47 protein-coding genes and 1 tRNA gene are annotated in these 43,687 nt (G+C 35.6%); 34 read left to right on the top strand and 14 right to left on the bottom strand.

Features of this window, described 5'->3' with window-relative positions; all coding sequences use genetic code 11:
• Positions 1-251 precede the first annotated feature (251 nt).
• The 11 genes from E7Z77_RS07290 to E7Z77_RS07340 all read left to right on the top strand — a co-directional run bounded on the left by E7Z77_RS07290 (position 252) and on the right by E7Z77_RS07340 (position 7,132).
• Entirely contained in the window at positions 252-548 is a 297-nt protein-coding gene (locus tag E7Z77_RS07290; RefSeq protein WP_292752155.1) for a putative quinol monooxygenase, read from the top strand.
• 150 nt (positions 549-698) lie between these two features.
• Positions 699-1,076, top strand: coding sequence for a hydrogenase maturation nickel metallochaperone HypA (hypA, locus tag E7Z77_RS07295; RefSeq protein WP_292752158.1), 378 nt, complete (start codon positions 699-701; stop codon positions 1,074-1,076).
• A 19-nt stretch (positions 1,077-1,095) separates the two neighbouring features.
• Positions 1,096-1,749, top strand: coding sequence for a hydrogenase nickel incorporation protein HypB (hypB, locus tag E7Z77_RS07300; protein WP_292752161.1), 654 nt, complete (start codon positions 1,096-1,098; stop codon positions 1,747-1,749).
• Positions 1,750-1,773: 24 nt separating this feature from the next.
• Entirely contained in the window at positions 1,774-2,805 is a 1,032-nt protein-coding gene (locus tag E7Z77_RS07305) for a DUF354 domain-containing protein (RefSeq protein ID WP_292752164.1), read from the top strand.
• Between the two features lie 57 nt (positions 2,806-2,862).
• Positions 2,863-2,935: transfer RNA gene (locus E7Z77_RS07310), tRNA-Ala, on the top strand.
• Between the two features lie 40 nt (positions 2,936-2,975).
• A complete protein-coding gene (locus E7Z77_RS07315; protein WP_292752167.1) occupies positions 2,976-4,058 on the top strand; it encodes a hypothetical protein in 1,083 nt (360 codons plus the stop codon).
• An 11-nt stretch (positions 4,059-4,069) separates the two neighbouring features.
• A complete protein-coding gene (locus tag E7Z77_RS07320; protein ID WP_292752170.1) occupies positions 4,070-4,528 on the top strand; it encodes a DUF1890 domain-containing protein in 459 nt (152 codons plus the stop codon).
• On the top strand, positions 4,529-4,843 hold the full coding sequence (locus E7Z77_RS07325; protein ID WP_292752173.1) for a DUF1894 domain-containing protein: 315 nt from the start codon (positions 4,529-4,531) through the stop codon (positions 4,841-4,843).
• Positions 4,840-5,784, top strand: coding sequence for a methionine synthase (locus E7Z77_RS07330; protein WP_292752176.1), 945 nt, complete (start codon positions 4,840-4,842; stop codon positions 5,782-5,784). The genes E7Z77_RS07325 and E7Z77_RS07330 overlap by 4 nt, the downstream gene beginning before the upstream one ends.
• 5 nt (positions 5,785-5,789) lie before the next feature.
• On the top strand, positions 5,790-6,257 hold the full coding sequence (locus tag E7Z77_RS07335; protein WP_292752179.1) for a hypothetical protein: 468 nt from the start codon (positions 5,790-5,792) through the stop codon (positions 6,255-6,257).
• A 14-nt stretch (positions 6,258-6,271) separates the two neighbouring features.
• Entirely contained in the window at positions 6,272-7,132 is an 861-nt protein-coding gene (locus E7Z77_RS07340; RefSeq protein WP_292752292.1) for an ARMT1-like domain-containing protein, read from the top strand.
• Between the two features lie 33 nt (positions 7,133-7,165).
• On the opposite strand, the gene E7Z77_RS07345 is transcribed toward E7Z77_RS07340, so the two are convergent.
• Positions 7,166-7,486: a hypothetical protein gene (locus E7Z77_RS07345; protein ID WP_292752182.1), complete on the bottom strand. Its 321-nt coding sequence runs from the start codon at positions 7,484-7,486 to the stop codon at positions 7,166-7,168.
• Positions 7,487-7,501: 15 nt separating this feature from the next.
• Positions 7,502-8,254 (bottom strand): precorrin-4 C(11)-methyltransferase, encoded by a 753-nt coding sequence (gene cobM / locus E7Z77_RS07350; RefSeq protein ID WP_292752184.1) that lies wholly within the window; start codon positions 8,252-8,254, stop codon positions 7,502-7,504.
• Between the two features lie 98 nt (positions 8,255-8,352).
• On the opposite strand from cobM, the gene E7Z77_RS07355 reads away from it, so the two are divergent.
• Genes E7Z77_RS07355 through E7Z77_RS07375 form a run of 5 tightly spaced genes read left to right on the top strand, consistent with a single transcriptional unit; the run spans position 8,353 to position 10,327 of the window.
• The gene (locus tag E7Z77_RS07355) at positions 8,353-8,748 is read left to right on the top strand and encodes a hypothetical protein (protein WP_292752188.1); all 396 of its coding nucleotides are present in this window, start codon (positions 8,353-8,355) and stop codon (positions 8,746-8,748) included.
• Positions 8,745-9,242 (top strand): hypothetical protein, encoded by a 498-nt coding sequence (locus tag E7Z77_RS07360; protein WP_292752191.1) that lies wholly within the window; start codon positions 8,745-8,747, stop codon positions 9,240-9,242. The genes E7Z77_RS07355 and E7Z77_RS07360 overlap by 4 nt, the downstream gene beginning before the upstream one ends.
• A gap of 16 nt (positions 9,243-9,258) precedes the next feature.
• Complete coding sequence (locus tag E7Z77_RS07365; RefSeq protein WP_292752194.1) at positions 9,259-9,642, top strand: carboxymuconolactone decarboxylase family protein; 384 nt, start codon at positions 9,259-9,261, stop codon at positions 9,640-9,642.
• A gap of 22 nt (positions 9,643-9,664) precedes the next feature.
• Positions 9,665-9,958 (top strand): hypothetical protein, encoded by a 294-nt coding sequence (locus E7Z77_RS07370; RefSeq protein WP_292752196.1) that lies wholly within the window; start codon positions 9,665-9,667, stop codon positions 9,956-9,958.
• Entirely contained in the window at positions 9,959-10,327 is a 369-nt protein-coding gene (locus E7Z77_RS07375) for a hypothetical protein (RefSeq protein WP_292752199.1), read from the top strand.
• Here the strand turns inward: E7Z77_RS07375 and E7Z77_RS07380 are convergent.
• From E7Z77_RS07380 to E7Z77_RS07395, 4 genes are all read right to left on the bottom strand, one after another.
• A complete protein-coding gene (locus E7Z77_RS07380) occupies positions 10,324-11,085 on the bottom strand; it encodes a TatD family hydrolase (protein WP_292752202.1) in 762 nt (253 codons plus the stop codon). The genes E7Z77_RS07375 and E7Z77_RS07380 overlap by 4 nt on opposite strands.
• A gap of 1 nt (position 11,086) precedes the next feature.
• Positions 11,087-11,851, bottom strand: coding sequence for a polyprenyl diphosphate synthase (gene uppS / locus E7Z77_RS07385; protein WP_292752205.1), 765 nt, complete (start codon positions 11,849-11,851; stop codon positions 11,087-11,089).
• 12 nt (positions 11,852-11,863) lie between these two features.
• On the bottom strand, positions 11,864-12,580 hold the full coding sequence (gene mtxX / locus E7Z77_RS07390) for a methanogenesis marker protein Mmp4/MtxX (protein WP_292752207.1): 717 nt from the start codon (positions 12,578-12,580) through the stop codon (positions 11,864-11,866).
• 115 nt (positions 12,581-12,695) lie between these two features.
• A complete protein-coding gene (locus E7Z77_RS07395; RefSeq protein WP_292752210.1) occupies positions 12,696-14,075 on the bottom strand; it encodes a 2,3-diphosphoglycerate synthetase in 1,380 nt (459 codons plus the stop codon).
• 56 nt (positions 14,076-14,131) lie between these two features.
• Between E7Z77_RS07395 and E7Z77_RS07400 the strand changes: the two genes are divergently transcribed.
• The 7 genes from E7Z77_RS07400 to hdrA all read left to right on the top strand — a co-directional run bounded on the left by E7Z77_RS07400 (position 14,132) and on the right by hdrA (position 21,350).
• Positions 14,132-14,845 (top strand): UPF0280 family protein, encoded by a 714-nt coding sequence (locus E7Z77_RS07400; RefSeq protein ID WP_292752213.1) that lies wholly within the window; start codon positions 14,132-14,134, stop codon positions 14,843-14,845.
• 193 nt (positions 14,846-15,038) lie between these two features.
• A complete protein-coding gene (locus E7Z77_RS07405) occupies positions 15,039-15,326 on the top strand; it encodes a UPF0058 family protein (RefSeq protein ID WP_292752216.1) in 288 nt (95 codons plus the stop codon).
• 111 nt (positions 15,327-15,437) lie between these two features.
• A complete protein-coding gene (comA, locus tag E7Z77_RS07410; protein WP_292752219.1) occupies positions 15,438-16,208 on the top strand; it encodes a phosphosulfolactate synthase in 771 nt (256 codons plus the stop codon).
• Between the two features lie 45 nt (positions 16,209-16,253).
• Positions 16,254-17,507 carry a methanogenesis marker 16 metalloprotein gene (locus tag E7Z77_RS07415; RefSeq protein ID WP_292752222.1) on the top strand — a complete coding sequence of 418 codons (1,254 nt, stop codon included), beginning with the start codon at positions 16,254-16,256 and terminating at the stop codon, positions 17,505-17,507.
• 8 nt (positions 17,508-17,515) lie between these two features.
• On the top strand, positions 17,516-18,109 hold the full coding sequence (gene hdrC / locus E7Z77_RS07420; protein WP_292752224.1) for a ferredoxin:CoB-CoM heterodisulfide reductase subunit HdrC: 594 nt from the start codon (positions 17,516-17,518) through the stop codon (positions 18,107-18,109).
• Positions 18,106-19,047: a ferredoxin:CoB-CoM heterodisulfide reductase subunit HdrB gene (gene hdrB / locus E7Z77_RS07425; RefSeq protein ID WP_292752227.1), complete on the top strand. Its 942-nt coding sequence runs from the start codon at positions 18,106-18,108 to the stop codon at positions 19,045-19,047. The genes hdrC and hdrB overlap by 4 nt, the downstream gene beginning before the upstream one ends.
• On the top strand, positions 19,044-21,350 hold the full coding sequence (hdrA, locus tag E7Z77_RS07430; RefSeq protein ID WP_292752230.1) for a ferredoxin:CoB-CoM heterodisulfide reductase subunit HdrA: 2,307 nt from the start codon (positions 19,044-19,046) through the stop codon (positions 21,348-21,350). Before hdrB ends, hdrA begins: the two co-directional genes overlap by 4 nt.
• A gap of 286 nt (positions 21,351-21,636) precedes the next feature.
• On the opposite strand, the gene E7Z77_RS07435 is transcribed toward hdrA, so the two are convergent.
• The 3 genes from E7Z77_RS07435 to comD form a co-directional block, all read right to left on the bottom strand.
• The gene (locus tag E7Z77_RS07435; protein WP_292752233.1) at positions 21,637-21,897 is read right to left on the bottom strand and encodes a helix-turn-helix domain-containing protein; all 261 of its coding nucleotides are present in this window, start codon (positions 21,895-21,897) and stop codon (positions 21,637-21,639) included.
• Positions 21,898-22,011: 114 nt separating this feature from the next.
• Entirely contained in the window at positions 22,012-22,548 is a 537-nt protein-coding gene (gene comE / locus E7Z77_RS07440; RefSeq protein ID WP_292752236.1) for a sulfopyruvate decarboxylase subunit beta, read from the bottom strand.
• A 4-nt stretch (positions 22,549-22,552) separates the two neighbouring features.
• Positions 22,553-23,044, bottom strand: coding sequence for a sulfopyruvate decarboxylase subunit alpha (gene comD, locus E7Z77_RS07445; RefSeq protein WP_292752239.1), 492 nt, complete (start codon positions 23,042-23,044; stop codon positions 22,553-22,555).
• 155 nt (positions 23,045-23,199) lie between these two features.
• Here comD and cofH point away from each other — a divergent pair, with 155 nt between their 5' ends.
• From cofH to E7Z77_RS07460, 3 genes are all read left to right on the top strand, one after another.
• The gene (gene cofH, locus E7Z77_RS07450; protein WP_292752242.1) at positions 23,200-24,318 is read left to right on the top strand and encodes a 5-amino-6-(D-ribitylamino)uracil--L-tyrosine 4-hydroxyphenyl transferase CofH; all 1,119 of its coding nucleotides are present in this window, start codon (positions 23,200-23,202) and stop codon (positions 24,316-24,318) included.
• A gap of 14 nt (positions 24,319-24,332) precedes the next feature.
• Positions 24,333-24,920, top strand: a complete 588-nt coding sequence (locus E7Z77_RS07455; RefSeq protein WP_292752245.1) for a deoxynucleoside kinase — start codon at positions 24,333-24,335, stop codon at positions 24,918-24,920.
• A 96-nt stretch (positions 24,921-25,016) separates the two neighbouring features.
• Positions 25,017-27,479, top strand: a complete 2,463-nt coding sequence (locus tag E7Z77_RS07460) for an ATP-binding cassette domain-containing protein (RefSeq protein WP_292752248.1) — start codon at positions 25,017-25,019, stop codon at positions 27,477-27,479.
• Here E7Z77_RS07460 and E7Z77_RS07465 read toward each other — a convergent pair.
• Both E7Z77_RS07465 and priS read right to left on the bottom strand, forming a co-directional pair.
• On the bottom strand, positions 27,474-27,731 hold the full coding sequence (locus E7Z77_RS07465; RefSeq protein WP_292752251.1) for a hypothetical protein: 258 nt from the start codon (positions 27,729-27,731) through the stop codon (positions 27,474-27,476). The two genes, E7Z77_RS07460 and E7Z77_RS07465, sit on opposite strands and share 6 nt — an antisense overlap.
• A gap of 1 nt (position 27,732) precedes the next feature.
• The gene (gene priS, locus E7Z77_RS07470) at positions 27,733-28,710 is read right to left on the bottom strand and encodes a DNA primase catalytic subunit PriS (protein WP_292752253.1); all 978 of its coding nucleotides are present in this window, start codon (positions 28,708-28,710) and stop codon (positions 27,733-27,735) included.
• A 147-nt stretch (positions 28,711-28,857) separates the two neighbouring features.
• Here priS and E7Z77_RS07475 point away from each other — a divergent pair, with 147 nt between their 5' ends.
• The gene (locus E7Z77_RS07475) at positions 28,858-29,373 is read left to right on the top strand and encodes a hypothetical protein (RefSeq protein WP_292752258.1); all 516 of its coding nucleotides are present in this window, start codon (positions 28,858-28,860) and stop codon (positions 29,371-29,373) included.
• On the opposite strand, the gene E7Z77_RS07480 is transcribed toward E7Z77_RS07475, so the two are convergent.
• Positions 29,374-30,705, bottom strand: coding sequence for a DNA primase (locus tag E7Z77_RS07480; RefSeq protein WP_292752261.1), 1,332 nt, complete (start codon positions 30,703-30,705; stop codon positions 29,374-29,376).
• Positions 30,706-30,863: 158 nt separating this feature from the next.
• Between E7Z77_RS07480 and metG the strand changes: the two genes are divergently transcribed.
• The 5 genes from metG to E7Z77_RS07505 are packed head-to-tail and all read left to right on the top strand — an operon-like array spanning position 30,864 to position 36,642.
• Positions 30,864-32,855: a methionine--tRNA ligase gene (metG, locus tag E7Z77_RS07485; protein ID WP_292752264.1), complete on the top strand. Its 1,992-nt coding sequence runs from the start codon at positions 30,864-30,866 to the stop codon at positions 32,853-32,855.
• A gap of 10 nt (positions 32,856-32,865) precedes the next feature.
• Positions 32,866-34,443: a DUF530 domain-containing protein gene (locus E7Z77_RS07490; RefSeq protein ID WP_292752268.1), complete on the top strand. Its 1,578-nt coding sequence runs from the start codon at positions 32,866-32,868 to the stop codon at positions 34,441-34,443.
• A gap of 7 nt (positions 34,444-34,450) precedes the next feature.
• Positions 34,451-34,915 carry a hypothetical protein gene (locus E7Z77_RS07495; RefSeq protein ID WP_292752271.1) on the top strand — a complete coding sequence of 155 codons (465 nt, stop codon included), beginning with the start codon at positions 34,451-34,453 and terminating at the stop codon, positions 34,913-34,915.
• A 36-nt stretch (positions 34,916-34,951) separates the two neighbouring features.
• Positions 34,952-35,965 carry a glycosyltransferase 4 family protein gene (locus E7Z77_RS07500; RefSeq protein WP_292752274.1) on the top strand — a complete coding sequence of 338 codons (1,014 nt, stop codon included), beginning with the start codon at positions 34,952-34,954 and terminating at the stop codon, positions 35,963-35,965.
• 8 nt (positions 35,966-35,973) lie between these two features.
• The gene (locus E7Z77_RS07505) at positions 35,974-36,642 is read left to right on the top strand and encodes a 2,5-diamino-6-(ribosylamino)-4(3H)-pyrimidinone 5'-phosphate reductase (protein ID WP_292752277.1); all 669 of its coding nucleotides are present in this window, start codon (positions 35,974-35,976) and stop codon (positions 36,640-36,642) included.
• A gap of 4 nt (positions 36,643-36,646) precedes the next feature.
• Here E7Z77_RS07505 and E7Z77_RS07510 read toward each other — a convergent pair whose 3' ends face one another.
• Complete coding sequence (locus E7Z77_RS07510; RefSeq protein WP_292752280.1) at positions 36,647-37,111, bottom strand: DUF2115 family protein; 465 nt, start codon at positions 37,109-37,111, stop codon at positions 36,647-36,649.
• Positions 37,108-37,773, bottom strand: coding sequence for a histidinol phosphate phosphatase domain-containing protein (locus tag E7Z77_RS07515; RefSeq protein WP_292752283.1), 666 nt, complete (start codon positions 37,771-37,773; stop codon positions 37,108-37,110). Before E7Z77_RS07515 ends, E7Z77_RS07510 begins: the two co-directional genes overlap by 4 nt.
• A gap of 87 nt (positions 37,774-37,860) precedes the next feature.
• Here E7Z77_RS07515 and E7Z77_RS07520 point away from each other — a divergent pair, with 87 nt between their 5' ends.
• The gene (locus E7Z77_RS07520) at positions 37,861-39,084 is read left to right on the top strand and encodes an FprA family A-type flavoprotein (RefSeq protein ID WP_292752286.1); all 1,224 of its coding nucleotides are present in this window, start codon (positions 37,861-37,863) and stop codon (positions 39,082-39,084) included.
• Between the two features lie 1,166 nt (positions 39,085-40,250).
• The coding region (locus E7Z77_RS07525) for a Cna B-type domain-containing protein (RefSeq protein WP_292752289.1) at positions 40,251-43,687 on the top strand (3,437 nt) is incomplete at its 3' end.

Below are 43,687 nucleotides of genomic sequence, written 5' to 3' on the forward strand. Positions count from 1 at the left end.
TAATGTTAGATCTCGACTAAACACGTTTTATGTAATGATTCCAATCATTACATATTTTTTCTCTTTTTTTAAGGTGAAATTCATCAAAATCCCATTACGGTGGTTTAAGAATTACAGGAATTCATGCACTGGTAAATGCTAATCTGATTTATTGATTATGATGGATAAATAGAAACATTTAATAATTCTATGATTAAATTCAATAATATCTATTCTTGATAGATGTGAAAAATTGAAATATAGGTGAGAACATGATTATTGTTTTAGCAAAAGCTATTCCAAATGATGATGATGCAAAAGCGAAAGTAATTGACTTTGCACAAGACTTGATTAAAAATTCTAAAGAAGAAGACGGAAACGTTGATTATAATTTATTTGAAAATACTGCAGACGGTTCATTAATGTTTGTTGAACAATGGGAATCCAAAGAAATTTTAGGAAAACATTTGCAAACCCCACATTTCATCAAGTTCGGAGAAAATATTGACGGACTTCTTGCAGGCGACCTCGAAATAAATGTTTTCGATGCTGAAGCTACTGATTTATAAATTTGATATTGGTTAAAATTCTACCAATATTTACTTTTTTTATTTTTTCATTTTCTGATGTAATACTTCTCATTTTATATATTATTAAATACTTTTATAAATTAACAAAACAATAATTATAATATTAATATTTATAAGAGGAGTAGTAAAATGCACGAGTTATCTATGGCTCAGGGCATTATTAATGCAGTTTTAGAGACTGCACAAGCAAATAATGCAACTGAGGTTAATGAAGTTACCGTTGAAGTCGGTAGGCTAGCTATGATTAATCCAGAACAATTACAATTCATATTGGGAGTATTGGTTGAAAATACTATTATGGAAGATGCAGAGATAAAATTTGAAGAGATTCCTGCAGAAATCCAATGTTATGATTGTGATTTTAAAGGTGAGGCTATTTTAGATGATAAAGACCATTATGCTCCTATGGTTAAATGCCCAAAGTGCGATAGTCTTAGCGTAGAAACTTTAAATGGTAAGGATATTGTAGTTAAAAATATTGTTATAGAAAAACCTGATGATACATAAAATGTGAGGAGATGAAAAAATGCATATGATTGCAGATGTGGAAGTAGAAAAGAATATCATGGATGCTAATAAAAAGTTAGCCCATAAGAATTTACATAAATTAGAAGATAATGGAATATTCTGTGTTGACTTTGTAGGAGCAATCGGTTCCGGTAAAACAACATTAGTAGAAGAGATTATTGACAATACAGATTATAAGATAGGCGTTTTGGCTGGAGATGTCATATCCAAATTTGATGCAGGACGTATAGAAAAGCATGATGTTCCGGTAGTAGGTTTAAACACTGGTAAAGAATGTCATTTGGATGCACACTTGGTAGGCCATGGACTTGCGGATTTACCATTGGAAGACCTTGACATGGTAATTATCGAAAATGTGGGAAACCTTATTTGTCCGGTTGACTTCGAACTCGGTTCTCATTTAAGAATCGTTGTTGTAAGTGTTACTGAAGGTGATGATACTGTAGAAAAACACCCGATAATCTTCCAAACTTCAGATGTGGTTGTCATTAACAAGGTGGATCTTGCTGATGCTGTTGGTGCAGATGCTGACAAGATGGTTTGTGATGCTAGAAAATTAAATCCTAATGTTAAAGTTATTAAATCCAGCTTAAAACAAGGTTTAGGATTGGATGAGATTATTGCAGCTATAGAAGAAGCAATGAATAATTAATTTTACTTTGAATTCGGTGGTTTTATGAAAGTGTGGGTAGATATTTCAAATGCACCTCATGTAAGGTTTTTTAAGGATGTAATCAAATATTTGGAAGCCGAAGGCGAGGATGTAATCGTTACAGCAAGGCAATTTGGTGATATCCATAAGTTAATGGAAATGTATGATATTGATTTCATATCCGTTGGAAAGCATGGTGTAAGTCTCTATGATAAGCTGAAAGAAAGCACTTCAAGAGTTTATAATCTTGTAGATGTGATACATGATGAAAAGGTGGATGTTGCCCTTAGCAAGCATTCTATAGAACTTCCTAGAATCTCATTTGGTTTAGGAATTCCTAGTTTGTACGTTTTAGACAACGAACATGCATTGGCAGCCAACAAATTGACACTACCATTATGCGATAGAATCATTACACCGAAAATAATTGACATGTGGAAATTAATGAAATTTGGGGCAGACCCAAACACTATCATTTCATATGACGGAACTTCCGAATTGATGCATTTTAAAAGTTTCAAATATAATGATGCTGTTTTCAATGATTTAAATCTTGACTTGAAACATCAAAAAACAATACTGATGAGGCCTGAACCTTCACTTGCTTCTTATCTCGATGCTGACTGCAGAAAATCTGTGTTATCTCCTATCGTAGATGAGTTGAAAAATGTGGCAAACATTTTAATTTTGCCTAGATTCAAGGAGCAATCTGACATATTCGAAGGAATTGAAAATGTCCATATCTTAAAGCCTCCTGTCGATACTTCAAGTTTGATTAAAAAATGTGATTTGGTGATTGGTGCCGGAGGTACAATGAATAGGGAAGCCGCAATATTGCAGACTCCTGTAATTTCATGCTATCCTGGTGAAACCTTATCAGTTGATCAGTATTACATCAATAAAGGTTTGATGTATCGTTCAAACAATACAGATGATGTGATTAACAAGGCTCTTGATTTCATTGTCAATCCTCATGAAAAAGTTGAAGTGAAAACAGATGATTTGTTCCAGATAATTATTGATAATTTATATGATTTGGCCAAAAATGGTAAATAGTTTTTTATATTAAAATAACCATATATCTTATTGGTAATTAAATATTAATTTTTTTATGGGCTGGTAGCTCAGATGGTAGATCGTCGCCTTGGCATGGCGGAGGCCCCGGGTTCAAATCCCGGTCAGTCCATTTATAAATTTTAAAATAAAAACAGAATAGTGATTATAATATGTTGTTAATTGCTCAAAATCATTTTCAATTAATTGTGGAAGTTGCATTAATGCTATTTGTTACATTAGTATTTTGTCTTAACTTAATACCACTGTCTCTTAGTGTAGTAACCTTCTTATCATTATTTTTAATCGGAGGTTTCACATTACTTTTTGGAGCTGATATTGCACTTCTTGTAATATCTGCAAGCCAAGCAGAGTTTACTCACCCATTCGGACCAATTGCTTTGTTGGGTGCCGTTACTGCATTAGCTTCTCTGAAGGTGATGAAAGAGTCGGGTGTGGATATACGACCTTTAAGAAGATTTGTCATATTATTCATTGTTGGAATCACTGTATTCGGAGGATTGATGCACAGATCATTTTTAATCTTATGGTTATTAGGTTTATTCATAGGATATCTCATCATTTCAAAATCTTTCAGAGAAAAATCAGTATTCACACTTAGAAGAATTTTATTATTCTTGGGTGCAGCTGGTGTAGGTTTTGTTCTTTTAGAGGCAATTTCACGTGTAACAGGAATGACAATTTTCTCACCACTTTTAAGGTTAGGTAGGATTGAGCAATATTCATTAGCAAGTATTAAAACTGTGTTGAATAACCTGCAACTCATTGGACATAATGCAAATGCATCCTATTGGGGTGCGGAAGGAACGGCCTTTGCTGAGGGATACATTACCCTGCCGATGCAATTAGTTTTATTCTTCGGATTGCCATTCCCTATGTTTTTCGGTGTACTGGTTAACCAAAAGGATACAATAGATTATATGCTTCCGGGAATTTTCGGTTATGGTTTTGACTTCGGAATTTTCGGTTTAGTCTGTTTGGTCGGATTCGTGCTAGGCACATTGTTAATAGGATTTAAAATATTGACCATGTACAGGGAAAGAAGGGAGAAAAACAATAAGAAATACTTGGGAAGAGAAGTACTCTTAACAGGTGCTTTAGCAGCATTTTCAGCACAGGCATTAATCGGTTTATTCGTGTTTAACAGAACCATCAATGGTATGGCATTATTAACATTCTTATTCTTAGGCACACTGATTTTAGCTAATGTTGTTACATTAAAATCAAGATCATGAGGTGTAGTTATATGAAAGCGTTGGTATTATTAGGATGTCCTGAAACTCCATCCCAAACTCCTATGGCAGTTTATGTTTTTAATAAACTTACTAAGATGGGTTATGAAACTACAATTGCCGCTAACCCTGCGGCTTCTAAATTAGTCAGAATATCAGACCCTGAAGGTTTATATAATCTCAAGTTAGTTGATTTGGAAAGAAGTTTGGGCGAAATTAATGAAGGCGATTATGATTTATTGGTTGGTTTTGTTCACAAAGATGCGGCTGCATCATTTTTCGTAACATTCGACCAGATTCTGCAAACCAAGTCTCTTGCATTGGTATTTTCAAGAGATGCTGATGAAGTGGCCGAATTCATAAATATGATTGAAGAAAGTGGAAGCAATGCTAAAATTGCAGCTGTAAGAGCATTCCATAATCCTTCACCAATCAAGGTTAAGTTTGATAAAGCTATTAAGGAGTTAGAATAAATGTCATTCTGTTTAGATACATACCTTCAACAATCTGATAACTATGAAATTCACGCTTCAAAGGCAGGTTTTAAAGACTGTGCAATGATTATCAGATTTAAGGCAGAAGATCTTGTTTACATAAAGCCTGGAGATCAGGTTTTAGGTGTTAGAGTAATTGGTATTCCACCGATTCCAATAGGTTTTAACCATGAGAAGGGTACAGTTTTATTGCCTTATACAAAACCTTGCCATGGAACTTCAGTGGTTGAATTGCCAATAAGTGAAGAAGAAGTTGAAAACATCAGAAAGTTAGACACCGGTAATAAAAAATGAAATCAACTGTTGTAGGTAGTTTTCCAGCTAGCGAAAGCGCTCCATCTAATTTTAAAGATAAATTATTGAAATCTTTCGGTTTATATGATCCATTTAAGGATGCAATTAAAGATAGTGTCATTGCCCAACTTGATGCAGGAGTAGATATTGTCTCCGACGGTCAGGTAAGGGGAGATATGGTTTCCATTTTTACAAAATATATTCCCGGAATGAAAATTGAAGAGGGAAATACATTTATTGTAGGTAAAATTGTAAGGCCTACTCAGGAAATCTCTGTCAAGGATTTGCAATATGCCAAAAAGGTAATGGAAGAGTATTTCAGCGGTAAAATTCCTGAAGGAAAAGGCGTGAAAGGAATAATAACCGGCCCGAATACAATTGTTCATTCATCCAGAATCCGATTTTTTTATAAAAACAAGGAAGATGCCATCATAGACCTGGCACATAGCCTGAAATATGAAGTTGACGCAATAGCCAAGAAGGTGCAGCCTGCCTACATTCAAGTGGATGAGCCGTTTCTCTCTACTGGCATGGTGGATATGAAAACCGCCCGAGAAGCCATAGGCATACTTAAGGATGGGTTGGAAGTTCCTTTGGCAATGCATGTATGCGGTCTTTTGAATGATGCGTTCAAGGATTTGGCAACTTTTGACATTGATATTCTAGACATGGAATTTGCAGGAAACAATGTAAATCTTGGAGTTCTTGAGGAAAATGCATATCTTCTTAAAGATAAAAAGGTAGGTTTCGGATGCGTTGATTCATCAGTCAATGAAGTGGATGATGTTGATGACGTTGAGGGATTGGTCACCAAAGCAATTGAAATAGTTGGAAAGGATAATCTGCTTTTGGATCCGGATTGCGGATTAAGAAGAGCTCCGAAAGATGTTGCATTTGAAAAACTAAGATTGATGAATCAGATTAAGGATAAATACTCATAGATATTATGAATTTTGGATTTTCATTTGTCGGTTTGTTATTTTTAGTCATGCTTTTTGTTCCAAACATTATCTGGTCAAGGTATCAGCCTGCGGGATATGGGAAATATTGCAAAAATGAAAATAAAACATTGCTGGTTTTAGAGCGAATTGGAGAGGTTTTGGTAACATGTTTACTTTTGTTTACCTCCATCGAATTCAGCTGGTCATTAATTTTGGGAATTGCATTTCTTTTGATGATAATCTATGAGCTGTATTGGCTCAGATATTTCAAAGGAGGTCATACAATGGAAGACATGTACTCAAGTTTTTTAGCTATTCCTCTTCCCGGTGCGACACTGCCAGTTTTAGCAGTTTTGCTTTTGGGAATTTATGCAAACAATATTTTTATAGTGATATCTGCAGTAATTTTGGGAATCGGACATGTTGGAATTCACTTTAATCATAGAAATGAGGTATTAGGACTAAAAGAATAATCGGTTGTGATATTATTAAAGCATATTATGAGTGCGGACCGTGCATATTGAGGCAAGTCAAGGAAGTCATTGATTTGTCATGCAATGAGGAAAGCTTAAAATTTGAACTAATGCAGAACTGCATGATGCACATGGCAGATAACTTCAATGAGGATTCACAGCCAAACAAGATAGCGACTGAAGTTAACCAATACATTAAGCAAAAGACGAATTGTGCCGATGCCTATCTAATGCAGAAAGAGATGAGCAACGAAATAGCCTTGTCATTAATGCCGAAAGTGAGGGATATTCTGAAAAATGATGACAGTCTGGAAACTCATGTTAAATTGGCTATTGTAGGAAATATCCTCGATTTTGGAGCTTATGGGGTAAATACTGATTTTAAAAGTTTAATCAGGACCAATCTAAACAAGAGCCTCAGCATTAATGATATTGAAGAATTTGAAAAGGCAATGGATTTTCACAGCGATGCACTGTACCTGGTGGATAATGCCGGAGAGATTGTTTTTGACAAACTGCTTATTGAAAAAATTAAGGAATACGAGGTTGATGTAACTGTTGCTGTAAAGGATAGTCCAATTGTCAATGATGCCTGTATGAAAGAGGCTATTGATGCTGGTTTGGGAGAATTGGCTGAAATTGTCTCTGTCGGCAGTGATTCTGGCGGAATTGTGGAGGAAATGTTTTCTGATGATTTCAGAAGTGTCTTCGATAAAAGTAACTTTATCATTTCTAAGGGGATGGCAAACTACGAAGGACTGACAGAGATAAATCTTGAAGAAAAGGATGTGTTCTCATTGCTGTGCAGCAAGTGCAATCCGATTTCCAAAAGCCTTTCTGTAGACATCGGATCTTTTGTGCTGAAAAAATTATAAAATAAAATAAAATTTAAAAAAAGAAAAAAAGAGTTAGTTAAGTTCTTTTCTAATGTCATTAGCTGCAACTAATGAAAATATGAATAAAAGCACTCCTAATAGATTAAAAGTCCATATCATTACAAGAAAACCGATTATTGCAATTATAATCCAGGCAACTGAATCATTTTCATATTTTGTCGTAATGTAATACAGGACTAAAAACATTATCAAGTAAAATGCAAAATTGATTCCAATTAGTTCTGCGTATGGCGGTATTACGAATAGAAATACAATCATTAATATTGCAATTATTAAATATACATATCCTATCCTTTTTGCTAATTGTCTCCCCCTTGGCCTATTTTCCAACATTCTATCACCTTATAATCATCGATATTCATGTTTAAAGTTTTTGTCATATAGCTTGGATGCGTTAAAGTCGCCAGGGTCTAAGACATCTCCCACTACAATCATTGCAGTCTTTGTAATTTCAGCATCTTTAACTTTTTCTGCAATATCCTTGAGGGTTCCTCTAATTATTTGCTGGTCTGGCCAAGTTGCCTTTTTCACCACTGCCACAGGAGTAGTCTCTTCATAACCAACAAGCAATTCTTCGACAACCTTGTCAATCATACCTATTCCCAAAAAGATACACATTGTAGCGTGATGCTTTGAAAAACTGGCTATGCTTTCGCCTTGAGGTTTAGGAGTTCTGCCTTCAGGACGTGTAATGATAACGCTTTGTGAAATCTCAGGCAATGTAAGTTCAGCTTCAAGAACACTTGCAGTACCGAAAAGTGAGCTTACACCAGGAATAATCTCGTATTCAATGTCATGCTTTTTGAGTTCACGAATCTGCTCTGCAATCGCTCCATAAATTGAAGGATCACCAGTATGAACACGAGCAACCAATTTTCCTTCATTTACAGCTTCTGTGATGATTGCATCAGTTTCATCTAAATTTAAATATGCGCTGTTGTGAATAACGCAGTCTTCCTTAGCAGGGCATAACACATTTTTATTAACAAGTGAACCTGCATAGATGATGACATCCGCTTTTTCAATAACGTTTCTTCCTTTAACAGTAATTAAGTCTGGATCACCAGGTCCTGCACCAACGAATATAACTTTTCCTTTCATGATATAATCTTTTTGTTCAAATATTATTTAATAATTTTGTATTAAAATTGAGCCTTAATCTAAGAAAACTTTATTAATTTTGAAAATAATTAAGAAATATGGATAATAAAGGTTTCATTTCAGCAGAATATCTGTTTTCATTATTTATAATTTTAATAATAGCTTGTGGATTGTTATTTTATTCATCATCAGGCATTTCTTCGAGTTTTGATATTGAAGATGCTGTTGTTCATAGGCTGATTCTGGATGATGTTGCAAGTGAGATAAGTCAGGTCAATTCAAATGGCGATGGATATTCAAAATATATCAACCTGCCATCTGATAAGGGATATTTTGAAATAACGCTTAAAAAGGATAAATTGATTATGGAATACCTTGGAAAGAAAGCAGAAACATTGATTCCTCTTTTAAATATTGACAAGGATTATAAATTAATCAGCGGCAAAGGTTATCTGATCTCAAAAACAGAAGACGGAAAGATAGTGATAACATGATGGATAATAAGGCACAGATATCTGCAGAGCTGCTGTTCCTATTTGGAACTTTAATAATAATTTTGATGATTTCAGTTGTCTTCATTTATGAGGAGCAGGAATTGAATATGGCGATGAGCGCTGCAAAATCAGGAATAATTGAAGGATTGGCCACTTCATCAAGTGCTGTTTATCCGATTGAGACATATAATGAGTATTCAAACTCAAAAAGAACTTTGCTCTATCCGTATTCCGTTGAAATAGTAAACATTTCATACACTGAATTGGGCTATGACAGCAATTATGACAAAAAAAGAATACAGTTTAAGGTTTATGCCAAGACCTCCGACAGATTTGATAATGATGAGCTGACCTCAATTGGGGACAGAATTAATTATAATTTAAGAAAATCAATAGCATTAAGTTTCAATACGACTCAGGCAACTAATGGATTATACAATCCGACATTTTCCCCGCATTATGTTTACACAACCGCTAATGTTAAATGGGTTTAGTGTTATATTTAAAATCATGTCTAGGTATGAAAAAGGAAAAGAAGTTTTGGAAGGCATTCAGGAAAGGTCTTTGGATGAAATATTTGGCGCCATTGATGATGTTGCACCGGATATGGCAAGATTCGTTGTTGAATTTCCATACTCTGAGATATACACACGCCCAGAAGTTGATTTGAAAACACGTGAATTGTGTACCGTGGCTGCATTAACTGCTTTGGGAACAGTTCCTCAACTTAAAGACCATATTGGAGCGGCCTTAAATGTGGGCAACAGTCCAACGGAAATCGTTGAAATCATAATGCAGATGAGTGCATATGTGGGCTTTCCAAAGTCCATTAATGGAATAGTGGCTGCAAAAGAAGTTTTCATTGAAAAAGGTTTACTGACTGAAGGGGATTAAAATTTCTGAAGATAATTTTATAATGATGGCTTCCAAATTGCAGGAGGAGCTTGCAGACATTATTGAATGCAATCTTGAGGTTAATGATTATCAGCTGATAATGTACAAATACCTTTTCATCAGCGAGTTAAAGGTGCCCCTTCTGGAAGATTTGGGTGTTGAAATCCGTGAAGATTCATTCATTCTATATATTATTCCTGATGATTTGGAGTTTAAGCTGTTAAGATATTTGGATGACGCATTTGATAAATTTGAAATTTCATTTGAGCCGAATGATTATAATATAATAAAATTAAGATTTAAACTGTGTGATTAGATGTATAGTGAAGAAGAAAAAAAGCAACTGATGGATGATTTAAAGGAAATGGAAACTTTCAAGGCTGATGTGGGCGATGAAGGAAAGGTACTGCAGGAAGATTTGAAGGAATACTTCATCAACGGCAACGGCGATAAGGAGGATTTGATTTTCAGAATAGAGTTATATTTCTATGCATTCAAGCTATTCTGCAGAAAAAAAGTAAAAATCGACAGAAATCAATTTACAATATATTTGAATGATTCATTATTGGATTGGCACTTAATCAAATTGGTAATGGATGATTTAACTGATTTTGAACTGGAAATAGAAGCCGTAAAAGAAAATAAGGATGTGTTGATTGATTTGAATTTCACCCTACACTATTAGATTTTAAAAATTTTGCGGGCATTGCCGGTTGTAATTTCATCAACTGTTGCAACGTCCATATTTTTGATTTCAGCTATTTTATAAACTGCATTCACGACATTTGCAGGTTCATTTCTTTCTTCTTTTCTCATAGCCAGATAAGGACTGTCTGTTTCTGTTAGAATATAGTCCAAATCAATTTTTTCAATCAGGTCTTGGTGATGTTTTGAATAGCAAAGCATTGTAGAAAAACTCATAAATGCATTATCCATGTTCATTATCCTTTTGGCAGTCTTTAAACTACCTCCATAGCAATGAAAAACAAAATATGGGATGTCTTCATATTCGGGGATGATGTTAACAACTTTTTTCTCACAATCCCTTACATGCATAACGATTGGAACTTTATATTCATCGGCAAGTTCTAAAAATCCGGTAAATATTTCTTTTTGCCTTTCACGCAAGACCTTATCAGTCACGTAATAGTAATCCATTCCGACTTCGCCGATGGCCACAATTTCATTTATATATTTTCTGACATTGTTGTGAGCTATTTCAATCTCTTCTTCTGTGGCATTCTGTGAGCTTACTGGGTGAAAACCGAATGTTGGAAAAATAAATCCTTCATAATCCTTTGAAAGTTGCAATACTTTCATATTGCTGTCATTGCTGAATCCTGAAACAATAACGTTATTCAATTTATCCTCTGCCCTTTTGATGACATCTTCGCGGTCGTCATCAAAGTCTTCAAAATCAATATGGCAATGTGTATCTATCATATTATACTCCGAATCTTCTGTCTCTAGCTTGATATGAACGGATGGCTCTTATAAAATCAACTTTTCTAAGTTCCGGCCATAATGTTTCGCAGAAGTATAATTCTGAATATGAGGATTGCCAAAGAAGGAATCCGCTTAAGCGCTCTTCACCGCTGGTTCTGATAATTAAATTAGGATCGTCAACTCCTGCTGTGTATAGGTTTTTGCTTACAAGGTCCTCGTCCACGTCGTCAATTGTAAGTTTTCCGTCCTGAACGTCTTTGATGATCTTTTTAAATGAGTCTATAATTTCCAAACGCCCATCATATCCAATAGCTAAATTTAAAAACCTTTTATTATAGTTTGCTGTTGCTTCTTCAGCTTCTCTTATTGCTTCCTTAACGTTTTCAGGCAGTAATTCGGTTCTGCCGACGACTTTTACTCTCACTTCGTTTTTGTGTATTCTTTCATCGTTGACTAATCTTTTGAAGTTTATGAAGAACAGGTTCATCAGTCCTTCGACTTCATGTTTTGATCTGTTGAAATTTTCTGTAGAAAAAGCATAGGCAGTGATAATCTCTATTCCAAGTTCAATACTCCAGTCAAGAACCTTTTCAAGGGTATCCACTCCGACTTCATGTCCCTTTAAAACATCAATGTTTCCTTGGATTTTTGAAAATCTTCTGTTTCCATCCATAATTATGGCTACATGCTTCGGCATTTTCTCTGGAACTAAATCTCGTGATATATACCATTCATATATTTTGTAAAGTATATTCTCTGCCATTTTAAATCACTTTTAAAAATTGTCTAAACTTTCAGCTAAAATTAAGCTACGAACATAACCATCAATGCTTTGGTCTCTGCTGGTATCAATGTACACTTTGTTCATTCCAAAGGTTATTGCCCCATAACTTGGCCAGGAATTAAGCAGCACCAATGTTCTAAAAATAATATTTCCGACCCTGCCGTTTGGAGCGACGATAATATTACAGTCATCGTTAATTGCTTTTTCAACGAGAATATAGTAATTTTTCACTTCTTCTGAAGTTTTGTTTTCAATCATTTTTGTCAATTTTTTGCTTTCAGTAATTGATTTTGAAACTTCATGACCTCTTCCGAAATCGTCTTCCCTTCCTTCAGCAAGAACTGCAATTTTTGGAGTTTTTCCGAGTCTTTTGAAAAAGCTAATGCATTCTTCAACTATTTTGAATCTATCTTCAACGCTTTCGCCCTCATCTATTCCGACAGGGGTCAATAGGAATTCATGTTCATCACCGTTGACATAGGTTGCCCTTGAAATATCCGGATATTTTCTTCTAAGATCTTTCATGATATTGGAAGCGGGAAGTGATCCTCTAACTACTCCATGAATTTTTTCATCTAAAACCGCTTTGACCAGGTCTTCATCACTATATATTAGTTTTAAATTTGTTTTTGGGTGTTTTTCTTTAAAAATATGACAAGCTTGTATTATATTTTCATTTTCTCCAACACCAATAGCTATTGTTTTCATTAGTTACTAATTTGTATTTTCATATATAAATTAATTATTGTATTTTATAGAAATTTTTGAATAATCCAATTGGAATTAAAAAAAAGAAGTGTTAAAATAAGAATATTGTCTTATTTTAATTTTCAGAGTTGAAGTTTTCGATTGCAGATTCCACCAATTTGATTATTGAATCTGCCAAATAAGGATATGAATCGTTTATAGGAATAGGAATGTTATCACAATAGACGACTTCAAGACCTGCAGCTATTGCATCCTTAGTTGCAACGTCAACTGCAGCCGCCTTAAGTTCTGTAAGCATAACATCGGCCTTTTCCATGTATTTTTCCATATCCTCGCGTAAAAGAGGCCTATTGGATAAATGTGCAGTTGTTCCAATGATTTTGCATTTGAAGTTACTTTCAAGATATTCCACCAGTTTATCCTTGACATCTTCAGGTGCTGTTGTAGCGAACAATACATTTTTGCCGGTGATGTCATCCAATGGTTTTGGCCTGAATACTGTTGATATGACGGTAGCGTCAGGATTGATTTCAGCTACAAACTCTTCGATTTCAGCAATTTTTTCATCTGAACACATTGGTTCTTCACACATTGTCAGGATTACCAGATCCCCAAGTCCGACTCTGTATGGTCCGAAATATGTTGTCAGGTTTTCAATAGGCTGATTAGCTCCGACTAATGCGATTTTTTTGTCGGTCCTGATTGGAGGTATTGCAGCGCCGCTTCCTTCAAATATTGCAAATTTGGCATCAACTTCATTGGCGAGTTTTGCTCCTTTTTTCATATTTGTCATGAATACTTCGCCTGCCATTCCACCGCCACAGCGTCTACAGCCTATGGTCAATATTCTGCTCATAAGTGCATCTTCCCAATGATCACTAGCCGCATGAACTCCCCTTTCAGACTGTTCAAGCAGAAATTCAGCAGATATTTCCAATTTTTCGCCATGCACTATTTCAGGCTCTTCAGGTCCGCCCCTTCCCATTGCTATAACGCATGGTTCATAACCCTTTTTATCAAGCAATCTTGAAACGAATCCGGAAACTGCAGTTTTTCCGATACGTTTGCCCGTTCCAAGTATTGTTATTGAAGGCTTTTCCATTATCTCGTATTGTGATATCGGTTCAAATTTGAAATCAGGACCTTCATAGGAGATTCCTTCGTTTAAAACGCGACAGGCAATCTTGAATCTTTTCGGATAATCCAGGATAGGTTCGTCACTTAAATCCATTACTGTGTCAATATCGTATTTCCTAATCATTTCCACTATGATATCATAAGGAATTTCCTTGTCTTTTGCAAATTGAACGGGAACACCTAGCTTTTCGGAGTAGGATTCTTCCGAATCATCTCTTAATTTTTCAGTTCCTCCAATAAAAACAGCACCGGCGATATCAATGTGTTCCAGGTTGTTTAATGTATCGATTGCTTCTTGAGTGACTGGAAGATAATGTTCACCATCAACCAAACAGAGCATTTTATTCAGGGATTTCATGTTAATTACTATGGATTTAATAATATTTATAAGATAATCAAGTTCAATAATTAAATATGAATTTTTCTCAAATCGATATTGACGAAACACATATCAGGCTGACCAGTGATTTGGACAAGCATAATCTGAAGGGCCATATCTATTCCTTAAGGAGGGATTTGAAGGCATACATTTCCCGAAATCCTGATTTTTTATTATCACTGGAGGCCATCTACGAGGATGAAGAGGCACCACAGATTGTTAAACAGATGATTAGGGCATCAAATATTGCAGAAATAGGTCCCATGGCCTGTGTTGCAGGTACAATTTCCGAAATGTCTCTCGATTATCTAATCAATCTGGATTCAAAATATTCCATTGTAGAAAACGGAGGGGATATCGCACTGATAAACGATAAAAAGATTCTATGCGGAATATATTCGAACAATCAGATTTTGGACAACAATATTGCATTTGAAATCAAAGCAAGAAAAAGCCCTCTTGGAATCTGCACATCATCAGGCAGGATTGGTCATTCAATCAGCTTTGGTGAAGCGGACTGCGTAAGTGTAATTTCCGAATCATCTTCAGTTGCCGACGGGCTTGCAACAAAAATAGCCAATGAAGTTAGGGGCGAGGATTCGGAAGAAAAAGTTTACAATGCGCTTGAGTGCTGTGAAAATTTCAGGGAATTTTTTGAAGGGGTTTTAATCATTTCAGATAATAGCGTGGCTACAATAGGCAAATTGCCGGAAATTGTAGAGACCAGTGAGTTCAATGTCAGGATTTAACATTTGATTTTAAAAAATTCAAATGTGCTTTAATTTGAATTATATTCTCATTGTACAATCCCTTAGATTGTTAAAGTGTAATATATTTTTGAATGCAATATTTAAATATGATTAATTAGTAATATTAGTGTATAAAGAAAAAGCGAGTTATGTTATAAATAGCTAAAATTAGTTAATTTAGGGTTAGATATCTATGTATAAAGACGAAATGATACAATTACATCAATTTTTAGTATATGTTTTGAAATATTTAGCAGAAGATGACCAAATTACAAACGATTGCAGCGAATACATCACCCTTAAAATAAGTCCTCACCATATCCATAAAACTAAAGCTGAACATAAACATGCGATTTTCGTTTTATGTAAGATTATTGCTCAGGTTATTGCTGATAAGGAAGACAATTCAATCCCTGAGAATGTCCGCAATTCACTTTCAGATTTAGTTACAAGATCTGAAAATGAAATGAGAGCGGATTAATTTCTAATTTTTTTTACTCTTTTTTTTATAAACACCAAATCTTTTAAAAAGGTTTATATACAATCATACATCACTATTAATTAATTATTGAATTTAATATGAGTGATATTTTTGAAGTCATTTGAATTTTTATCTATTCCCAGAGAAGAAAAACCTAGAACACAAGGCCTTACAATGGTTTTGGACAAGGGTTTAGGCCTTGAAACTGCAGAAAGCCTGATGAACATTTCAGGAGAATATGTTGATTATCTGAAATTCGGATGGGGAACATCAATAGTCCATGAACAGGACATTATAAAATCCAAAGTTGAAATGTACAAGTCCCATGACATTGTTCCATATACCGGAGGAACACTGTTTGAATTGGCATATATGAAGGATAAGCTTGATGAATTTTTCGCTGAAGCCCATAACCTGGGTTTTCCGGCAATTGAAATATCCGACGGTTCAACCAGCATTGCTCATGAAAGGAAATTGGAATGCATTGAAAAAGCAAAGGATGACGGATTCACAGTCCTGTCTGAAGTCGGCAAAAAAGACCCTAACCTTGACAGGGAATTGACATTGGACGAGAGAATAAAACAGATGGATGATGAACTGAATGCAGGTTCCTCCCTGATAATTGTCGAAGCCCGTGAAGGAGGAAAGAACATAGGTATTTTTGACAAGTCAGGAAATGCAAAGGAAGATGAAATAGATTATATTTTGGCAAATGTTGATAATGAAAAAATCCTTTGGGAAGCTCCAAACAAAGACCAGCAGGTCTTTTTCATATTGAAATTGGGCAATGCCGTCAATTTGGGAAATGTTTCCACAGACGACATTACATCACTTGAAACATTAAGAAGGGGCTTGAGAGGAGATACCTTAGGAAAAATTTAATTAACTAATCATATTTTTGGCGTATCATTGAGAGAAGGTAAGAAAATGACTAATAATAGAAGTATCGCCCAGATCAATGAAAAAATTGATAAGGGCGAAGCCAATATATATACTGCAGAAGAATTCAAAAAGCTCATCAGAAAGGGGGATGCTCCAAGTTTTGATGAAGTTGATGTAGTCACCACGGGAACATGTGGTGTAATGAGCGGAACGGCAGCCATTCTGAATTTCATAATCTCAGAACCCGGTGAATTCATAAGGGCAAATGAGGTATATCTGAATGGAGTTCCGGCATATGCAGGGCCTTGTCCAAATGAATGGCTTGGTTCAGTTGACGTAATACTTCATGGAACAGCCCATTCAATTAATGATGCCAGTTATGGCGGAGGATTCTTACTCAAGGACATACTCGAAGGCAAGGAAATTGATGTCAGGATTGAAAGTGCTGAAGGAAAAACCATAGAGAATAAGATAACCCTTAAAGACATTACAAGGGCTCAAATCATTGGTGCGAGAATGGCATTTAAAAACTATACTGCCTTCACAAATCCGAACAGTGAACAAGTCTCCTCAATATTTGCGGCAACACCTCTTGAGGGAAACCTTAGGGGACTTACATTTTCAGGATGCGGCGATTTAAATCCATTGCAGAATGATGTACCTCAAAATGTGATAAGGGAAGGAACCAAGGTCCTTTTAAATGGCGCTCAAGGATATATCCTGGGCAACGGAACCCGGTCAAGCGATGAAAAACCTAATTTAATGCTGTCCGCGGACCTGACAAAAATGGATCCGTATTATCTGGGAGGTTTCAAAACAGGCCAGGGCGGTGAAGTTTATGATACAGTAGCTATTCCAATACCTGTTTTGACAGAGGAAATCTATAATAATCTGCTTGTAACTGATGCTATGGTAAATATTCCAGTGGCAGACATCAAGGGACGTCATTTGCCTTTAGCTGAAACAGATTACTCAAAATTATGGGCAGAATATGATTTAAGGCCAAGATATGATGATTCAAAATGTTTAACTTGCGATAAATGTCTTGTGGAAGACATTTGTCCGACAAATGCATTTTCAAGGGGAAGATTGAACCTCACATATTGCTTTGGATGCGGAATGTGTGCCAATTACTGCCGCCATGAGGCATTCAACATGAATACCGGAAGCGTTGATTTAAACATTAATGATGATGATGTTTCAATACCGATTATCTGCAGGCAGTCAGACAGGCTCAGAGCAAACAAGCTATCCTTAAAATTGAAGAAAATGATTGAAAACAAAGAGTTTGAATTGTAGGTGAGTGTATGCAAAAGATTACAGATTCACCAATAGATTTTGCTGAGCAAATCATTGAGGATGTTAAAAACTCAAAGGATGATGGCGTTTTGAAATGTGTCCAATGCGGAATGTGCACATCAACATGTCCTGCTGCAAGACACAGTGACTATAACCCGAGGGATATCATTGAAAGGGTTTTGGATGGTGATACTTCAATATTGCAAGACGATTGCATTTGGAACTGCTTTTATTGCTATACTTGCCACAGCGTATGTCCTGTAGGAAACAGCGTATGCGAAGTTAACCAGATTCTAAAGCAGTTTGCAATAAAAAACAAGATCGGTTATGACAAGCTCTATGAATATCTGGGTTTTGCAGATTCTTATTTTACTGCAGCAATCGGAGCAATTCCAGAAATATTTTTTACAGACATTGACCGTGACGTTCCAGGCTGGTGGGATTTCAGGCAGCATCTTGATGAAATCAGGAACGAATTGGAACTGGACCCTCCATTAATGCCTTCAGAGGAAGTCATAGATGAAGTAAGCAAGATATTGACAGTTACAGGATTCAAGGATAAAATCGAAAAGATAAGGCAAACCCAGGAGGGAAAAGAATGAAAAATGTTCCTGATAAGGATATACTTTTATTTAGAAGTTGTCTTGTAAGCGTAGAGTATCCTGGAGTTGAAGCTTCAACAAAATATGTTTTTGACAAATTGGGAATTGATTATGCAATTTCAGAAAAACAAACATGCTGCACAGGATTAGGCCATTATTCAGATGTTTTCGACCAGATTGACACAACAGCTATTGGTGCCCGCAATTTCAAAATTGCACGTGATATGGGTCGTCCAAATATGGTCATGATGTGTGCGACATGTTATGCAATCAATAAGAAGTCAGTGAAGCTACTGAACAAAAAAGATAATTTGAGAAATCACATTAACCAATTATTCGATGATAATGATTTGGGCCATCTCAAATACGAAAAGGATGACCTTAAACCAACAGAAAACATTTTCCATGTCGTAGACATATTATACGGAAAGAAAGATGAAATCAAAAATCATATCAAGTATGATTTAAGCGATTATACGATAGCCACTCACCATGGCTGCCATTACTGTAAAGTGCACTATGAAGACACTATCGGCGGAGTGAGGGATCCGAATATCATGGATGAACTCATCGAGGAATGCGGATGCAAAACAATTGGATGGTATGACCACAAACGCGCTACATGCGGAACAGGTTTTAGACAGAGATATTCCAATCCTGAACTGTCCTTTACAGCAACCGCCGATAAGATGAATGCGATTGCAGATGAGGATGTTGATATTCTGGTTCATTTATGTCCGAATTGCCATATTCAGTTTGACAGGTATCAGCATTTGATTGGTGAACGTGAAGGCAGAAAATTCAGAGCAATACACCTGAACATTGCACAGTTTATTGCAATGGCCATGGGAGGGGACTTCGATAAGGTCATTGGTGTTAAAGCTCACACAGTACCGATTGATTCTGTTATTAAGGAGCTAAAGGAGGTTGAACAATGAGAGAGGATTTGAAAGTTGGCGTTTTTTTATGCGAATGCGGTGGAAACATTGCAGATGTAGTTGATTTGGATGAGGTAAAATCTTCACTTGATGTGGAGTTTATAGGACAGTTCGAAAACTTATGTTCCCTAAATGGCCGTAAGTTAATCAGAGATGCTGTATTTGACCATGATTTGGATAGGGTTGTCGTTGCGGCATGCTCTCCAATAAGCCATGAAAAAACATTCCAAGACTATGTAAAACCTCTCAATCCGTATCTGATGGACATGGCAAACATCAGGGAACAATGTTCCTGGGTACATTCGGACAAGGAAAAAGCCACACACAAGGCAATCACTCTCATTAATGCATCAATTGAAAAGGTAAAGCAATCTGATGCAGTAGACCCTATATATTGCCAGACTCCAGATGAAGTTGCTGTCATTGGAGGTGGAATAGCAGGAATGAATGCTGCATTATCCCTTGCAAAGCAGGGAATAAAAGTGACCCTTATAGAGCAGTCCCCTTCAATTGGTGGGCACATGGCAAAGATAGGTAAGGTTTTCTCGCCTGTTAAAATTGCCGAAGAATGTGGAATGTGTCTTTTAAACCCAATTTTAAATGAACTGGTCTGGAATGAAAATATTGAAGTTATAACCAATGCCAGAGTGATTGAAGCGGAAAGAAGGGCAGGAACATATAATTTAATTGTTGAAAAATCTCCAAGATATGTTGATACTGAAAAATGCATTGCATGCGGAAAGTGTGCTGAAGCATGTGAAGTTGAGGTTCCGAATGACTGGAACGATAATCTATCCATGCGCAAGGCAATTTACAGGCCGTTCGGACAGTCATATCCTGAAGCTTACGTAATTGATATGGATAACTGTGATAAGTGCAGCAATTGTGTCAAGGCATGCAGCATGAAGGCAATTAAGCTTAGAGGAAAAAGTGAAAAGATTCTTCTGCAGGTAGGTTCAATCATTGTTGCAACAGGCCATAAGCTGTTTGACATGGAAAAAAGACCCGAATACGGATACACACGCTACGATGATGTGATAACACAGTCAGAACTGGGTCGTATTACAGGTGTAAACGGACCAACAAAAGGAAAGCTTCTCAAAGCTAATGGAGAAGTTCCTAAGCGTGTTGTGATGATACAGTGCGTAGGTTCAAGGGATGAAAAGCCGGATGGACATAGATACTGCTCAAAAATATGCTGTACTGTTGCACTTAAAAATGCAAACATTATCAAGCACAAATATCCTGAAACTGATGTCCTAATATGTTATACAGATGTCAGAACTCCAGGAATGTTTGAAAAATACTATAAGCACACCCAGGAAAACGAGGTTCGTTTCTTAAGGGGCCGTCCAGGTGAAGTGGTTAAAAAAGGAGATAATTTCATTGTCAGAACAGAAGACACTCTTAAAGGGGAATTTGTTGAAATCGAAGCTGATATGGTTGTTCTTTCAACTGCAATGGAACCTTCTGAAGGTACAAAGGAGATTGCAGAAATCCTGAATGTTGGAACAACCGAAGATGGTTTCATCAAGGAATCACATCCTAAAATCAAGCCTGTAGCTACTGATGTTCAAGGAATTTTCGTTTGCGGAACAGCGCAGGATCCAAAGGACATCACTGATTCAATCATGCAGGCAACAGCAGCTGCCGCCAAAGTAAGCGAATACAATCATGGTGGTGTTGAAATCGAACCGTTCATTGCAGAAATTGACAACGAAAGATGCATACTTTGCGGCGAATGCATATCCAGATGCAAATACAAGTCAATGAGCATAATTAAAGATGAAATCTATATAGATCCGATGAGCTGTACAGGATGCGGAAAATGCCTTGTGGGATGTAATCAAAGAGCCATTACCGTCAATGGTAACATTGATGAAAAGATCATGTCAACAATCAAAGGAGTACTTTCTAAAAAAGAGGAAGGCCAACGCATGATTCTGGTATTCCTGGATAATATCGGATACACTGCCGCCGACAATATTGGAGTTAACAGATTGTCATATCCGGAATCAATACACATCATCAAGGTCATCTCTGTAAATAGGGTTCGTCCAAGACACATAAGATATGCCCTGGATAACGGCGCTGATGGAGTATTCATTGGTGAATTCCCTGGTGATTTGATGTATGATGAAGTGGAACGCAAAATCCAAAGGGTAAAGGATAGAATCTTTGAGTTGGGTGAAGATCCGGAAAGGGTAACATTTTCAAAAGTTTATATTCCATACTTCTCAGGGCTTGCCCGTAAATTCATAGAATTTGATAAGAAGATTGCCCAGTTGGATGATGCTAAATAAGATTGCTTGATATTAACTTTGATGAAGGCATAACCATGTCTTCAAATATTATTTTTTTTAATCAATGATATGATTCATGTTTGATTAACTTTACCCATGTTTAAAATGACTGCTTGCTAGAAACTTTAATTTTTATAGGTGCTACTTTCCAATATCTGAAATGTTTGTTAGATAATCTGATTTTTAAAAGGAGTGGTCTATATAGCAATACGCTTTTTCAGTTAATATTTAAAAAAATAAGAAAATATGGAAAGGGATGAATTTTTTTTAAATTTCAAATATGTGGCTACAGTTTTTTGATTATCTCCAATCCCAAATCTGTACATTTGTATAATCTGCCTTTTCTCACTTCTTCATTTAAGCAGATTACCAAATCCTTTTCTTTTAAATCGGAAAGGGCAGCTGAAACTTGACTTGTCTTAACGTTTATTTCTCTTGCAATTTCAGAAGGCATTTTTATTTCATTGCCAATTGCCCTTAATGTTTCGGTTCTATATGGGGAAATCTTAATGTAGCCAAGTAATCTGTAAGTTTCATTTTCATCCATATTAATAATTGTCTAATTTGAATAACAAATCTTTATATATCATTTACATTTTTTTGCATGTTTTTAATAATAATTTATTACTATTTTAAAAGACATTCATTTATTAGGAAAGATTCAGAGGATATTCATAAATCTGTTTTTGATTGAAACAGGATCCAAGTCGATTATAGGAGCCTTTGAATTTCCAGGTTCTGTAGTGTATACGATAAAGCTAGTGTCGTCACTTTTAATAAAATCCTTTAAATTTATATCCTTGAAGTTATAGCTGTTTACAAAACCCACACCTTTTGCAACAGAAACCAAATCCAGGACCTGAGCATAGGTATCCTGATTTCCGGTTGAACCATATGCGCCATTATCTATTACAATCCAAGTTAGGTTGTGGGGATTATTTGCAAAAACTGTTACAAGTGAACCCATGTTCATTAACAGTGAACCGTCACCGTCAATGACGACAATGTCCTTATCCGGTCTGGCCAGCGCCAATCCGAGTCCGATTGATGAGGCAAGACCCATTGATCCAATCATGTAGAAGTTTTCATCCCTGTCTTCAATATCATAGAGTTCTCTTGATGGAAATCCAATATTGCAGACTACCAATTCATCATCAATGCATTTCATTATGTCTTCAATAGCTTCTCTTCTTGCCATGTTATCACCAGTATTTAATTTCCAGAAGTAAGCTCACAGGCTTTCCCTCTTCAACGGACAAATCCCATGCTTCCTTCAAATCCTCATATGCCCCTTCAGGATTTCCAGGTTTGAAAAATTTGAAATCCATAGCTTCAAGTATCCTAGGTGTTGACTGGCCCATCGGCACCTGTCCACATATGTTTTCACCTTCAGTTCCCCTATGGCTCATAATCATAAGTAAAGGCATTTCATAAAGTTCAGTCAATGATTTCAATGCATTAACAGAGTTTCCAAGCCCTGAATTCTGCATTAGGATGGCAGGCTTTTTACCTCCAAGATAAGCTCCCGCACAGATTCCAATTCCCTCTTCTTCACGTGTTACTGGAACATGGATGATTTCTTCATCTTCATTTATCATATCTAATAATTTTGATAAGTTGACGCATGGAACACTTACGATAAAGTCTATTCCAGCATCCTTAAGCCCATCAAAAATAGCTTCACTACTATCCATATTATCACATCTTGATTAATAATTATTTTATTTATCTTATTTATTATAAAAATATATTTAAATCCATCTAATTCAATTTTATTAATGTACCTTTTGCATACATTAATTTAAATTAATAGTAACCTTTTTATTTAACTTAAAAATAATATAAAATCATGTTTGACAAACTACCTATCTCTTCTAAAACAGAAAGGATTTTAACCAAATCCTTGGATGAACCAATAACTGTTGAAGAAGCAAATCATTTGATGAATATTAAAGGGGCTGATTTGTACCCTTTACTGGCAACTGCTGATTTTCTAAGACAAAAAATCGTTGGCGACAATGTAACATTCATTAATAACTGCAATATTAATTTTACCAATATCTGTACAGTCAGATGTGGTTTCTGTGCATTTGGAAAGGATGCAGACGACCCTGAAGCTTATCTTTTAAACGATGAGCAAATTATGGAAAAGGCCAGGGGAGCTGTTGAAAACGGCGCCCGTGAATTCACATTGATGGGTGGAGTTCTTAAGGATGCAGACATTGATTATTATGTGCATCTGCTTACTTTATTGAAAGACAGTTATCCTGATGTTGCAATACATGGATTTTCACCGACAATGGTTCGTGATGCATGTTTGGTATCAGGAATAGACATTGCAGAAGGTTTTGAAATGCTTAAAAATGCAGGTCTTGACACATTGCCTGGAACAGCCGCAGAAATTTTGACCGACAGGACAAGGGAGATAATCTGTCCTCAAAAGGTAAGCGTGGCTGAATGGATTGACATTGTCAAGACTGCTCAGGAAGTTGGAATTCCAGGTTCAGCAACAATCATGTATGGGCATGTGGAAACTTTAGAGGAAAGGGTAGAACATATAGACATTATTAGAAAAATCCAGGAGGACACTAATGGATTTACAGAATTCATTCCAATGACATTCATGCACGAATACTCTCCAATCTTTTTGGAAGGCCAAAGCGATTTGGGAGCTACAGGAACCCAGGATTTAAAATTATATGCAGTTTCAAGACTAATGCTCAGGGATTTAATTCCAAACATCCAGGTATCATGGGTGAAAATGGGTTTCAGATTTGCTCAAGTATCACTTACTGCCGGAGCTAATGATTTGGGAGGAACATTGGGTGGAGATGAATTGTCCGAAGCTTCAGGAGCACCTGATGGTGTTGATGCATCAATTTCTACATTAAGTAGAATGATTAAAGATTTGGGCAGAAATCCTATTGAGAGAAATTCCACATACTCTGAATTTTATCCGATTGAGTAGGTTATGGGTGCGTTATGAATAAATTTATTGTAATTGACGGATTAGACGGTTGCGGAAAGGATACTCAGGTTAACTTATTGGCTGAAATGTATGAAGATAATGGACGTGAGGTTGTTATACGTTCACATCCATGTTCAGACAATAAATTTGGTCAAAAATCTAAACAAGCCCTTTTAAAAACAGGTAAAATCAATCATATCAAGGCCACTCTCTATTATGGTCTCGATGCTATCAGATCTGTTCATATGTATTATTATAACAAGGACACTGATGTCCTGATATTTTCAAGGTATACTCTGGCTGTGGCATACCTTCCGAATGTAGTCAATACAATTGTCTATAAAATTGTTTCATTTGTCCTTCCGAAATCTGACTGCATGTTCTTTTTGGATGTTACACCGGAAGAATCCTTAAGGAGAATAAAATCCCGTAATGAAGCCGAAGAAATGTTTGAAAACATTGATGCACTAAGGGAAGCACGTTCCAAAACAAAAGTCGCCACATATGAGTGGAATGTCATTCCTGCTGACGGATCTCCGGAAGTGATTTCAGAAAAAATCATAAACATATGCCTTGAATCAGATAAAAAAGCTATCGAATAAATTTTTACTTTTTTTAATTATCTTTTTATTGCAATTCAGCCACGATGGTAAATTAATTGACAAATTTTATTAAATCTCATTTTAAAATAATAAAGTATGTACCAGGACATGATAATTATCCGAGGAGCAAAAGTCCACAATTTAAAAAATATTGATGTGGACATTCCTCTTGGAAAAATTGTGGCAGTTTCAGGAGTTTCTGGAAGCGGCAAATCCTCACTAGCTTTGGGGGTATTGTATTCTGAAGGATCTCGTAGATACTTGGATGCTTTATCAACCTATACTCGCCGTAGGATTTCACAATCCCAAAAGGCACATGTTGATTTGGTTCAGTATGTTCCTGCAGCCTTGGCATTGCATCAAAGGCCGAATATTCCAAGCATCAGGTCAACATTCGGAACTTCAACTGAACTTTTAAACTCTTTAAGGCTATTATATTCAAGATGCGGCAATTACACCTGCCCCAACGGGCATATCCAGGAGCCTACATTAAATGTTGCCCGTGAAATTCCTATAAAATGTCCTGAATGTGGTGTAGAATTCTGGGGTTTAGGTGCTGAGGAATATGCATTCAACTCAGACGGTGCATGCCCTACGTGCAGTGGAACAGGTTATATAAGGGACGTTGACGACTCAAAATTAGTTTCCGATGAAACAAAAACCATTGAAGAAGGTGCGGTCGATGCATGGAATCAGTTTGGTATTTCCTGGATGTATCATGTGGCCGGAGAGCTTGGCGTCAGACTGGATGTTCCATTTAAGGATTTGACCGATGAGGAAAAGGAAATTGTTTATGAAGGTCCTGCAGTTAAAAGATACATTAACATTCCTTCCAAAAATGGTAAACTGTTTGAATTGAATGCTGAGTATAGAAACGCCCATAAAGCTATTGAAGAAGCTTTAAAAAACGCAAAAACAGAAAAGGGATTAACTAAGATTAATAAATTTTTAACGACTAGGATATGTGGCGATTGCGGAGGAACCAGATTAAATTCAAAAGCTCGCGAAACTCTTTTTGGTGGAATCAGCATATCTGATGCCTGTAAAATGAATCTGAAGGAACTGACATCCTGGATTCCTGAAGTCATCGATAAATTACCTGAAGGTGTTAAGGAGATGGCCTTGGATATCTCTGAAGAGTTTATGGATAATGCGAAAATCCTTTTGGATTTGGGCTTAAGTTATATTTCACTTGACAGGCCTTCAAATACATTGTCCACCGGAGAGCTTCAAAGGGTCCAAATTGCAAAAACATTAAGGAATCGCACAACAGGTGTTCTGTATGTGCTGGATGAACCTTCAATCGGCCTTCATCCTAATAACGTCGACGGTTTAATCAGTGTAATAAAACGATTGGTTGAAGATGGAAATTCCATTATTCTGGTTGACCATGATACAAAAATATTGGGAATTGCAGATTACATGATTGAAATGGGGCCTGAAGCCGGTGCAGATGGAGGTAATATTATTGCAAAAGGAACTTTGGATGAGATTAAGGATAATCCATCTTCACAAATTGCACCATTCTTATCAAACTCTGAAAAGATTATAATAAGGGATAAATCACCAAACATCTTTGAAAATGGGGAAATAGAAATAAAAACTTCCAAAATTCACAATGTGCAGGAAATGGACATTAAAATTCCCAAAGGCAAATTGACTGCCGTAACAGGAGTATCTGGAAGTGGTAAAACAACACTGCTTCTGGAAGCATTATATCCGGCTGTTAAAGCATACATTAACGATGAAGACTTGCCTGAAGGGGTCCGTGATGTGGATTGCGGAGACATTAAAAAGATAGACCTGATTGACAGTGTCCCAATCGGCAAAAATGTAAGGAGCACCGTTGCAACTTACTCAAAAGTCCTGGATGATTTAAGGCGTGAATTCGCCAAATTAACTGATGAATACAAAATGGCTGACTTTTCATATAATACTGGAAAACTGAGATGCGAAACATGTAACGGGACAGGGCATGTTTCAATGGATGTGCAGTTCTTGCCTGATGTTGAAATGACATGTCCAGATTGCGACGGTCTCAGATATGATAAGAAAGTTGATGAAATAACTTTTAATGCTTTGTCGATTGCGGATGTCATGAGCTTAACTATTGATGAGGCATTGGAGGAATTGTTTGAACTTAAAAAGGTCACATCAAAATTGCAGAAGCTATCTGATTTGGGTTTGGGCTATCTTACATTGGGGGAGGCGACTCCAAGCTTATCCGGTGGAGAAGCTCAAAGATTAAAATTAGCATCCGAAATTGGAAAATCACAAAAAAATTCAATATTCATCTTTGATGAGCCGACAATAGGTCTTCATCCATTAGATGTTAAAGTTCTAATCGATGTATTCGATAATTTAATAGAAAAAGGCGCTACTGTTATTGTAATTGAACATGACTTGGACTTGATAGCTAATGCGGATTATATCATTGATATTGGAATAGGTGAAGACTTCACTGCAGGAGAAATATTGGCCAGCGGAAGTTTGGAAGAAATCATTAATTCTAAAAATAGCTTGACAGGAAAATATCTCAAAATGAAGGAACTGCTATAAAACTTCTTTTATTCCTTCGTTTGTGATAATCATCAATGAAGTGAGATTGTCAATGACAATTGAGGCTATCGGATGAGTTTGTATGTCCTTGTGCATGAAGATTATTTCCCTTTCAACGATATCAATCCAATTAACATGATAGACTACAACATTATTCACAATCAGTCCTAAAAATTGTGGAACAAACCTGTTTTCGTTGATTTCTTCAAAGTACTGGTTTTTTCTCAAAATGTCTCTTAAAATGGAATCCATATCAAACACCTTTCCTTTCATATACAAATTTAGGAACTGCTTTATCGAACGGATCAAAGCTTTCCCTGTTTTTCACTTCCATACACTTCATGCTTACCTTTGAGTGGAGTGAAGAAGGAAGCCTTAATATTCTTTTCAAATCAATTGTTACCTTGGCATCAATTGTTGCAAGATTTACGCGTGCCATCGCTTCCACGAAATTTTTATAACGTCTTGGACCTATATCCCGTTTGAAATAACCCCAATCATCGTTTTCCAAGTGATGTCTTGAAGCCATGATGTCTTTCATCAGCTTTGGGTTGATTCCGTCTATTTTTTCGTTACCTACGAGATGTTCTACATTGAACTTAACCTTATCTGTGAATATTTTGGAATAGCCAATAGGAATTGTGAAGTGTTCGAAGTTAAAGCTCTGATTTGAAACTTCAGAATTCATGAACTGGGATTTGGGAACTTCAGCGCCTGCGACATACTTCAGGACTTCAGACCTAAGCTCGCTGTTCGCTGTCATCATTTCCTCATCAAGTATCCTGATATGATATCCTCTGCCGGAATAAACTAAATGGATATTTTTAAGCCCTAAATCAGATTCCAATGTGTCAATTAGGGAATTTACGATTTCCAAAGCTTCGCCAAGACAAGTTTCACAAACTCCATCGCATTGACAGGACCTGATAGGAATATCCTTTGCATCCACATCAAAAATGTATTCGGCTTTCAGCCAGTCCTCTCTTCTTCTTGGATTGTTGTAAAAAGCTACAGAGATGTATGCTGCAAAGGGAGCTTTGTATCTTAAGAACTTCCTTAATGACTCAGTTCCGCCGAATACCTTATATCTATCGTTAGGACCTCTGCCGTTATGGTCAAAACCGAACTCCCTTTTTTTCAAATCTTTAGCTATGAAGTCCGGAAGGTCTTTGATGTCCCACTCTTCGCGGTAATATTGCCTTCGCTCTTTAAGTGTAGCTTTAGAAAACATGATTATAAATTACTTTTTTAAAGTATTTATTTATTAGGTAAGCGTGCATTTTCATTTAAGTGTCTTTGGCACATGGACATAAAAGTTGTTTGTCGTCCAGGCTTCATTCAATAAGTTTTATTAAATATTATTTGAAAATATAAATTCATGGAAGAGATTGTTGAAGTAATTGGCGTTGAACATTTAAAAACCATTCTGTCAGGATTAACGCCAGAAGACATTGTTAAGCCCGCTTTTGACAATTGGATGGTGGGCATTAAAACAGGACATACTGTATTGAACCTTGAAAACGGTAAAGTATATGGTCTTGGAATAGAATTGAACCAACTTCCTTTGGCAGATAATATTTATATTGAATTGTTCACGATTAAATCACATGAAGACCCTATTTCTGAAGAGGAATTCTTTTCAAAAAGTGAATATGAGGAATTTTTGGAATTCAGCAGCGATGATCCCTGTGAGTACATTCCGGATATCATAACAGAATTCTGTGAATTAAAGGACATCGATGAATATGAAAGGAAAATTGGCATTCTGGCATATAATTTTGAAAAGAACGAGCAGGCCAATTATAACATGTGGGAATCAAAAATATTAAATAAATATTATGATGCAATTCATGAAAACCATAATCCATTCCAATTTTCTCAAAGCAGCATGTGATTATTCTTCTTTTGCCTGGTTATCCAACTGGTATTTTTTACGTCCGTAGCAGGATAGGGGATTGTTTATGCCTTTGCAGGATTTGTCGGGATGGCATAGATTTGGAAGATGTATTTTAATTTTTTCGCAGCTCATTGGAGTGTACCATTTGGTTTCACCCTCATGATTGATGTTAAGTGTTTCGTGCATTCCGAAGCCCAGTTTTGAGATGATGTTGATTTTTTCCTGCGGCTGGTCTTCAAACAGGGGTGGTGTACAGTTGTCTGCGGCATCAAAAATCAGTGGCAGGATTTCATTTTCTGTAATTGATAAGTCTGGATCCACATCCGAAACTTTGATTGTCTCATCGGAAGCGAATATTCTTGGATATAACCTTGCATATGATGCAAATGATGTTAAAAGAAGAACTATTGCATCGTTACGTCCACCGGATGATACTCCTTCGACTGTAGCTTTTATGCATGGAGGAAACGCTTCAGGATTTAATTTTCCGGCTTCAACACTGCCGTATATTCCTCCGCTTCCTGCATAATACTGATTATATTTGCTTGTTTCTTCCGGAATGAATTCTTTTAATTCTTCACCGATTTTTATAATTGCCGGATGGAATTCAACTCTGGATGACATGTCCTTGATTCTTTGGATATACTCTTCAGTCTTTTGCATTATCAGTCTTGATAGGATTTGCTCCTTAACGCTGTCACCAATCAATATTCCATACATCCTGTCAGGGCTTCTGTCATGGAACTTGTCAGCAAATCTGTCCAGAAAATCGTCCTGTTGGAGAATGATGTCCCCATTGTCGATTAAAAGGTCAGTCAATTTCAGTTTTTTTGTTGAAATGACTTCCTTTAGGGATTTCCAGTTGATGGACCCGTCGGTTTTTACTTCATCAAGAACTTCATCGATTATTTCTGCCCTGACCATTGGAGGTATTTTGGCCAGCCTTTCTAAAATAAGGGTGCCCTGTGATTCAATGAACAGTCTGCTTTCACGGGAACCTAAGTTGAACTGAACTGCAATGGCTTGACACAAAATGTGGAATGTCACTACATCCTGAGCATAGAGTTCGCTGTTGGTCATGTATTCGAATTCTGATTGGGTAAAATTCTTGTTGTTCTTTTTCTCAATCGCCCATTGTATACGCTTTAAAGCAAGATCATGGTATGATTTGGGAATTATTGAATCATCTGATATCTTCTGATTGGTAGTGCGGGTTATGATATCGATTAGTGTCTCATCTTCATCGAATATTTGATTTAAATCCCCGTAACCTCTTATGATTCCTCTTCCCTCATCGGATAATGGGTTAATATAAGAAACTTCAGCCATGTTTTTAACTTTTTATTTCCTATATTAAATAGCTATCCTATTTTTAAAATCACTTTTTATTCCAATTTATAATATTATAACAGTGTAAAAATATTAATTATATTAAATATGAGTAACATAATTATATCATGTTTAAAATAGATAAGGGGATTAGATAAATGTCAAAAATTTTTATTTCATGTGCACTTCCTTATGCAAATGGACCATGTCATTTGGGACACATCCGTTCAACCTATTTGCCGGCGGATATCTACGCCAGGTACAACAGGATGGTCGGCAATGATGTGCTGCTCGTCTGCGCAACCGATGAGCATGGAACTCCAATTGCAGTAAAGGCGGATAAGGAAAATAAAAAACCGATTGAAATTTCAAAAAGATACCATGATATGATTGTAAAAGATGTAGAATCAATGAACATATCATTGGATAACTTTACCAGGACCACTGATGAAAAGCATTATGAGATTGCTAAGAATTTCTTTAAGGACTTATATGATAAGGGATTTATCTATAGGGAAGATATTCAACAGTTATATTGTCCGAACTGTAATAAGTTCCTGCCTGATAGATATGTGGAAGGATTATGTCCGGTCTGCGGGTCTGAAGCAAGAGGAGATCACTGTGAAAAATGTGGAAGAGCATTGGATCCAACAGAACTCGATGAACCGCACTGCATTACCTGCGGCACCACTCCAATAATCAAAGACACCTTCCAATATGCATTCAAGCTATCCGAACTGGAGGATGACTTAAAGGAATACATCCAAAACAATGAAAACTTTCCGGCAAACGTCAGAAACTATGCATCCAACTGGCTGAATGATGGATTGAATGACTGGATTTTGACAAGAGATATGGATTGGGGTATTCCAGTGCCGCTTGAAGAGGCCAAGGGCAAAGTATTATACGTTTGGATTGAAGCATTCTTGGGTTACATCTCATCAGCAAGCCAATGGTCAGAGCAATCTGGCATTAAATGGGAAGAGTATTGGAATGACTTTGTAGTTCATTTCATCGGAAAGGATATCATCTACCACCATTCAATATTCTGGCCAGGATTATTAAAGGCATACGGATGCAAATTGCCCGACATGATTTACGCTGGAGAATTCCTGTCCCTTGAAGGGGAAAAGATGTCTACAAGTAAAAACTGGGTTATTTGGATTGCTGATTTTGTAAAAGATTATGAACCTGACCTTTTAAGATATTACTTGACAATCAACGCTCCTTTAAATAAGGATTCAGACTTCTCATGGGATGACTTCCAGAGAAGGAACAATGATGAGCTGGCTGATGTAATCGGAAACTTTTTGCACAGGACATTCACATTTACCCGTAAGTATTTTGACAATAAAATCCCTGAATATGTCAATCCTTCCGAGGAAGACGAGGAATTCAGGAAAGCTATTGAAGAGTTGCCTGAAAAAGCCGGAGAATATATCTCCAACTTCGAGTTCAGGGAAGGATTGCTTGAAATATTTAAGGTTGCCAAAAAGGGAAATAAGTATTTCAACGATCAGGAACCTTGGAAAGCTGTAAAAGAGGATATGCAAAAAGCAGCTAATTGCCTTTATTTATCTAATCAACTTGCAAAAACATTGGCTTACACATTGAAACCATACTTGCCAAGCAAAGCTGATAAGATTGCAGGAATAATGAATATCGATGATTTGTCCCAATGGAAAGATGCGGCAGTAGCCCTTCCAAGCGGATATGAAATAAATAAGGCAAAACCTTTATTCAAAAAGATTGATGATGAAGTGATTGAAGCCGAAAAGGCCAAATTACAAGAAAACTTAAAAGAAAGCAGTGAGGATGAAAGCATGAGTGATTTAATCAGTATTGATGATTTTGATGAAGTAGTAATTAAAATAGGACAAGTTTTAGAAGCGGAAAAAATTGAAAAATCCGACAAATTATTGAAATTGCAGGTCGACATCGGAGAGGAAAAACCAAGACAAATCGTAGCAGGTCTTGCAAAATTCTATTCCTCTGAAGAATTGGTTGACAGAAAAGTCTGTGTTGTAGCTAACTTGCAACCAGCAAAATTATTCGGAACTCTATCTGAAGGAATGATTCTTGCAACCGGTGAATCCGGCGCATTATTATCCCCAGATGAAAATGGAAAAGTCGGCGAAAGAATTCAATAATTAGATTAAAATGCAAGAGTCTGTCCTAGTAAACAAAGCTGAGAACTATTTAAAAGAAATTTCAAAAGATTCTATCAATATAGATGATATTGAAGATTTTGAAAATTTCAAGAATCTTTATTTTAAGCTAGATGACAGACTAAAATATTTGCAGAAACTGAAAGAGGATATGGATGACCAGGGTTACACCACCCCTTTCACACCCATAAATAAATACGGACCGAAATCCACCAAAGATGTGGCGATTGAGGAAATCGGTGAAAACAGCCGCCATAACCAGATATTCATTACACGTGCAAATGCCAAGAAAAACATTCTGGAAAGGGTTAAATCCGCAATAGATTCCCATAAGATTGCAATCGGAAACCTTGAACAGTTCGGTTATGTCAAATGCAATTCATGTTATAAGCAATATTCAATCAGCGAATATAAGCAGATGGATGCCAAATGCAGCTGCGGATGCCAAGGATTTACCTTTAAGATAAGAAAAGAAGCAGCACATAGGATTAACATCATCCCATACCTGCCGTTATCAGGAAATTATATGGTTTTGAGGAGTGAACTCTGCGGCTATGGAAGAGAATCCCTTAAAAAAGTTTTAAACATACTTAAACAAGAACGTAAAGGTGTTGTAAAGACAGTATCTCTGCGCATAAGATTTAAAGATAAGAATAATCGTCTGATTAGGAAAAAAATAACTTTAGGTTCTGAATTTGTAAACAATTATGAAGAGGAAGTCAGAAGGATATACGGAAGGAATGTTAGGATAGAAGGTTTGGCATTCCATAGGACCAAACCCGCCATCATTGATGACAAGCATGCAAGAACAGCTTTGGCCCTTGCTTATGTCAGATATGCCGAAGAGATTATAGATAGCATCAAAGATGATATATTAAAAAGAAGATTGACGGATTTTAAAAGGCTTAATAAGTATTATGATGTCATTTCCGAATATGAAAATCAAAATCCTGATTTCATTGACAGATATGATTTGAATGCAATTGACCAGTGGAGAGAATCAAAGATAGAAGAGGAATTCATCAAATTAGGATATTTTGACAGGTATGGAAAGATGAAAAGATCCCTTAGACGTGATTTGAAAATAAGGGATAATATCTACAGGAATATCTTCGTAAACATTGCATCAACCTTAATAATCTGGGACATATTCAGATATTACCTGACAACCTCAAACAACTCCCGCAGAATAAATAACGGACCTTTCCCATATATACGCGTTGAATTGGACAGGGAACAAAGGAAAGTTTTTCAGGACGGCTATTCCAATGTAATAGAAACATTGAATAATTTCACAGATATTAAAATCATCCCAGTTCCTGAAATGGACCTGCTTTTATATGAAAAATTCAAATTCGAAAAGCAAATCAGAAATTCAAACATTAAATTCAACCATGTAGCCCTTGGTGCAGCTTTGATTTCCCAAAATTCCGATATTTCACTTGAAAACATCAGCAATGCATTCAATATCAACGAATCCAGAATCAAAAAAGAAATAAAGAATATAGATAACATTAAAAATCCGAAAAGCGACAAGTCCAAGGAATTCCTAAAATTGATTAAAAGATAGTGATTATATGGATGAACCCGTAACAACAGTTCATATAACAAAGGCATTAACTGCTTCAATGATTGTGGATTTGATAAATGAATATCCGGACTTGGTTGAAATTACTTGCGCTCCCAGCGTATATGAGAGAACATCTTCAACATATATTGATGCATTGGAAAAACTCGATATCCAAGTAACAAAGAAATATGACTGGGGAGCCAAGTCAAAAACAAATGGTGCTGAATTTGAAGTATTGAGGCTGTCAGACGAAGGTTTATCTGCAAAGGAAATTTCTCAGGAGCTTGATATAACACTTAACAGGGTTTATTATCTGCTAAAAAAAAGTGGTGCTGATTTTGATAACACAAAAAGAAAACATGACCATAATCTGGTTAAACTCCTTAAAGATGAGGGGTTATCCGCTAAGAAAATATCTGAGAAATTAGATATTCCTCTTAGAAGTGTTTACTATATTTTAAATAAAAAATAATTACTTATTTTAATAATGAATGTCATATACTTAATTATGATGATTTTACCACAACTTCCTTTATATGTTATTGCTATAATCTGTGGTTTGCTTTCTTTTTTTATAACCAGATTATCCATGCCTAAAATAATTAGAAAACTTGAAGCGGCAGATATTGTTGGAAAGGACATCCATAAATCATGGAGGCCGGTTGTTGCTGAAATGGGTGGATTCGGAATATTGTTCGGTTTTGTAATGGGAATGTTTTCCGGAATCTACATGCACGACATATTGACCGCTAAGCTATGTATTGTTCTGATAGTTATTCTATTGGTGGGAATTATTGGAATTGTTGATGATTTGCTTGCACTTTCATCAAAAGAAAAGTTTTTCTTACTCTTTTTAGCAGGTCTTCCATTGATTTGGGCAGCACCTCCTAATGTAGGAGTATTATACCTGATTATAATACCTATTGCATTGTCAATCGGTTCTAACCTGACAAATATGCTTGCAGGTTTAAACGGAATAGAATCAGGTTTGGGCGTTATTTCAATGACATCCTTAACCATTGCATGTATAATTTTGGGAAAATATGATGTAACAATCATTTCCATGAGTATGCTTGGTGCATTAATCGCATTCTTATATTACAACAGATATCCTGCAAAGATTTTCCCTGGGGATACAGGTACACTCATTATCGGTGCAGCTATCGTATGTATTGCATTTATTGGAAGGGTAAAATTAATTGCATTCATAGTTTTAATGCCAAACATAATTGATGCTGCCTTAAAGTTCTATTCAGCGGGCGTTATGAATCGTTCTCAGCAAAAACCTACTCAATTGAACGATGAAGGTAAATTAGTGCGTCCGGATGTCGGTTTTAAATCATTGATTAGATTGGTTTTAAGGAAACCTATTGCAGAAAAGGATGCGGTCAAGATAATCTGGGCAATCGGTATTGCTTTTGGATTACTCGGTATCTTAGTTGCATTAATTATGCCGGGAATGCTTGAAAACCAAACACTTGCAAACTTCCTGCATATCAAGGAAATGTTCTATCATATTTAGGTGAAAAAATGAAGCCATACGTAATATTAAATGCTGCAATGACATTGGATGGTAAAATTGCAACAGCCACAGGTTCTTCAAATATCTCAGGAAAGAAGGATTTGGAAAGGGTTCATGAAATCAGAAAGGAATGTGATGGAATAATGGTTGGAATAGGAACTGTTCTGGCGGATGATCCAAGACTTACAGTCCATAAGATTGATGCAAATCCTGAAGATAATCCGATAAGGGTGGTTGTTGACAGTAAGTGCAGAACTCCAATCGATGCCAGAATTACAAATTCAGATGCAAAAACAATAATAGCTGTCGCCAATGAATATAAGGATGAGTTAAAGCAGTCTGAAAAGTATGAAATCTTTAAAAGCAGAGGGGTTAAGTTTTTCTTTTCAGGCGATGAAAGGGTTGACCTTGTGGCATTGATGAGCTATCTTCATGAGGAGGGGATTGGCAAGTTAATGCTTGAAGGAGGTTCGACCTTGAACTTTTCAATGATTAAAGCAGGTCTTATTGATGAGATCAGCATTTGTGTAGCTCCTATGGTTGTTGGGGGAGCGAATGCAAAAACATTCTTTGATGGGGATGGCTTTGACACTATGGATGAAGCGGTAAAATTGGAGTTGGTCGATTCATTCTCTTTAGATAAAGACTTAATTTTAAAATATAATGTTTTAAAATGAATCATTAAAACATCATATTGAACGGGACATTTTTGCTTACGCAATATCTGCATAGCGAACGCTTATCATGGATATATTTTGCACGTCCTCTGCAGTAGTATTCCCCATTCAAATAAAATACATCTTCTTTTTTGTCTTCAGAATATGGATGAAGCGGTTCTTTAGCTATTAGAGCCAAGTAGAGAGAAATGCTTTCTGTAAATCTTTTGGTTTCCTCATCACCGCCGGCATATGTGTCGAAATAAAATCCGATATCTGCACGCATATTCTTGATAACAGCATCCTTAATCTCAAAATCCTCTGAAATTTCAGTGCTGTAAATCTCATCATATACGCCGGAGTTATATTTTGCTAGCTTTTTAGTTAAAGGGTCCTTATATCTATCATCAGTAACCTTATTTCTCAAATATTCTATAGGATAATCCTTTAAATCTTCACGAATAATATTTAAAAGTTTGGATGCTTTCATAGGATTCCTCTGCTTTTCAGAAGTTCACGAGGATTATCAACAATTGCTTTCATAACTTCATCATGAGTTAATCCGGCCCCTAATCCTATTTCATATGATTTTTCAAAGGTTATCAAATCGCTAGGTGCATGTGTGTCTGTATCAACAAGGAGCTTGTTTCCAACTTCACGGGCGACGTTTGCAACATGGCCGTTTCCAAGGCAATGCCCTTTACGTGCTGAAATTTCAAGATAAATATCATTTTCCTTTGCAATTTCGGCTTCTTCAACAGTAATCAAACCAGGATGGCCTAAAATGTCAACATACTCTGATTCAACTGCAGCTCTGTTTGTTCCAGGAGTTACAGGTTCGTTCAATGTTTCACCGTGGACCACGACAATTTTAGCGCCTAAATCTTTGGCTCTTGCAGCTATTCCGTCAATGGATTCGATTGGAGCGTGTGTAACTTCAGCACCCAAGACAACAGTTATGTCCCAATTGGCATTGATGTCGTCAATCGCATCTTGAATGGCGGGAATTGTATCGACATTTGACCAATCTACATGATCTGTTATGGCTATTACTTCATGATTTAATTTTAAGGCTCTTCTTGCAAGTTCTGATGGCAGCAATTCGCCGTCACTAAATAAGCTGTGCATATGTAAATCAATTCTTTTGTTCAAAATATAACCTCTTTATATTAAATATAATATTTTATATAATACATAGAATATAAATTTATATAACTTAAATATTTTGAGGTTATAAATATGAAAGCAAAAGCAGTAAAAATGGCTGATGGTGTTTACTGGGTTGGAGTAATCCACTGGCACAGTAGAACTTTCCATGGATATGGAATCCCAGGTACTACTTACAATGCTTATTTAGTATTTGGTGAAGAAAAAACCGTATTAATTGATAATGTTTACAGAGGAATGTTTGAACAGTTCGATGCAAGAGTAAAGGATGCATTTGAACAAGAAGGAAAAGACTTCAAGATTGACGTATTTGTTCAAAACCACTCTGAAATGGATCATTCAACATTTTTAAGAGAAACTATTGCTAAATACAACCCGGATGCAGAGATATATGCATCACAAAACTGTATTAATTTCTTAGAAGCACAATACCATAATTTCTCAGATTTGGAAATCAATGCCGTAGCTACCGGTGATGAATTGGATATCGGTGGAAGAACTTTAAAATTCGTATCCGCACCTATGCTTCACTGGCCTGACAGCATGTTCACATTCCTGGCGGAAGAAGGAATCTTATTCTCAAATGATGCATTCGGTCAGCATGTGGCTCACTCCAAAAGATTCGATGAATACTATGATACTGAATATTTGATCAGGGAAGCACAGAAATACTATGCAAACCTTGTAACTTTAGGTTCCCCAATGCTTAGAATGAAATTGGATGAATTGACCAACAATGGCCTTTTGGAACAAATCAAAATGATTGCACCATGTCACGGTCAAATCTGGAAAAATCCCGGTCCAATCGTTGAAAAATACGTTGAATGGGGATCTGGGGTCTGCAAAGATAAGATTACTGTTATCTTTGATACTATGCACCATTCAACTGAAAAACTCGCTTACCAAATCGCTGAAGGTATTATGAGTGAAGATGTTGAAGTAGCAATGTATTTCATGCAGGAAGATGGTCCTGATGATGTAATAACAGATATTCTTGACTCTAAAGCTATTGCATTAGGTGCTCCTACAATGATGAACAAACCGTTCCCAAGAATTGGTAACATGATGTACTGGTTGGATTGTGTTAACTTCAAAGGAACTGGCAGTGAGAAAAACGCATTAATCTTCTCATCCAAAGGATGGGGTGGAGGAGCTATTGCTAAACTACAAAGAGATTTGGAAGAAGCAGGCTTTACTGTAACTGATACTTTAGATGTTTTATTTGTACCTGATGAGGATGTTTTAGCTGAAGCATTTGAAAAAGGTGCTGAATTAGCTCGTTCCATTAAAGAATAATTTTATTATTATTCTTCTTTTTTTTATTATTTTTATATTGTAGATTTTTTTAATATTATTTTAAATCCCTTTAATTGTTATCATTTTGAAACTTTGGGTTTTGTTGGGTTCAATTTCAAATATTCAACCATATTTGCATTGTTTTATTTTTGAAATTTCATGAATTATAAAAAGTTTGCAGTAAGAATTGATTTTTGTCAGGAAATCACTTTTAATGGTGTAATTTTTAAAATTGTCAGGTGATTTGTCTTTTTTGAAAAAATCTATTGTAGAATTTTTGTTGCAAAAAACAACATTTAAACTATGGGTCTTATGTAATTTTTTTTTAACATTTTTCATGGTCTGTGGGAAATGAAAAATATAGGATATGCAGGTTTCACATTGATTTCATGTTGGAAGAAATTATTCGGTTCAAAAAATATGTTCTTTTTTAGATTAATGTCTGATTGTGGAAATCGTTTGCAGATTCTGTTTTTTTTTTTAGTTTTGATAAATCCTAAAAAATTGCTCCAATCAATTTTTAATAATTTTTCATTTAGTTCAATAAAATTAATATATTTTGTTCGTATTATAAACAACTTAGATTTGGATATTATTATGGTTTAGTCATTAAATTTTATTTTGATTGGTAATTATTCATAGTTATATAAAAATTTTAAATTATATTTAACTAATTTCTTAAATTATTAAATGGCGTAAGTATTTTTAAATTTATTAAAAAAAGATACTTTTTTTATTATTCTGCTTATTTATTCAATTTTTTTTATATTATTTTATTTATTTTTTTTAAAAATATTTAAATATTCAAATGAAGTAATATATATTCTGCAGTAATGTTTTTTTAACATTCTGTAATAAATTATTTACTTAGAAGATGTTTTATTCAAATTAAAACATTTTAATAATATAATTTAAGATTTATTGAGTTAAATCAAATCTTTAAATAAAAAATCAAATGTTAATGTTTAATTTAACTGATATTATGGTATTATTCGGCTTAGTACTTATAATGATAATTTTAATTAATTCAATTAGTTGATTTTTGTTGTTATTTGTATAAAAATAGTTGATTCTATTATTTATGGGTTTAAATTAACTTGAAATAAATTTAATTTATATTATTTGATTAGTTGGTTATTTGATTTGACTCCCTATGAGGGAAAAAAATGAAATTTAATAAACTAATGAAAATTTTATTAATACTTTTAGTATTATTCGTAGTTATAGGCACTGTTTCAGCTGCAAGCAATTCAAATAATAATGCTGTGGTTGGAATGGATAATGGAGATTTAGTAGTTGATCATGGTAACCCTTTAAAAGCTTCAGTTGGTGATAGCTTAGGTGAGGGGAATACTGGGAATAGCTGGTATGTAAAAGCCGGTGCAACCGGTGGTGACGGGTCAGAAGGTAATCCTTATGGAAATCTGAAAGCAGTCATTAATAATGCTAACTATAAAGAAAACGATACAATCTTTATAATGGATGGCACATACACTGGTTCAAATAATTATGGTATTTCTTTAAAGGAAAACACCACTGTCATGGCTTATAATGGAGCAAATCCAATATTCAATGCAAGAAATCAAGAATCCATATTTAAGATTTCACAAAATGGGGTAGTCCTTAAAGGATTGACCTTTATTAATGGTGGAGGTAATTATGCTCCAACTGCATCAGGTTCGAGTGCATGGTGCGGTGGAGCGGTTTTCAACTCCGGTGACAATCTTGTCATTGATAATTGTACTATTAAAAGCAATGACCCTGTTGGTTATGGTGGTGGAATTTACACTAAAGGAAAACATACTGAAATTAAAAACAGTTACTTTGAAGATTGTACTGCAAGTTTTGGGGGTGCAATAGCCATTGATGGACCTTATGCCAGCATTGTAAATAACACTTTTAATAACAATTATGGAACACAGGGTGCGGCAATCAATATTTATAATTATGGTTATGCAACAATCGAAGGCAATACATTTACAAGAAATCATGCAAACTATGGTTCAGGTTCTGCTTATGGTGGTGGAATTTATGCACGTGCCGGATATAACAATATTAAAAACTGTACATTTAATAACAATCATGCTAGAACCTATGGCGGAGCAATTATCACAGTTAATCCGAATACTAAAATAGATAACTGTAGCTTTAATTCCAATCAGATTTTTGATTCCAACTCCAATACAAATTGGGGAGGAGCGATTTACTCTCAAGGTCAAGGTACTGAGATTACAAATTCCAAATTCTATGATAATGCAGTCAGAGATAATGGTGGAGCAATCTGCATTAGAAACAATGACAATCTAGTTGAAAATTGTACATTTGATAAAAATTGGGCTGGAAGAGGTGGAGCAATTTATATTGCTAAAGTTGTTTCAGGTCATGAAATTGCAAACGCAACAATCAATAACTGTACATTTAATGAAAACGGTGTAATTACTACTATGGATGGAGAACCTAATTTGGGAACAAAAGGAGGAGCAATTTATTCATTGGGTGTCGACACTCATGTAACAAACTCTAACTTTAACAATAATCAGGCTATCAGTGGTGGTGCCATATTATATGAAAATGGTCATAATTATTTGGAAAATAACACATTCATAGGTAATAGAGCAGTCAGATATGGTGGAGGAGCTATTTCAAGCGCCCGTTTTGGAGATACTATAAACAATTGTACTTTTAAAGATAATTTTGCCCAAGGTTATGGTGGAGCTGTAAGTGCCGATTATCCAACAATTACAAATTCAGTATTCATTAACAATCATGGGGATCACGGAGCTGCAATCTGTACAATTATTGCAAATGTCTCTAACTCTGAATTCTATGACAATGTTGCTGATGATAATTGGGTCGTACTTGCTGCTACAAAATTGATTGAATCAAATAATACTCATCCCGGCCAAGTTGCGCTTTCAATGAATCATACACAATATTTAACAATGGAATATGATACAGATAAGGAAATAGCAATAATGGACGGATATTATGCTTATTGTTCAGAAGAATATTCTGATTATCCTCAGTATGGTGTATTATGGGAAAATCTAAGATATGATCAAAATTCATTAACAGAAGAAAATATTGGTGAATATCTCAAAATTTTAATTTTTAAATTTTGGAATGATGAAACACAACATGCAAATCTTCAAAAATTGGTAAATATATTTACTGATCATGATTATAGAAATAGTGATAATGAAACTGTTAAACAAGTCATAGCTTTGTATGATTCAGGATTCAGGGTTCCTACAGTTAATGCATTAAGATTTTATGATAATGGAACTGTAGCAGTATTTAATTTCAAAGAAATCATTACTCCGTCATCTACCCAGAATGTATTCGCATTTAATATTACCTACAATCCAAATGTGACAGTTGAAAAAGAGGTTATAACTAACCCTGTATTTGTAGATAAACAAGTTGATTTCAATATTACAGTAACTAACACTGGAGAATGTAATTTATCTGAGGTTTGGATTAATGAAACAGGTTTCAGCAATGCTTTAAAATATGTTTCATTCAGTTCTCCATATAACTGGACATATGATAATGAAACTAAACTCTGGATATTAAATGAAATTTTAGAGGTTAAAAAGTCAGCTTATATCATATTAACTTTCAATGTAACAGATTCAGGAAAAATGACAAACAACGTTTCTGTTGGTCTTTCAAACCATACATTTGGAAATGATACTGTAAACTTTACAGTTTACCGTCCTAATATGACTGTTGAAAAAATTACATTAAATAAAACAGTTTACATTGGAAATGAAACTACATTCACAATTGTTGTAAAAAACAATGGGGACTACAGATTAACAAATATCAGAATATTTGAAGAAGTTCCTCAAGGTTTACGTTTCGATGGTAAGTTTGAAGGTGAAAACTGGTATAATAAGAAAAATGAATTCGTTTACATTGGAACTTTAGAACCTAATCAATCAACTAGTTTAAATATAACTTTTACAGCAATTGGAAATGGAACTTGGATAAATAGGGTAAATGCGACATCAAACGAAACTGAAAACAAGTCTTCAAATAATACTACAGTAGTGTTAAAACCTATTGAAATCAATGTTACTAAAGTTTGGAATGATAGTGATGATCATGATGGTTTCAGACCTGATAATGTGACCTTTGTGTTGCTTGCTGATGGTACTCCTGTTGATCAAGTTGTTTTAAGCGGTTCTGGTAATGTTTGGTCAGGTAGTTTCACTAATTTACCTGTTTACAGTGATGGTAAAGCGATTGTTTACACTGTTGATGAATTGTCTGTTGCTAATTACACTAAGTCTGTAGTTAATGACAGTTTTGCAAACTATACTATCATGAACACTTATGTGGTTAATTTCACTAGTGTGAATGTTACTAAAGTTTGGAATGATAGTGATGATCATGATGGTTTCAGACCTGATAATGTGACCTTTGTGTTGCTTGCTGATGGTACTCCTGTTGATCAAGTTGTTTTAAGCGGTTCTGGTAATGTTTGGTCAGGTAGTTTCACTAATTTACCTGTTTACAGTGATGGTAAAGCGATTGTTTACACTGTTGATGAATTGTCTGTTGCTAATTACACTAAGTCTGTAGTTAATGACAGTTT

The organism is Methanobrevibacter sp. (assembly GCF_015062985.1).
In the GTDB taxonomy this organism is placed as follows: Archaea; Methanobacteriota; Methanobacteria; order Methanobacteriales; family Methanobacteriaceae; genus Methanocatella.

Excerpts from the sequence above, each read along its gene's own strand:
- E7Z77_RS07290 (WP_292752155.1), top strand. The coding sequence starts at position 252 with ATGATTATTGTTTTAGCAAAAGCTATTCCAAATGATGATGATGCAAAA.
- hypA (WP_292752158.1), top strand. The coding sequence starts at position 699 with ATGCACGAGTTATCTATGGCTCAGGGCATTATTAATGCAGTTTTAGAG.
- hypB (WP_292752161.1), top strand. The coding sequence starts at position 1,096 with ATGCATATGATTGCAGATGTGGAAGTAGAAAAGAATATCATGGATGCT.
- E7Z77_RS07305 (WP_292752164.1), top strand. The coding sequence starts at position 1,774 with ATGAAAGTGTGGGTAGATATTTCAAATGCACCTCATGTAAGGTTTTTT.
- E7Z77_RS07315 (WP_292752167.1), top strand. The coding sequence starts at position 2,976 with ATGTTGTTAATTGCTCAAAATCATTTTCAATTAATTGTGGAAGTTGCA.
- E7Z77_RS07320 (WP_292752170.1), top strand. The coding sequence starts at position 4,070 with ATGAAAGCGTTGGTATTATTAGGATGTCCTGAAACTCCATCCCAAACT.
- E7Z77_RS07325 (WP_292752173.1), top strand. The coding sequence starts at position 4,529 with ATGTCATTCTGTTTAGATACATACCTTCAACAATCTGATAACTATGAA.
- E7Z77_RS07330 (WP_292752176.1), top strand. The coding sequence starts at position 4,840 with ATGAAATCAACTGTTGTAGGTAGTTTTCCAGCTAGCGAAAGCGCTCCA.
- E7Z77_RS07335 (WP_292752179.1), top strand. The coding sequence starts at position 5,790 with ATGAATTTTGGATTTTCATTTGTCGGTTTGTTATTTTTAGTCATGCTT.
- E7Z77_RS07345 (WP_292752182.1), bottom strand. The coding sequence starts at position 7,486 with ATGTTGGAAAATAGGCCAAGGGGGAGACAATTAGCAAAAAGGATAGGA.
- cobM (WP_292752184.1), bottom strand. The coding sequence starts at position 8,254 with ATGAAAGGAAAAGTTATATTCGTTGGTGCAGGACCTGGTGATCCAGAC.
- E7Z77_RS07355 (WP_292752188.1), top strand. The coding sequence starts at position 8,353 with ATGGATAATAAAGGTTTCATTTCAGCAGAATATCTGTTTTCATTATTT.
- E7Z77_RS07360 (WP_292752191.1), top strand. The coding sequence starts at position 8,745 with ATGATGGATAATAAGGCACAGATATCTGCAGAGCTGCTGTTCCTATTT.
- E7Z77_RS07365 (WP_292752194.1), top strand. The coding sequence starts at position 9,259 with ATGTCTAGGTATGAAAAAGGAAAAGAAGTTTTGGAAGGCATTCAGGAA.
- E7Z77_RS07370 (WP_292752196.1), top strand. The coding sequence starts at position 9,665 with ATGATGGCTTCCAAATTGCAGGAGGAGCTTGCAGACATTATTGAATGC.
- E7Z77_RS07375 (WP_292752199.1), top strand. The coding sequence starts at position 9,959 with ATGTATAGTGAAGAAGAAAAAAAGCAACTGATGGATGATTTAAAGGAA.
- E7Z77_RS07380 (WP_292752202.1), bottom strand. The coding sequence starts at position 11,085 with ATGATAGATACACATTGCCATATTGATTTTGAAGACTTTGATGACGAC.
- uppS (WP_292752205.1), bottom strand. The coding sequence starts at position 11,851 with ATGGCAGAGAATATACTTTACAAAATATATGAATGGTATATATCACGA.
- mtxX (WP_292752207.1), bottom strand. The coding sequence starts at position 12,580 with ATGAAAACAATAGCTATTGGTGTTGGAGAAAATGAAAATATAATACAA.
- E7Z77_RS07395 (WP_292752210.1), bottom strand. The coding sequence starts at position 14,075 with ATGAAATCCCTGAATAAAATGCTCTGTTTGGTTGATGGTGAACATTAT.
- E7Z77_RS07400 (WP_292752213.1), top strand. The coding sequence starts at position 14,132 with ATGAATTTTTCTCAAATCGATATTGACGAAACACATATCAGGCTGACC.
- E7Z77_RS07405 (WP_292752216.1), top strand. The coding sequence starts at position 15,039 with ATGTATAAAGACGAAATGATACAATTACATCAATTTTTAGTATATGTT.
- E7Z77_RS07415 (WP_292752222.1), top strand. The coding sequence starts at position 16,254 with ATGACTAATAATAGAAGTATCGCCCAGATCAATGAAAAAATTGATAAG.
- hdrC (WP_292752224.1), top strand. The coding sequence starts at position 17,516 with ATGCAAAAGATTACAGATTCACCAATAGATTTTGCTGAGCAAATCATT.
- hdrB (WP_292752227.1), top strand. The coding sequence starts at position 18,106 with ATGAAAAATGTTCCTGATAAGGATATACTTTTATTTAGAAGTTGTCTT.
- hdrA (WP_292752230.1), top strand. The coding sequence starts at position 19,044 with ATGAGAGAGGATTTGAAAGTTGGCGTTTTTTTATGCGAATGCGGTGGA.
- E7Z77_RS07435 (WP_292752233.1), bottom strand. The coding sequence starts at position 21,897 with ATGGATGAAAATGAAACTTACAGATTACTTGGCTACATTAAGATTTCC.
- comE (WP_292752236.1), bottom strand. The coding sequence starts at position 22,548 with ATGGCAAGAAGAGAAGCTATTGAAGACATAATGAAATGCATTGATGAT.
- comD (WP_292752239.1), bottom strand. The coding sequence starts at position 23,044 with ATGGATAGTAGTGAAGCTATTTTTGATGGGCTTAAGGATGCTGGAATA.
- cofH (WP_292752242.1), top strand. The coding sequence starts at position 23,200 with ATGTTTGACAAACTACCTATCTCTTCTAAAACAGAAAGGATTTTAACC.
- E7Z77_RS07455 (WP_292752245.1), top strand. The coding sequence starts at position 24,333 with ATGAATAAATTTATTGTAATTGACGGATTAGACGGTTGCGGAAAGGAT.
- E7Z77_RS07460 (WP_292752248.1), top strand. The coding sequence starts at position 25,017 with ATGTACCAGGACATGATAATTATCCGAGGAGCAAAAGTCCACAATTTA.
- E7Z77_RS07465 (WP_292752251.1), bottom strand. The coding sequence starts at position 27,731 with ATGGATTCCATTTTAAGAGACATTTTGAGAAAAAACCAGTACTTTGAA.
- priS (WP_292752253.1), bottom strand. The coding sequence starts at position 28,710 with ATGTTTTCTAAAGCTACACTTAAAGAGCGAAGGCAATATTACCGCGAA.
- E7Z77_RS07475 (WP_292752258.1), top strand. The coding sequence starts at position 28,858 with ATGGAAGAGATTGTTGAAGTAATTGGCGTTGAACATTTAAAAACCATT.
- E7Z77_RS07480 (WP_292752261.1), bottom strand. The coding sequence starts at position 30,705 with ATGGCTGAAGTTTCTTATATTAACCCATTATCCGATGAGGGAAGAGGA.
- metG (WP_292752264.1), top strand. The coding sequence starts at position 30,864 with ATGTCAAAAATTTTTATTTCATGTGCACTTCCTTATGCAAATGGACCA.
- E7Z77_RS07490 (WP_292752268.1), top strand. The coding sequence starts at position 32,866 with ATGCAAGAGTCTGTCCTAGTAAACAAAGCTGAGAACTATTTAAAAGAA.
- E7Z77_RS07495 (WP_292752271.1), top strand. The coding sequence starts at position 34,451 with ATGGATGAACCCGTAACAACAGTTCATATAACAAAGGCATTAACTGCT.
- E7Z77_RS07500 (WP_292752274.1), top strand. The coding sequence starts at position 34,952 with ATGATGATTTTACCACAACTTCCTTTATATGTTATTGCTATAATCTGT.
- E7Z77_RS07505 (WP_292752277.1), top strand. The coding sequence starts at position 35,974 with ATGAAGCCATACGTAATATTAAATGCTGCAATGACATTGGATGGTAAA.
- E7Z77_RS07510 (WP_292752280.1), bottom strand. The coding sequence starts at position 37,111 with ATGAAAGCATCCAAACTTTTAAATATTATTCGTGAAGATTTAAAGGAT.
- E7Z77_RS07520 (WP_292752286.1), top strand. The coding sequence starts at position 37,861 with ATGAAAGCAAAAGCAGTAAAAATGGCTGATGGTGTTTACTGGGTTGGA.